Origin of the sequence: Rhizobium sp. CF080 (assembly GCF_000282095.2) — a bacterium.
Lineage (GTDB): Bacteria > Pseudomonadota > Alphaproteobacteria > Rhizobiales > Rhizobiaceae > Neorhizobium.
Genome location: NZ_AKKC02000002.1, coordinates 790,422 through 848,092, shown reverse-complemented (window position 1 = coordinate 848,092; position 57,671 = coordinate 790,422). Strand labels below are relative to the sequence as shown.

Below are 57,671 nucleotides of genomic sequence, written 5' to 3'. Positions count from 1 at the left end.
AAAATATAAGAAATGAATCTTACTAGGTTTCTATTTCTTAGAGTCGGTGAGTAGCAAGGATTAAAGTCAAATCACAGCCGACGCGACGATCCGCCGCTTTATCTCCGCTTACGGAACAGAAAATCGCCAACGAGGCGCTCTTCTTTGGACAGCCTGGATTCCGCAAGCTATTTCAGGAGGATGACAGGAGCTGGGATTAGGCGCTATCTGTGGATAAGCTGGGGAGGAAAAAGAACGGCAATGACCCTGTCCCCAGAACGCACAAGCCAGTCTGATCCGCATCCGCGAGATATGCGAATGTGGAAAACCGGGCGGTTTTCCCGAGGCCGGGTCCGGGCCTGGGAGAACCCGATGGTCTCTCCCGAGTTATCAACAAAGGGTTAAGTTTAGCGTGGAGAACAGAAAAAACTTCTTCCATCTGCACCTCATATCTGACTCCACGGGTGAGACTCTCATCTCCGCCGGCCGTGCCGCCTCGGCGCAATTCCAGTCGTCGCTGGCGGTGGAGCATGTCTATCCGCTGATCCGCAACCGGAAGCAGCTGCTCGCGGTGCTCGAAGCGCTCGACCGCGAACCGGGCATCGTCCTTTATACCATTGTCGATCAGGAACTGGCCGGGCTCATCGATCAGCGTTGCCGGGACATGGGCCTGCCCTGCGTCAACCTGCTGGAACCGGTGATGGCGACATTTCAGGCCTATCTCGGTGCTCCGTCCCGGCGTCGTGTCGGCGCCCAGCACGCGCTCAATGCGGATTATTTCAAGCGCATCGAAGCGCTCAATTTCACAATGGATCACGACGACGGCCAGATGCCGGAGGATTACGATGAGGCGGATGTCGTGCTGATCGGCATCAGCCGCACGTCGAAGACCCCGACCAGCATCTATCTCGCCAACCGTGGCATCAAGACCGCCAACATCCCGATCGTGCCGGGCGTCGATCTGCCGGACAGCCTCTACCGCGCCACCCACCCGCTGATCGTCGGCCTCGTCGCCACGACCGACCGGATCAGCCAGGTGCGTGAACACCGCGAACTCGGTGTCACCCAAGGTTTCGACCGGCGCCATTATACGGACCGTGCAACGATCAACGAGGAGCTGAAATATGCCCGCGCGCTGTGCGCCCGCCAGAACTGGCCGGTCATCGACGTGACGCGCCGGTCGATCGAGGAGACGGCCGCCGCAATCGTTGCGCTGCGCCCGAAGCTGCGTTAAGCGAATCCGCGCGCAGCTCTTGGGAGATTTTCGTGACAGTGCCTCTCGTACTTGCCTCCTCCAGCCCCTTCCGCCGGATGCTGATGGAAAATGCCGGCCTCGCTTTTGAAAGCCGCGCGGCCGAGATCGACGAGCGGAAGATCGAGGCGGGGCTTGAAGGTGCCACCCCTGACCAGGTGGCGCTGGCGCTTGCCAAGGCAAAGGCGATCGACGTGAGCGCACATCTTGCAGGCGCGCTGGTGATCGGCTCGGACCAGACCATGTCGCTCGGAAGCCAAGTCTATCACAAGCCGAAAACGCTTGCCGAAGCGAAGGAGAACCTGCTCTCCCTCTCAGGCAAGACCCACCGCCTGAACAGTGCAGTCGCTTTTGTGCAGGATGGTGAAATCGCCTGGGAACATGTCGCCCATGCGGACCTGACCGTCCGGGATTTGAGCGAAACCTTCGTGGACCGCTATCTGTCGCGCGTCAGCGAAAAGGTCTACGGCAGCGTCGGGGCCTATCAGCTGGAGGGAGAGGGCATCCAGTTGTTTTCCAGAATCGAGGGCGACTACTTCACCATTCTTGGCCTGCCCATGCTGCCTCTCCTTGAGAAGCTGCGCGAACTGGGGGCGATCGATGGCTGATTCACGTGAAACATTTTTGGTTAATGCTTTCGTAACCGGCTGGCCGGTGAAGCATTCCCGCTCGCCGCTGATCCACGGCCATTGGCTGAAACAGTTTGGAATTGCCGGGTCCTACAGGGCAGAGGCTATCACCGAAGCAGATTTTCCCGCCTTCATCAAATCCCTGAAAGAGGGCCGTTCCGGTTTTCGCGGCGGCAATGTCACCATCCCCCACAAGGAACTCGCCTTCAAGCTGGCCGACCGGCCGGACGATCTGGCGGAAGAGCTTGGGGCGTCGAACACGCTCTGGATGGAAGACGGACTGTTGCACGCCACCAATACCGACGGTCATGGGTTCACCGCCAATCTCGATGACCGCCATCCTGGCTGGGACAAGACCGGCCGGGTCGTGATCTTCGGCGCCGGCGGTGCAAGCCGCGCCGTCATCCAGGCGATCCGCGACCGCGGCATCGGGGAGATTCACGTGGTCAACCGGACCGTTGCGCGGGCTAGAGAACTTGCCGACCGCTTCGGCGTGAAAGTTCATGCCCATCCGGTCGAAGCGCTGAATGAGGTTATGACCGGCGCCGGCCTGTTCGTGAACACGACATCGCTCGGCATGGACGGCAGCGAAGCGCCTGATATCGACTACTCGCCGCTGGCGTTCGGGGCTGTTGTCACCGATATCGTCTACGTACCTTTGAAAACTCCGCTACTCGCCCAGGCCGAAGCGCAGGGTTTTCCCATCGTCGACGGGCTCGGCATGCTGCTGCACCAGGCGGTGCCCGGTTTCGAAAAATGGTTCGGCCGCCGCCCGGTGGTCGACAAGGCACTGCGGGACCTCGTCATCGCCGATATGGAAAAACACGCATGATCGTCATCGGCCTGACCGGCTCCATCGGAATGGGAAAATCGACGACCGCGAAAATGTTCGCGGAAGAGGGCGTCCCGGTGAATGATGCCGATGCCGTCGTCCATGATCTCTATCGCACCGATGCGGTGGCACCCGTCGGCGAGGTGTTTCCCGGTACCATCAAGGACGGTGTCATCGACCGCCAGGAACTGTCCCGCCAGCTTTCGGCGTCACCAGAGAAATTCCCGGTCCTCGAGGCCATCGTCCATCCGCTGGTCCGCCAGCGCGAAGTCGATTTCCTGACCCGATACAGACAGGCCGGCACCGATCTCGTGCTCCTCGACATCCCTCTTCTTTTTGAAGTGAAGGGCGAAGATCGCGTCGATGTCATCGTCGTCGTTACCTGTGATCCACAGATACAGCGCGACAGGGTGCTTGCGCGGCCGGGCATGACGGAGGAAAAATTGGCGATGATTCTCTCCCGCCAGATGCCCGATGCGGAAAAACGCAAAAGAGCCGATTTCCTCATCGACACGGGCCTCGGACTGGAGGCGGCGAGGGAGCAGGTGCGCGCAATCATTGCGTCCCTGAGAGCTGGCCTGAGGACTGGTAAGACGAGCCCCAAGGAAGAGAACGACCCACATGCGTGAGATCATCTTCGATACGGAAACCACCGGCCTCGAATCGAAAGTCGACCGGGTGATCGAAATCGGCGGTATCGAGCTGATCAACAATTTCCCGACCGGCAGAACGCTGCATCTCTATATCAATCCGGGCGACCGCAAGGTTCATCCGGACGCGCTTGCCGTGCACGGCATTACTGACGAATTCCTGAAGGACAAGCCGAGCTTCGGGGATGTCGTCCAGCAGATCATCGATTTCTTCGACGGCGCCAAATGGATCGCCCATAATGCGACCTTCGACATGGGCTTCATCAACGCCGAATTCGCCCGTCTCGGCTTGCCGCCGGTGATGTCCGACCAGGTCATCGATACGCTGGCCATGGCCCGCCGCAAACATCCCATGGGTCCGAATTCGCTCGATGCCCTCTGCCGCCGTTACGGCATTGACAATGCCCATCGCACCAAGCATGGCGCGCTGCTCGACTCCGAACTGCTCGCCGAAGTCTATATCGAGATGACCGGCGGCCGTCAGACGGCGCTCGGCCTGATGGGCAACGAGCGGTCGGCGACGGCGGTCGAGGTCGAGGAAGTTGTGATCGAGGTTGCGGGTCGCCCCCGGCCTCTTGGCCCCCGGCTGACCGAAGCGGAGCTGGAGGCGCATGCCGCCATGGTGACGTCTCTGAAGGACAAGGCGGTCTGGCTGAAATACGGAACGGCCGAATAAAAAAGCCCGGGTCGAAGCCCGGGCTCTTTCGTCAAATCTGGAAAATTTTTGCTTAGCTGTCCAGCACCTGAACCTTGGAACGGGCCTGTTCCTCGGCCATGCGCTGCGTGAACATCTGCGCGAAATCGATCGGGTCGATCATCAGCGGCGGGAAACCGCCGTTGCGGGTCACGTCGGCGATAATCTGGCGGGCGAAGGGGAACAGCAGGCGCGGGCACTCGATGAAGAGCAGCGGCAGCATGTGCTCCTGCGGGAAGCCGGTGATGCGGAAGACGCCGCCATAAACCAGCTCGGCCGCGAAGACGACCTTGTCGCCATCCTTGGCTTCGGCGTTCAGCGTCAGGATAACGTCGAAATCGGCCTCGGAAAGCGGATTGGCATTGACGTTGACATTGATGTTGATCGCCGGCGCCTTGTCGCGTGACTGCAGCGAACGCGGAGCGCCCGGGTTCTCGAAGGAGAGATCCTTGGTGTATTGCGCCAGGATGTTGAGGGACGGCGTTTCGGCCTGGTTGTTATCGTCTGCCATTGGATTTCCTCGAGGCTTTGGAGCGTTGAGGCCCTCTAACATTTCGCTTGGGGGCTTACAACCCTGACCAACCGGCCGAACTCCTCAGGGTTCCTTGCTTTTCGGCCCGACCCAGGGCGACGAGGGATCGGGATCGCGATGATAGTCCTCTTCATCGAGATCGACCACCGGCCCCGTCTTTTTGGCCTCTGGCGAAGGCCTTGCACTTTCGTAACGATAGCTTTCGCTGCGCGGCGAACGGACGACGACGATGCGGCGGCCGATCATCGACCAGATGAGGCTGCGCACGAAGGGAATGAACAGTGCCAGGCCGATGATGTCGGTCAGGAAACCAGGCAGCAGCAGCAGGATGCCGGCCACCACGATCATCGCGCCGTCGATCAGTGCGCGGCCGGGCGCGCGGCCGTCGCGGCTCTCGGTCGAAATCTTCCTCAGGATCTGGGTGCCCTGGTTGCGCAGCAGAATGGCTCCGAGCACCGCCGTGCCAATCACCAAGCCGAGCGTTACCCAGAGGCCGAGCGCTTTGCCGACGAGCACGAAGCCCGCGATTTCGGCGAGCGGCCAGCCGATCAGAAAGAGCGGCACGAGAAAGAAGCGCATGATATTCCCTGTGTCGTGATATTCGGTTGCGCGCAAAGCGCTAACGTCTTCGCCATTTGAATGATAGGCGTATGCAGACTATATGAGAAACTGCACCGAATATTTAAACGCCAAATGCGGGTTAAGATGGGCTCCAACGACTTTATAACACTCTTTTTCCTTGTCGCAGCGGTTCTGATCTTCCTGCAACTGCGCAGTGTGCTCGGACGCCGGACGGGAAGCGAGAAGCCGCCGTTCGATCCTTACAGCCCCCGCGACGTCGCGAAAAATCCGGGCGGCGATGACGGCAAGGTCGTGACCCTGCCGCGCCGGGATGCCACGGAAGACGAGCAGCGTTATGCGGATGTCGATGCTGTCGCCAAGCCCGATACGCCACTCAACGCAGCGCTGCGCGAAGTGGTCAAGTCCGACCCCTCGTTCCGTCCCCGCGAGTTCCTGAACGGCGCCCGCATGGCTTACGAGATGATCGTCATGGCCTTTGCGGACGGCGACCGGAAGACGTTGAAGGGTCTTCTTTCGAAGGAAGTCTTCGATGGTTTCGACACGGCGATCACCGACCGGGAATCCCGCGGTGAAGTGGTGAAATCCACCTTCGTCGGCATCGACAAGGCGGATATTACCCATGCCGCAGTCAAGGATGCCGAGGAACAGATCACCGTCCGGATCGTCAGCCAGCTCATTTCCGCCACCTATGACAAGGCCGGCGCACTGATCGACGGCGACCAGGAGACCGTGGCCGAAGTCACCGATATCTGGACTTTCGCCCGCGACATCCGCTCCCGCGATCCGAACTGGAGACTTGTCGCCACCGAATCCGAACAATGACCTTCAGCTCTGCGGACTATACTCTTCGGCCGGTCGCCTTCTCCGATCTTGCGGGGTGGAATGACGATGATCCGACCGCGCTCTTTGCCGGCATGCGCGCGTCGCTGGAGCATATCCGCAAGGTCAAGCCCTATCGAACCGGGTCGCTTGGCCTGACGGCCGAAGAACTTGCAACTCTCATCGAAGCCGCCCGGGACCTCCCGGGCGATCCCGTTTCTGCCCGGGCCTTTTTCGAAACCCATTGCACGCCCTTCCTGATTTCGCGCAACGATGGCCGGCGCGGTTTCGTCACCGCCTTCTACGAGCCGGAGATCGAGGTTTCGGAAACGCGCGACGATGTCTGGGTTCATCCGTTTTATTATCGCCCCGACGATCTCATCGATCTCGACGACACGAACCGGCCGGCCGGATTGGACTCCGGCTACATGTTCGGCCGGCGGACGCCTGATGGAATCGAGCCCTATCCGGATCGCGGCGAGATCGATCGTGGTTTTCTCGAAGGCCGCGGCCTGGAGATCGCCTACGCGAAGTCCAAGGTTGATGTTTTCTTCATCCATGTTCAGGGCGCTGCGAGGCTGAGATATCCGGATGGAAACATCCGGCGGATCACCTATTCCGCCAAGGCGGGTCATCCGTTCTCGCCGATCGGCAAGCTGCTGATCGACCGCGGCGAGATCGATCCTGCCAAGATTTCCATGCAGAGCATCCGCGCCTGGCTGGCCGAGAATCCGGCTAAGGTTGATGAAGTGCTCTGGCACAATCGCTCTTACATATTCTTCCGGGAAGCGGATGTCTCCGATCCGTCACTCGGGCCGGTGGCTGCCGCCAAGGTGCCGCTGATCCCGGGGCGTTCGCTGGCGGTCGATCGCCAGATCCACACATTCGGTTTTCCCTTTTTCATCCGGTCCGAAACGCTGACCCACATGGATGGGGGCAAACCCTTCGCGCGGCTGATGCTGGCGCTCGATACCGGCTCCGCGATCGTCGGCTCAGCCCGCGGCGACATCTTTACCGGCTCCGGCTTCGAGGCGGGCGAGCTTGCCGGAACGGTGCGCAATGACGCGGATTTCCATATCCTCATCCCCAAGGCAGCGGCTGTCAGGTACGGCGGATGAAGGGCGGTCGCAAACTCGATCCGGAAGAGCGGATATTGTGGGGCAGGGTTGCCAAGTCCGCCCGCGCCCTGCCTGGCCGCATGAAGGAAATCCTGGAATTCGAGGAAGCCGAAGCCGCAAAGATTGCCGCGGAAGAGGCAGCCGTCCAAGCCGCAAAGCCGAAGCCCGCGCCGCGGCAGGAAAGCCATGCAGTCGAACTGCCGGCGCCCGTTCCGTCCAAGCGCCCCGTGGGTTCTCATCAGCCTCTCGAAAAACCGGTCAAGAAGAAGCTCGCCAAGGGCCGGCTGCCGATCGATGCCCGCCTCGATCTGCATGGACTTTTCCAGGGCGAGGCCCACGACCTGCTTCTCGACTTTCTGCTGAGAGCGCATGAACGCGGACTTCGCCACGTCCTGGTGATCACCGGCAAGGGCAGTTCGATGGGCAGTGAAGGTGCGCTTCGCCGCGCCGTGCCCCTGTGGTTTTCGAAAGCCGAGTTCCGCTTCCTGATTTCGTCCTACGAATGGGCGGCGCGCCATCACGGCGGGGAGGGCGCCATGTATGTGCGGCTCTCCCGTGGCCGGGGAGATCGGGAATGACTCCCTTCGGCCATGCACTGAGAGAGCTTCGCCGCCGCAAGGGTATCACCCAGCGCGAGCTGGCCGAGGCGATCGGGGTCACCCCCGCCTATCTCTCGGCCCTGGAGCATGGCAAGCGCGGCCGCCCGACCTTCGAACTGCTGCAGCGGATTGCCGGTTATTTCAACGTCATCTGGGATGAGGCGGAGGAGCTTTTCCGGCTCGCCGATGCCTCGCATCCGAAAGTCGTGCTCGATACGGCGGGTCTGCCGCCGTCCTATACGGGCTTTGCCAACCGGCTGGCGCAGCGGATTCGCTCTTTGCCGCCGGACGTGATAGAGGAAATGGACACGCTCCTCAAAAAAGCCGAGATGCGGGGCTGAATTCTGTACGCATCCACGGCTTTCGTGCCGTATTGGCGAGGCCCAACCTTTAGAAACCGCACCGATTTCCCTATATTCTAAGGGTGGAATGGCCGGTGATTCGCTTAACCGGCATCTCAAACGAATTGGAAGATACTGATGACCGATACACCCGTCAGCGATAATGGCGCGAGTGCCGAATATGGTGCCGACTCGATCAAGGTTCTGAAGGGCCTCGATGCCGTTCGCAAGCGCCCCGGCATGTATATCGGCGATACGGACGACGGCTCCGGCCTGCATCACATGGTCTACGAAGTCGTCGACAACGCAATCGACGAGGCGCTGGCCGGCCATGCCGACCTGGTGACCGTGACGCTCAACGCCGATGGCTCCGTTACCGTGACGGATAACGGCCGCGGCATCCCGACCGACATTCACACCGGCGAAGGCGTCTCCGCCGCCGAAGTGATCATGACCCAGCTGCATGCGGGGGGCAAGTTCGACCAGAACTCCTACAAGGTCTCCGGCGGCCTGCACGGCGTCGGCGTCTCGGTCGTCAACGCGTTGTCCGTCTGGCTGAAGCTGCGCATCCGCCGCAACGGCAAGCTCCACGAGATTTCCTTCACCCACGGCGTTGCCGACGGCCCGCTCAAGGTCATCGGCGAATACGAAGGCCGCTCCGGAACCGAGGTTACCTTCCTCGTCAGCTCCGAAACCTTCACGATGACCGAATATGACTACGGCACGCTCGAGCATCGTCTGCGCGAACTGGCCTTCCTGAATTCCGGCGTCAGAATCCGGCTCACGGACAAGCGCAAGCCGGATATCAAGGAAGAGGAGATGCTGTATGACGGAGGTCTTGAAGCCTTCGTCCGCTATCTCGACCGTTCCAAGAAGGCGCTGGTCGACAAGCCCGTCACCATCAAGGGCGAGAAGGACGGCATGACCGTCGAAGTGGCCATGTGGTGGAACGACAGCTACCACGAAAACATGCTCTGCTTCACCAACAACATTCCTCAGCGCGACGGCGGCACTCATATGGCCGGCTTCCGCGGCGCCCTGACGCGCCAGGTGACGTCCTATGCGGACAGTTCCGGCATCACCAAGAAGGAAAAGGTCACGCTGCAGGGAGAAGACTGCCGCGAGGGCCTGACCGCGGTTCTCTCCGTCAAGGTGCCCGACCCCAAGTTCTCGTCGCAGACCAAGGACAAACTCGTGTCGTCGGAAGTTCGGCCGGTGGTCGAAAGCCTGATGAACGAAGCCCTGAGCACCTGGTTCGAGGAACATCCGACCGAAGCGAAGATCCTCGTCGGCAAGGTGGTCGAAGCGGCCGTCGCCCGCGAGGCAGCGCGCAAGGCCCGCGAACTGACCCGCCGCAAGGGTGTGCTCGACATCGCCTCGCTGCCCGGCAAACTCGCCGACTGCTCCGAGCGCGATCCGGCCAAGTCCGAACTTTTCCTCGTCGAGGGTGATTCCGCCGGCGGTTCGGCCAAGCAGGGCCGTTCGCGCGAAAACCAGGCGATCCTGCCGCTGCGCGGCAAGATTCTGAACGTCGAACGCGCCCGTTTCGACAAGATGCTGTCCAGCCAGGAAATCGGCACGCTGATTACCGCGCTCGGCACGTCGATCGGCAAGGACGAGTTCAACGCCGACAAGCTGCGTTACCACAAGATCATCATCATGACGGACGCCGACGTCGACGGCGCCCATATCCGAACCCTGCTTCTGACCTTCTTCTTCCGCCAGATGCCGGAACTGATCGAACGCGGCCATATCTATATCGCCCAGCCGCCGCTCTATAAGGTCAGCCGCGGCAAGTCGATCCAGTACCTGAAGAACGAAGTTGCCCTGGAAGAATATCTCATCACCATGGGCCTCGAGGAAGCGACCCTGACGCTCGGCTCCGGTGAAGTTCGGGCCGGTGCGGATATGCGCGAAGTCATCCAGGATGCCCTGCGTCTCCGTGCCCTGGTCGAAGGCCTGCATTCTCGGTACAGCCGTTCGATCATCGAACAGGCCGCGATCGCTGGCGCTCTCAATCCGGAACTCACCGACAATCGCGAACGGGCTCTGGAGACCGCCGCCGAGGTTGCCCGTCGCCTCGACATGATCGCCGAAGAGACCGAACGCGGCTGGTCCGGCCATGTGACGGACGAGGGTGGCCTGCGTTTCGAGCGCATGGTGCGCGGCGTCAAGGAAGTCGCCGCCGTCGACGTGGCGCTGATCGGCTCGGCCGATGCCCGCCATATCGACCAGATGACCACGCGCCTGCAGGAAATCTACCGCACCCCGCCGGTCCTCACCCGCAAGGATGGACAGCAGGAAATGTCCGGTCCCCGCGCGCTGCTGGAATCGATCTTCGCGACGGGCCGCAAGGGTCTTTCCATGCAGCGCTACAAGGGCCTCGGCGAGATGAATGCCGAGCAGCTCTGGGAAACGACGCTCGATCCGAACGTCCGCTCGCTGCTGCAGGTCAGGGTCAACGATGCGACCGACGCCGACGGTCTCTTCTCGCGTCTGATGGGCGACGAAGTCGAGCCGCGCCGCGAATTCATCCAGGAAAACGCGTTGAGCGTCGCCAACCTCGACATCTGAGGTCGAAATCTTGAAAACAAAAAGCGGCGGCCCGTCGGACCGCCGCTTTTTGTTTGTCCAGCTCAAAAATGTTTCACGTGAATCTTTCCTGTGGATATGGATTCACGTGAAACAATTCTTAAAAGACGGCCTGATGCTCAGGGCTCTCCGGTAAACTTCCCTTCGAAGGCGATTTCCGAAACCGGCTTGCGCTTGCTCGGGAACTCCCGATCGGCAAGATCGTCGGGAAGCGTGGCTCTGTCGGCCATGCGACCGATCGCAGCTGCCGCCTCGACCCGGTAGCCTTCCGGAATCCCCAGCACCTCGACGGCCTTTTCCTTGTCGAAACCCTCCATGCCGTGGGCGTGGTAACCGAGCTTCATCGCCTGCGTGATGACCGAAAACCAGGCCGCACCCGTATCGTAGGAATGGGTATAGGCGAGCCGGTGTTCGCCATTGCTGGCCACGCGATAGGTCTTCGAGACGACGATCAGGAGCGCCGCCGCATGCTGCGCCCAGCGCTGGTTACCCGGCGAAAGAATGTCGACGAGCACCGGAAACGACGGCGTGCCGCGCAGCGCATAGATGAAACGCCAGGGCTGGTTGTTGCCGGAGGAGGGCGCCCAGTGGGCAGCATCGAGAATCGTCAGCATGGTCGCCTGATCGATCGTCTCCTGGGTAAACGCTCTGGGCGACCAGCGGTCGAGGAAAAAGGCATCGATCGGAAATTCCGAATCGCGGGTATTGCTGCTGGTCATGGCATCCTCTGAGATCTGCAGGCGGGGTAAATTCGAGGTCAACAATAGGCCCATCGGCCTCGTTGGCAACAGGCTTTCGATCTGCCGAAACGGGGGTGACAAGCCAGGGCGCATGTTCCATAAACCTCCCGATCAATGGAGGACCATGCTTTGAAACTGATGCGCATTGGCGAGCCGGGCCATGAAACGCCGGCACTTTTTGATAACCAGGGCAAGATCCGCGATCTGTCCGGTCACGTCGCCGATATTGCCGGCCCCGCGATTTCCCCGGAAGGTCTGGCGAAGATCGCCGCTCTCGATCCCCAAAGCTTGGCTGAAATGCAGCCGGCGCGCATCGGCCCCTGCGTTGCCGGCACCGGAAAGTTCATCTGCATCGGTCTCAACTATTCCGACCACGCCGCCGAAACCGGTGCCACCGTGCCGCCGGAACCGATCATCTTCATGAAGGCGACGTCGGCCATTGTCGGCCCGAACGACGACGTGGTCATTCCCCGCGGCTCGGTGAAGACCGATTGGGAAGTCGAGCTCGGCGTCGTTATCGGCAAGACCGCGAAATACGTCTCCGAAGCCGACGCCATGGATTACGTCGCCGGCTATTGCCTGACCAACGACGTCTCCGAACGCGCCTTCCAGAGCGAGCGCTCCGGCCAGTGGACCAAGGGCAAGTCCTGCGACACCTTCGGCCCGATCGGCCCCTGGCTGGTCACCAAGGACGAAATCCCCGACCCGCAGAATCTCGGCATGTGGCTCACCGTCAACGGCGAGAAGATGCAGGACGGCTCCACGAAGACCATGGTCTACGGCGTCCGTTACCTCGTCTCCTACCTCAGCCAGTTCATGTCGCTGCATCCGGGCGATATCATCTCCACCGGCACCCCTCCGGGCGTCGGCCTCGGCATGAAGCCGCAGCGTTTCCTGAAGGCCGGCGAAGTTGTCGAACTCGGCATCGATGGGCTCGGAACCCAGCGTCAGACCTTCGTCGCTGACGTATAAGTGATGGGAGGACTCATATCCGCCGGCGGATATGAGTCCTTTAACCAGGCTTGGATGGTGGAACCTTAAGGCTTACATGTCATTCTTAAGACAGCAGAATGATCTGTGGTCCCCGCCTTCCTCTTGGCCAATTCAGCCGGTATCCCCCACCATGTTGCACCGCAATCGAAAAGTGTTAGCCTATCCTCATTCTGCTCCTGAACCGATCGGTTCGATCTCGTTGTCGAATACGCTGTCGGAAATGACGAAAGGTAGCACCTCGATGTTCTATCAGTTCTACGAGATGAACCACGCCGCGATGGCCCCTGTTCGCGCCGCCGCGGATGCCATGCACTTCTTCTATTCCAATCCGCTCAATCCGTTTTCCCACACGACGATGGGCCGGACGCTGTCTGCCAGCCTCGAAGTCTTCGAGCGCGTCACACGCCGTTACGGCAAGCCTTCATTCGATCTTCCGCTGACGATCGTCGACGGTGAGACCGTCGCGGTGACGGAAGAGATCGTCTGGAACAAACCTTTCTGCAATCTCCTGCATTTCCGCCGCGATCTTCCGGCCGGCCGTGTTCCCGATCAGAAGATCCTGATCGTCGCGCCGATGTCGGGCCACTATGCGACGCTGCTGCGCGGCACGGTCGAAGCGCTGCTTCCGAGCGCCGACGTCTACATCACCGACTGGATCGACGCGCGCATGGTGCCGATCACCGACGGCCGCTTCGATCTCGACGACTATATCGACTACATCATCGAGATGCTGCACGCGATCGGCCCCGGCGCCCATGTCATCGGTGTCTGCCAGCCCTCCGTCCCGGTACTTGCCGCCGTAGCGGTGATGGAATCGCAGCGCGATTCGATGGTCCCGGCTTCGATGACCCTGATGGGCGGTCCGATCGACACCCGTATCAACCCCACCGCCGTCAACAAGCTTGCGGAAGAACATCCGATCGAATGGTTCCGCGACAATGTCATCATGAACGTGCCGTGGCCGCATTCCGGCTTCATGCGCCGCGTCTACCCGGGCTTCCTGCAATTGTCCGGCTTCATGTCGATGAACCTCGACCGGCATGTGTCCGCCCACAAGGAATTCTTCCAGCACCTCGTCAAGAACGACGGCGAGTCCGCCGAGAAGCACCGCGAGTTCTACGACGAATATCTGGCGGTCATGGACCTGACCGAGGAATTCTACCTCCAGACGGTCGAGACGGTCTTCATCAAGCATTCGCTGCCGAAGGGCGAGATGATGCACCGGAATGTTCGGGTGGATACCAAGCTCATCCGCCAAGTGGCGCTGCTGACCATCGAAGGCGAGAACGACGATATTTCCGGCCTCGGCCAGACCAATGCGGCGCAGACCATCTGCCCCAACATCCCCGATGACATGCGCATGCACTACATGCAGCCGGATGTCGGCCACTACGGCGTGTTCAACGGCTCGCGTTTCCGCCGCGAGATCGCTCCGCGCATCGTCGCCTTCACCCAGAAACATGCCAGGGCTGCACCGAAGAAGACACCGGTCAAGCGGGTGATCAAGGGCGGCAAGGCCGACTAGCTCCGCCGCGTTCTTTGAATTCTCGTTTATATTTCAGCATCTTCTTGAATTTAATGATCCGTCTTCTTGAAGGCGGATCATGGGCTCACCAAATCGAATTCAGTCGGGCTGGCATGCGGCCACCCGCTGAAACATCAGGGTGTGACCAATGAACCAGTCAGCATTGATTCGTCCGGAGTGGACGCCGGCCACCATCGCTCTCATGGTGCTCGGTTTCGTCGTTTTCTGGCCTCTCGGCCTTGCCATGCTCGCCTACATCATCTTCGGGGACAGGCTGCGCGGCTTCAAGCGTGATGCCAACGACCGGGCCGATCGTATGTTCGCCGGCTGCCGTCGGGCAAAATCTCGCTACAACACGCATTTCACCACTGGCAACGTCGCCTTCGACGATTGGCGCAAGACCGAGATCGACCGGATCGAGGAAGAGCGCCGCAAGCTCGACGAGATGCGCGAAGAATTCGACAACTATGTTCGTGAGCTTCGCCGCGCCAAGGACCAGGAGGAATTCGATCGCTTCATGCGCGAGCGCCAGAACCGCTCTTCCGGCCAGAACCCGGTGGTCGATCTCTGATCCTCCCAGGGATTCACGTGAAACGTGGTGGAGGCCGGCGTCGCTGAGACGCCGGCTTTCTTATGGAAAGGAATCGGCTAGAAAGGGTCCATGTTCGCGCTTCTGAAAAAGCCAGTCCGCTCCAAGCCGAAACCGCTCGAAACGGTGAAGCGGACCCTTCATGTCGGCGATCGCGCGATGCCGCTGACGATCAGGGAAAACCGCCGCGCCACCCGCATCACGCTCCGGATCGAACCCGGCGGCCGGGCGCTCAATCTGACGGTGCCGGCGGGTCTGCTCAAGCGTGAGATCGACGATTTCCTCGACCGGCATCAGGGCTGGCTGCTCACCAAGCTCGCAAAGTTTTCGGCCGATAACTCCATACGGCCCGGCGGACGCATCGCCTTTCGCGGCATTCCCCACCGGATCGAACATACCGGCACGCTGCGTGGCCTCACCGAAGCGTTGCTGGTCGACGGCGAACCGGTGCTGAGGGTCAGCGGGCTTGAGGATCACATGGGCCGCCGGCTCTCCGCCTTCTTCAAGAAGGAGGCGCGCAAGGATCTCGAAGTGCTGGTCGCCCGTCACGCCGCCGCCATCCGCAAGCCGATCAAGTCAGTCTCCATGAAGGACACCCGCAGCCGCTGGGGCTCCTGCTCCTGGGACGGGAACCTCAGCTTCTCCTGGCGCATCGTCATGGCCCCGCCTCTCATCATCGACTATCTCGCGGCGCATGAAGTGGCGCATCTGAAGGAGATGAACCACGGCCCGAAATTCTGGGCGCTCTGCAAACAGCTCTGCCCGCGCATGGAAGAAGCCCGCAAATGGCTGAAACAGCATGGCTCGCAGCTGCATGCGATCGATTTCGAGTGACGCGGAGGCAGATGGATCCTCGGGTCAAGCCCGAGGATGACGACGTTGTATGTCCTACCTGTTCTTCCCTGGTCCGTCGCTCTTTCCCCAGTCCTCTCCTTGATCAGCCCGCCAGCCTCTCCTCCGTCATCCCCGGGCTTCCCGAGGATCCACTCGCAGACACCGATCTAAAGACGCATATTCCGCACCGCCTCATCAGCGGCATCAAACACTTAACAACCTTCTCATCCCCGCCCCTCAAACCCATGCCTACAATCCACCCGTCCCATTTCGGCTACACCGGTCCGCATAACCGGCGAGATGGGACCGGTGATCTGGCGAACCGCCGTTATGCAAGCGGGTTGCCAGGGGCTGCGCAGAAAATGGTCCCCCTCTCGCCTTTTGGCGGGGCGTGCGTGTGTTGCACACAACCCGGTATGGCATCCGCAAGGACGTAAGCCCATGCCGCCGCAGAGGGACCGGAGTTGCGCGGATAAACACACCGAACGGGACACGTCGCGTGTCACCTAACTCATTTCAATCGAGGCACTCGACGTGTCCCGGCCGATCCTTTGGTTTAACCCGAGGGTGAAAATAACCAGGATCACCAAGGGCGGACTCCGTCTGCCATGATTTGCCTCGACTCCGTCGGAATTTCATGTCAATCCGCACGTCATGAAACCTGATATCAAGATCTGCGGGTTGAAGACCCCCGAGGCTGTCGATCGCGCCGTGGCGCGGGGAGCCTCGCATATCGGCTTCATCTTTTTTGCCAAGAGCCCGCGCAACGTCGAACCCGACCTTGCCGGAGACCTTGCCGATCGGGTCCGCGGACGGGTGAAGATCGTTGCGGTGACCGTCAATGCCGATGACGAGGAACTCGACGACATCGTCTCGATGGTGCGGCCGGATATCCTGCAGCTGCACGGTAACGAGAGCCCGGAACGGATCCTGCACCTGAAGGCGCTTTATGGACTGCCGGTTATGAAGGCCATTTCGGTGAAGGAAGCCGCCGATCTCGACCGGATCGATCCATATATCGGCGTTGCCGACCGCTTTCTTTTTGATGCCAAAGCGCCTGCCGCCTCGCAACTGCCGGGCGGCAACGGCGTTTCCTTTGACTGGAGCCTGATGGCTTCCCTTGACGAGGGCGTGGATTACATGCTTTCGGGAGGATTGAACAAGGATAATGCCGTTATCGCCCTCAAATCGACGCGGGCAAGCGGTATCGACCTGTCGTCCGGCGTGGAAAGTGCACCGGGCGTCAAGGATCTTGGAATGATCGATGCGTTTTTCGATGCCGTCGCAGATGCGGGTCGGAAAGGCGCGTGAGGGAGTAGAAAGTGAACGAGACGCCAAAACCCAATTCGTTCCGTGCCGGCCCCGACGAGGATGGCCGTTTCGGTATTTTCGGCGGGCGCTTCGTCGCCGAAACGCTGATGCCGCTGATCCTGGACCTCCAGGGCGAATGGGAAAAGGCGAAGAACGATCCTGCCTTCCAGGCGGAACTGGCTGATCTCGGCACCCATTATATCGGCCGCCCGAGCCCGCTCTATTTCGCCGAACGCCTGACCGAGCATCTTGGTGGCGCAAAGATCTATTTCAAGCGCGAAGAGCTGAACCACACCGGTTCGCACAAGATCAACAATTGCATCGGCCAGATCCTGCTCGCCAAGCGCATGGGCAAGACCCGTATCATCGCCGAGACCGGCGCCGGCCAGCATGGCGTTGCGTCCGCGACCGTTGCGGCGCGTTTCGGTTTCCCCTGCGTCGTCTACATGGGCGCGACCGATGTGGAGCGCCAGGCGCCGAACGTTTTCCGCATGAAGCTCCTGGGTGCGGAAGTCATTCCGGTGACCGCCGGCAACGGCACGCTGAAGGACGCCATGAACGAGGCCCTGCGTGACTGGGTCACCAATGTCGAGGATACCTATTATCTGATCGGCACGGCTGCCGGCCCGCATCCCTATCCGGAACTCGTCCGTGACTTCCAGTCGGTGATCGGCAAGGAGGCCCGCGAGCAGATTCTCGAAGCCGAAGGCCGGCTGCCGGATATGGTCATCGCTGCCGTCGGCGGCGGTTCGAACGCGATCGGCATCTTCCACCCGTTCCTGGATGATGCGGGCGTGCAGATCGTCGGCGTCGAAGCAGGCGGCCGCGGCCTTCAGGGCGTCGAGCACTGCGCCTCGATCACCGCCGGGGCGCCGGGCGTCCTGCATGGCAACCGCACCTATCTGCTGCAGGATCATGACGGCCAGATTCTCGAGGGCCATTCTGTCTCGGCCGGCCTCGATTATCCGGGCATCGGCCCGGAACACAGCTGGCTGCACGATATCGGCCGCGCGGAATATGTGCCGATCATGGACCACGAGGCGCTCGACGCCTTCCAGGTCCTGACCCGTCTTGAAGGCATCATCCCCGCGCTGGAACCGAGCCATGCCCTGGCGGAGGTGATCAAGCGAGCGCCAAAAATGCGCAAGGACCAGATTATTGTGATGAACCTCTCCGGTCGCGGCGACAAGGACATCTTCACCGTCGCCAAGATTCTCGGAATGGATATGTGACATGACCGTTCGTATGGACAAACGTTTCGCGGCCGTGAAAGCTGAAGGTCGCCCCGCTTTGGTCACCTATTTCATGGGTGGCGATCCGGATTTCGATACCTCGCTCGGCATCATGAAGGCGCTGCCGGGCGCCGGTTCCGATATCATCGAGCTTGGCATGCCGTTTTCCGACCCGATGGCGGACGGCCCCGCGGTCCAGATGGCCGGTCAGCGTGCGCTGAAGAGCGGCCAGACGCTGTCGAAGACGCTCGATCTCGCAGCCAAGTTCCGCGAAACCGACAACGACACGCCGATCGTCATGATGGGCTACTACAACCCGATCTACGTCTACGGCGTCGACAAGTTCCTGGACGATGCGATCGCAGCCGGCATCGACGGCCTGATCGTCGTCGACCTGCCGCCGGAAATGGATGACGAACTCTGCATTCCGGCGCTCGCCAAGGGCATCAACTTCATCCGCCTCGCCACCCCCACGACGGACGACAAGCGCCTGCCGACGGTTCTCAAGAACACGTCCGGTTTCGTCTATTACGTCTCGATGAACGGCATTACCGGTTCCGCGCTGCCGGACCCGTCGCTGATTGCCGGTGCGGTCAAGCGCATCAAGGGACATACGGACCTGCCGGTCTGCGTCGGTTTCGGTGTCAAGACCGCCGATCATGCCAAAGCGATTGGTGCTTCGGCCGACGGCGTCGTCGTCGGTACCGCAATCGTCCAGCAGATTGCCGGCAGCCTGACCAAGGACGGCAAGGCCGGCCCGGATACCGTCGCCTCGGTGGTGACGCTGGTTCGCGGCCTGGCGACCGGCGTTCGCGCCGCCCGCCTTGTTGCTGCCGAATAGTCTGCCCACATTAGGCCCTGATTCCAACGGGAGTATGCCCAGTGAACTGGATCACCAATTACGTCCGGCCACGTATCAATTCCATGCTTGGCCGTCCCAACCGGGACGTTCCGGAAAACCTCTGGATCAAGTGCCCCGAAACTGGGGAAATGGTCTTCCACAAGGATCTGGAAGAGAACAAGTGGGTCATCCCAGCTTCCGGCTTCCATATGAAGATGCCGGCCAAGTCTCGCTTGATTGATCTCTTCGACGGCGGTGTCTTCGAAGCATTTCCGCAGCCGAAGGTCGCCCAGGATCCGCTGAAATTCCGCGATTCGAAGCGTTATGCTGACCGCCTGAAGGACAGCCGCATCAAGACCGAGCAGGAGGACACGATTCTTGCCGGCCTCGGCGAAGTCCAGGGCCTGAAGCTCGTGGCCGTCGTCCACGAATTCAATTTCATCGGTGGTTCGCTCGGCATGGCAGCCGGCGAAGCGATCGTCCGGGCCTGCGAACGGGCCCTCACGGAAAAATGCCCGCTGGTCATCTTCCCGGCCTCCGGCGGCGCCCGCATGCAGGAAGGCATCCTGTCGCTGATGCAGCTTCCGCGCACCACGGTTGCGGTCGACATGCTGAAGGAAGCGGGCCTGCCCTATATCGTCGTGCTCACCAATCCGACGACCGGCGGTGTCACCGCCTCCTACGCCATGCTGGGTGATGTCCATATTGCCGAGCCCGGCGCCGAAATCGGCTTTGCCGGCAAGCGCGTCATCGAACAGACGCTGCGCGAAAAGTTGCCCGAAGGTTTCCAGACGTCGGAATACCTGCTGGAGCATGGCATGGTCGATATGGTGGTGAAGCGCCACGACATTCCGTCCACGCTGGCCAAAATCCTGAAGATGCTGACGAAACAGCCTGTCCAGGAAGCGCTCCCCGCGCCTATCGCGCTCAGCGCCTGACCGAAAGAGAGCATCGAAAGCCGGAGCGGCGGGATGACGACCATGAACGAGCCCGTTGTGAGCGAGGCCGAGCGGGAAATTGAACGGCTGATGACCCTTCATCCGAAGGGTTTCGATCTTTCGCTCGACAGAATTACCCGCCTGCTCGAAATGTTGGGCAATCCGCACCAGAAGCTGCCACGGGTCATCCATGTGGCCGGCACCAACGGCAAGGGCTCCGTGACGGCCTTCTGCCGCGCCCTGCTCGAGGCGGGTGGTTATGCGACGCATGTCCACACGTCCCCGCATCTCGTCCACTGGCACGAACGCTATCGGATCGGCGTCAAGGGCGGCCGCAGCCAGATCGTCAGCGACGAGATGCTGGCAGATGCCCTGCGGCGCATCGCGGCGGCCAACGGTGGCCAGACGATCACCGTCTTCGAAATCCTGACGGCGGCGACTTTCCTGTTGTTCTCCGAACAGCCGGGCGATGCGGTGATCCTTGAGGTCGGCCTCGGCGGCCGCTTCGATGCCACCAACGTCATTTCCGATCCGGCGGTTTCGGTCATCATGCCGATCTCGCTCGATCACCAGGCCTATCTCGGCGATCGGGTCGAGCTGATTGCCGCCGAAAAGGCCGGCATCATGAAGCGTGGCCGGCCCGTCGTCATCGGTCATCAGGAATTCGAAGCGGCTCGCGACGTGCTCGTCTCGACCGCCGACCGGCTCGGCTGTCCGACCGCCGTTTACGGCCAGGAGTTTTCCGCCCACGAGGAATTCGGCCGGCTGATCTACCAGGACGAGTTCGGCCTTGCCGATCTGCCGCTGCCGCGTCTGCCGGGCCGCCACCAATATGCCAATGCCGCCGCTGCCATCCGCGCCGTCAAGGCGGCCGGCTTCACCGTCACCGAGGCGATGATGGAAAAGGCGATGGCGACGGTCGAATGGCCGGCCCGCCTCCAGAAGCTGACCGAGGGCAAATTGCTGCAATATGCTCCGGAAGGCTCGGAGATCTGGCTGGATGGCGGGCACAATCCCGGCGCCGGCGAGGTGATCGCCGAGGCGATGGCCGCTTTCGAGGAACGCCAGGCCCGGCCGCTCTACATCATCGCCGGTATGATCAACACCAAGGATCCGATCGGCTATTTCCGCGCCTTTGCGGATATCGCCGAACACGTCTTCACGGTCCGCATCCGCGACAGTGAATCCGGGCTCGACCCGGTGGTTCTCGCCCATGCCGCGTTCGATGCGGGTCTGGTCGCCGAACCAGCCGGCTCAGCGGCCGAAGCATTGCAGGAAATCGCCCGCCGCCAGGTGCCGGGCGCTCCGCCTCCGCGCATCCTGATCGGCGGTTCGCTTTATTTCGCCGGCAATGTACTGGCCGACAACGGCACCCCGCCGACCTGACCGCAAAGGTCTCGGAAGACATAGAAAAAGCCCGGCTGCAGGGAACAGCCGGGCTTTTTTATGCGGGCATGCGACTGGAAGTTAGGCGGCGCTGGAAATCCAGGCCGAAAGGGCGGTCTTCGGAGCGGCGCCAACCTTGATGTCGGCGACTTCGCCACCCTTGAACATGGCAAGCGTCGGGATCGAGCGCACGCCGAACTGGGCAGCCAGCTCAGGATTTTCGTCGATATTCAGCTTGACGACCTTCACCTTGCCGGCGAGCTCGTTCGAAATTTCTTCGAGGCTCGGACCGATCATTTTGCAAGGGCCGCACCATTCAGCCCAGAAATCCACAACGACCGGCTGAGCGGAGTCGAGGACTTCGGTCTGGAAGTTGCTGTTATCGACTTTTACGGTAGCCATAGGGCACTCCTTCACGATTCTCTGTTGGCATAAATGTGAGCTTCCCGCTCAAAGTTTTCAATGGCTGCTGTCTCACTTTGTTTTGAGTTCTGCTAGCGAGCGTGACAGCAGGCCCAGTGGCAGCGACATGACCTGGGCCGACTCGGTATAGACCAGCACGCATTCGAAATCCTTTGCCGGATAAAGCGGCTTCAAAATCTCGCGATAGATGGCGAGCTGAGCGCGATGCGACAGCGGCACGTCCTCCGCGGTCTTCGGCGGCACGCGATTGGTCTTGTAGTCGAGAATGATCACCCGGTTTTCGGTCACCACCAGCCGATCGATGCGGCCGGAGATCGCGTAGTCGCGGCCCTCGAGTGCCAGCGTGCCCATGATCGAGACTTCCGACTGGCTGCGCTCGGAAAAGACCGGCCCGAGTTCGGCATGCGAAAGCACCGACATGACGCTGCCGACGAGCTTTTCGCGCTCCGCGGCCGGCCAGAAACGGGCGGCGCGGTCCGCATACCGCCGGGCGGCAGCGGCGCGTTCGGCCTCGGGAAAATCCGTCAGCATCTGCAGCATGCGATGGACCAGTTTGCCCTTCTGCAGTGCCAGCCCCGCGCTGCCTTTCTGGTCAGTGGCGAACAACGGCGAGGTGACGATCAGATCGTCCGCGTCGTCGTCGATCATCGTTCCTGCACCGGAAGGGCTGAGCGGCCGCGGCAGGATTTTCTGGGCCGGCAGGGGGCGGGAGAGGGCCTTGGGAAGCGGCCGTTTGTCGGCTGCCGCCTCCTCCTTGTGCACCGCCTTCGGTGCTTGTCCGGGAGCTGCCGGAAGCCGCCACTTGAAGCCGCCCCATTGGCCCTCGGACCCATGGAATTCCGCCGGGCTGCAATGATGCTCGTCGGCGGCAAGCGCCTTGGAAATCATCGACTGCCAGGTGTCCGGATTGTCGATCTTGCCGCGATAACCGCAGACGATCAGCCGGTCGGCGGCCCGCGTCATGCCGACATAGAGCAGCCGGCGATATTCTTCCTCGGTCGAGGTCCTGATCCGATCGTCATCGGCTGATGTCATCGCATTGGTCAGCATCTTGCCCGGCACCCAGGCCGGCACATCCTCGCCGCGGATCCGAAGCAGCCGAAATTTCGGCACATGCGAGGAAATGAAAGCCTTCGAGCCGCTGTCGACAAGAAACACGACTGGCGCCTCCAGGCCTTTGGAAGCGTGCACGGTCATGATCCGCACCTCGTTGCGGCCGCCATCCTGCTCGCGCTTCACCTCCGGCGATTCGATCTCCAGCGTCGAGATGAAGGCCTGCAGGCCGGGCAGTCCGCTGGTCTCGTGGTCGAGCGCGAAGGTCAGGAACTCGTCGAGAATGTCACCGGCCTCGGTACCGAGCCGGCCAAGGAATTTCCGCCGCCCACCCTGCGCGCCGAGAATCCGGGCAAACAGATCGTGCGGGCTGAGCTGCCGCGAAAGGGTAAGCAGGTGATGGAGCCTGTCGGCTGCATCGCGGAACCGGAGCGGCTGTTCCTCGCTCAGACGGTTGAGCTGCGCCCAGGCGCCGGTGTTCTCGGCCCGCAGTGCCGCGACTTCGAAGACATCCTCCTCGGAGAGATTGAAGAGCGGGCTCTTGAGGAGGGCCGCCAGCGAAAGATCGTCCTGCGGCAGCAGCAGGAAACGGCCGAGCGCCAGAAGATCCTGCACGGCGATATGGCTGGTCAGCCGCAGCCGGTCGGCCCCGGCGACGGGAATGTTGTCGCGGCGTTTCAGCGCCCGGGTCAGCGCATTGACGAAGGCATCTCGTTTCCGGACCAGAACGAGGATATCGCCGGCTTCGATCGGCCGCTCGACGCCCTTCTCGATGATCGTTTCCTTGGCGATCATCTCCTCGATCCGGTTGGCGATCCGGCTTGCGAGAATGGCCGACGGCGCCTTGTCGGGCGTCGAATCGAACGGCGCGGTCCAGTCCTCCTCCTGTTCGGAGACTTCCGGCACCACCACGTCCCACAGATCGACCGCGCCCGGATGGCCGATCCGGTTGGAGCGGTGCTGCACCGGTTCGCCAAGCGCGCTGAGGCCTCGAAAGTTTTCCTCAAGCGAAAACACCTGGTCGACGGCGGCCAGCACATCGGCCGTGGAGCGGAAGGAGAGCGGCAGCCGCACCGAGTGGAAGGCCTGGTCGCTGGCCCGCACCCGTTTTTCCGTCTCGCTGCGTTCCTCCGCAAACCGTTCCGGCCGGGCGCCCTGGAAGGAATAGATCGACTGCTTTTCGTCACCGACCGCAAAGATGGTGCGGCGGGTTTCGCGAGCGCTGGCACCGGAATAGAAATCCTCGGCCAGCGACTTGATCACCGTCCACTGGATCGGGCTGGTGTCCTGCGCCTCGTCGACGAGGATGTGGTCGATGCCCTGGTCGAGCTTGTAATGCACCCACGCGCCGACGCCGTCGCGAGTCAGAAGATCGGCGGTGCGGGCGATCAGGTCCTCGAAATCGAGCAGGCTGCGCTGTTTCTTCAGGTCCTCGTAGTCGTCGTTGAGGCGCTGCGCCAGCGTCAGCGCCGCCTTGGTGGCGAGGAACATCCTGACCAAGCGCAGCCGGTCGCGACAAGCGACGACATGGGCACGGGCGGCGGCGATCGCGTCGGCCAGTTCCGGCGCGGTCGTCGTCATCGCCTTGGCGATTAGCGAGCTGTCGGCCTTCGGCTTGCTCTCGCGGGTGAGAAAGATCTGGTCGAGATGCTGAGCGCGCTTCAGGACATCCGGCTCCTTGGCGACCAGCCGGAGACCGTAGGCGACTTCCGTGACCTTCTGGCCGCCCTTCTGGTCGGCGAGCGCCAGATAGAGATCGAGCGTCAGGCCCGAGAGGCCGGGCAGGGGCCAGTAGCCGGCTGCGATACTGTCCTCCGTGTCGGCGGGCCCGAGCCCGAGGGCTCGTTTCAGCTCGACGCCAATGCCGCCGTGGCGTTCCGCATGGGCTATGAAGCGGCGGATCGCGGTACGGTTGGCGATGATATCGCCGAGCAGCGTTTCGAGCCCGAATTCATCGCCGAGATCCAGCACATGCGCGAAGGCTTCGGCGAGCACCGGGTCTTCCTCCGCAGACGTCGCCGTCAGCAGCGAACGGCGTGCGTCGGCAAGCAGGGCGGAGGCGGCGCGGTCGTCCAGCACCGAAAAATGTCCGGCAACATTCGCTTCGAGCGGAAACTGGTGCAGCAGCGCTTCGCAAAAGGCGTGGATGGTCTGGATCTTCAGCCCGCCCGGCGTTTCCAGCGCCTTGGCGAACAGCCGCCTCGCTTCGGCGATCTTCAGCTGGCCCGGCTCGGCTCCCTCAATGCCGGCGATCCGCTTGCGCAACTCGTCATCGGAAAGCACCGTCCATTCCGAAAGCCGCTGGAAGACGCGGTTCGACATCTCCGATGCCGCCGCCTTGGTGTAGGTGAGGCAGAGGATGGACGAGGGCCGGCAACCGGCGAGCAGCAGCCGGATGACCCGCTGGGTCAGCACATGCGTCTTGCCGGAACCGGCATTGGCGGAAACCCAGGCGGAACTGACCGGATCGGAGGCGAGCGACTGCTGCACCGTCGTCCAGTCGATCCACTTGATCGGATCGTCGCCCTCGGGAGCCAGGTCATTCATCGGCTTCCGCTTCCTCGTCGTCGGCCGTCGACCATTCGGCCACGCGGGCGAGATGGTCGTATTCGCCGCCGAAATCATTCTGCGCCATCGGCACGAGCCGCGACGCGAAGCCGGCTTCTCCATTGCGCAGCGTGATCACGAACCGGGTCAGCTGTTCGAGCGATTCGTCCGCCAGATCGATCGCCGATTTCGGCTGCCGCTTGACCGTCGCGCTCGAACCCTCGTTGTTGACCTTGTCTTCCCGGAACCGGTCGCCGGGCCGAAGCCGGACGTAGAGCAGGTTATCCGGTGTCAGCGGCCCCGCATCCCTGAAAGCTCCCGCTCGAAGCGCCGCTGCCTCAAGGCCAAGCTGCGGATCGAGCAGCGCCCGTGCCTGGGAAACCGAAGGGCTGAGGCCCGTCTTGTAATCGACGAGATCGGCAAGGCCGGAGCCCTTGATATCAATCCGATCGGCAATGCCGGTGACGCGGATGCCGGCGGGCTCCAGCTCCCAGCCCGCCCCGACCTCCGTCATCGTTTTGCGGATATCCGGCGCGCGCTCGACTTCCCAGTCCAGGAAGGCGCGGGCCACTTCGACAAAACGCGGCCGCCAGACGCGGTCGATATGCGGGGGCAACAGCTCCTCGTCGAACAGTTCCTCGGTGATCCGGCGCATCGCCTCCCTGGCCGCGGGCGTGCCGGGCTTGTGGCCTTCGCGGGTATAGCGGTCGATGATCGCGTGATAGAGCGTGCCGCGCTCCGACGCGCCGGGATCGCGGTTGAACGGATCGAGCGGATCGAGCTTCAGGATGCGGCGGGCATAGATGGAATAGGGGTCGCGGCGCAGGCGACCCACCTCGCTGAAGGAATATTTCACCGGCTGCAGATCCGCCGGCGGCTTCGGGGCCGGGCGTTTGGCAACCTGCTGGTTTTCTCCGGCATCGATCATCGACGCCCATTCCCGATACTGGTTGCCGCGTGCCTTGAGGTTGTCGGCGAATTGTTTTCCGCCCAGCGCCAGCAGCCGCTGCAGCCAGCGCGAGGCGACGGTCGGCGTTGATCCTTGCCGCGTCGAGCGCGACAGGATGAGATGCCGTGTGCCGCAGGCCATTTCGAAGTCGTGGGCAAGCTGGCCGATCCGGCGCTCCGGCGGCTCCAGCCCCATATCGGTCTTCATGGTGCGGGACAGGAACGGGTTGTTGACCGTCTGCCCCGGCCAGGAGCCTTCGTTGAGCCCGCCGAGGATCATCGTATCGACGCTCTGCAACCGGGCTTCCAGCGTGCCGAAGATGAAGATGCGCGGATGGCTGAGCGAACGCGGTTTTACCGCCTCGCCTGTTGTCAGCGCCATGACGATGTCGATCCATTGCGGACCGTCCGCCTCCATCTGCCCGTCGGTCTCCATGACTTCGGACAGCAGCCCTGCCAGCCTTTCGCCGGCCTCGCCTGACCAGAGCGCCGCGAGGTTCTGCTGTTCGTCAATGCAGATCGCTTCCAGCGCGCGGCCTGTGCGTTCCGCCCAATCGGACAGCGGGAGTTTTGCGGTAAGGCCGCGTCCATCCGGTCGGCGGCGGACGAGGGCGGAGGCAAGCGGCTCGACGGCCTTCTCCAGCCGCCGGGCGAGGTCGCGGGCCTTCTCGGCAGCATCGGCAGGCAGGGACAGCCGCCAATGCGGCGCGTGCCGGTCTTCGAGCTGCGCCGCAAGCTGGGTTTCGAGCAGCGGTTCCAGCGCGGAAATGTCCATGTCGCCGATGCCGCCGCGCAGCGCCAGGATTTCGAGCGCTTCGACGGCTGAGCGCAGGTCTTCAGCTGGCAGGCCGAGCCGCATCAATGGATGCTTGATCAGCGCGACGATCGCCACCGGATCTCCCGGCCGGAGCGTTGCTTCGAGCAGCAACTGGGTCAGCGTCCCCTGCGGCGTGCCCGACAGCGGCGAACCGGCGGAATCGTCGGCGAGCAGGCCGAAACGGGAAAGCTCGGCGGTTACCCGGCGGGCGAGCGCGCGATCGGGCGTAATCAGCGCCGCCTGGCTCTCGCCACCATCTTTTCCCGGCTGTTCGAGCGCCAGCCGGAGCGCGATGGCGATCGCAACGGCCTCTTCGCGCTCGTTCGAGGCCTCGATCAGCGAGACGTCGGCAAAGGCTTCGGAAAGCTTGAGGGGATCGGCGCTGTCCCGCCAAGTGCTCCAGCGGTCGGTTGCTTTGGCGGGCACCAATGCCTGGGAGAGCGCTTCGGCGCGGAAGGCGAGATCGCCCGGCACCTCGCCGAGCACTTCCATATCTTCCCGCGTCACGCCGAGCTTTTTGAGCAGGCGCGACAGGCCGAATTGCGAATGGCTGCGGCTTGCCGGTTCCGGTTTGCCGTCGAAAGCCTCTTCGCCGATCATCGCCCATTGATCCGCCGGCATCGAGAGGTCGAGTCCCGGCAGCACGACGGTGCCGTTCGGCAGGTGGGAGATCGCGGCGATCAGGTCGGCTGCAGCCGGCACCGAGCCGGTCGAGCCCGCAACGATCACCGGGCCTTTATGGTCTCTCAAGGAAATCCGCCGTGCCTCGCCGCGCAGAATCGACGCCTGATGTTTTGCCGGCGAAGAACGGCGCAGTTCTTCCAGCCGCAGCGGCCAGAAGGCGCTGGCGATCGACAGGAATTCGGCGGTCAGCTGCCACCAGAGCGCATGTTCGCCGGTATCGAGTTTTTTCAGGTCGGCCCAGTCACGTTCCTCGGTCTCCACCGCGTCGATGAGTTCGGCAAGCGCCCGAGCGAGCCAGATGGCATCGGCGGGGCTGGCGGGCGCGACGAGCGGCGATTCCGAATGCACATCGAGCACGATTTTCGGAAGCTGGTTACGCCAGGCAAGAATCAGCCGGCCAAGTTCGAGCAGCCGGGCGGTGCCGCCGATCGGCAGCGCCAGGTCCATTTCCTCGGGCGCCACGAGGTCGAAATAACCGCTGTCGTCGTCAGTCTCGCCGAGTGGCCGGATGACCGGCAGGATCGCCGAACGGCCGCCGAGCAGATCGACGAATTCCGAGCGCAGCACGCGGGCCGAGCGGCGCGTCGGCACATAGATGGTGACGTCGGCAAGCGAAAGCGGGTCGGACGCATCGTAGTGAAAAGTCTCGTTGAGCCGGCCGTCGCAGAGCGCGGCTGCCACGGTCTTGAGGAACGGCGCTCCGGCGGCAATCGAGAAGACCCGCGTGCTGCGCCCGGATGGCGTGGTCATGCCTCCACCGGATAGCGTGCGATCACCGCTTCCGCCTCCGGCAGCGCCTCGGGCGTGCCGACGGTGATCCAGTGGCCCTCGAGCATGGTGCCATAGAGCCGGCCGCGGGCGATCGCCTTGTCGAAATAGATGTTGATATTGAAGGCATCGGACGGTGCGTCGTCCAGGAAGGAGGGGTTCATCGCGAAGGCGCCGGCATAAACGACCGGGTTGGCCGGATCGTCCCGGTAACGCCTCAACCGGCCAGCTGCATCCATGCCGAAATCGTTGATACCGTTATGCCCGGTCGTGTTGTCGATATCGACGCAGAGCATCGCCATGTCCATGTGCTCGGGGTCGAAGAATCCGGCCAGGTGCTGCAGGTTTGTGGGTTTGCCAGGTGTCTCGCCGATCCAGAAGAGGTCGGCATTCATGACGAAAATCGTGCTGCGGTCGAGAAGCTTCAACCCCTTCACGATACCGCCGCCATTGTTCATCAGGGCATCCCGCTCGTCGGAGATCAGGATTTCGAGGCCCTTATAGGCCGCAAGATGCGCCGCCATCTGGTCGGCGAAGTGGTGGACGTTGACGACCGCGCGCTCGACCTCGGCTTCCCTCAGCGAATCCAGCACATAGTCGATCATCGGCTTGCCGGCGACCGGCACCAGCGGCTTCGGCATCGTGTTGGTGATCGGCCGCATGCGGGTGCCGAGCCCTGCGGCAAGCACCATCGCCTGTTTGATGGGGGCTCGTTTATTGGTCATCGGCAACCGTATCTATGATTCGGGCAGTTCTATTCCAGCCCGACGGCACCAATCGCGCAAGGGGCTGAGCACATCGTGCTTAAGCGCCGTCGCGAGATGGCGGAGCGTCCGCGGCATGTGCTTCAGATAGCCCGGCTTGCCATCCCGCTGCAAGAGCCGCACCCAGAGACCGGCAAGCTTGCAATTGCGCTGCGCCGCCATGATCGCCCAGGCCTTCAGGAAGGTTGGCTCGTCGAAGGCCCCGAGTGCGCGGCGGAGCGTCACGTAATCAAGCATGAGCTGATCGGCGAGGGCCTTCGGGATGTCGACGCGCGCATCCTGGACGATCGAGGCGAGATCGTAGGCAGTGGGGCCGATCATCGCATCCTGGAAATCGATCAGGCCGACACGGCGCACGCCCGATTCATGGGGCCGCCAGATGATGTTCGGCGAATGGAAATCGCGCAGCAGCAGGTTTTTCTCGACGCCGTCGAGTTCGCGGACCAGGTTGTCCCAGATCTCCAGATATTCCTGCCGTTCCTCGTCGGTCGCAGGCGTGCCGCGCTTCCAGGGCAGATGCCAGTCGATCAGCAGCCGGGCTTCCATCTTCATCGCCGTCGGATCGAAATCTGGGATGTGATGGATATGCCCGTCGCCGACCGGCAGGTCCTGGCGCATCTCGTGGCTGTGCAGGAAGGCGAGGCAGACGATGCTTTCGCGGTACCGCTCCTCGATCGGGTTTCCGTCTTCGTCGACGGCACCTTCTTCGCCGAGATTTTCGATCAGCAGGATGCCCTGGTCGTAATCCACATGCAGAACTTCCGGTGCCGCAAGGCCGAGTTCCCGCAGATATTCGTCGATCGCCACGAAGGGGTAGGGGTCTTCGGCGAGATGCGCGACCTTGGGATAGGGCTTCCCGTCGAGAACCGGCGGCCCTTGCGCCGGGCGCGGCCAGTCCATCAGGATCAGCGTTTCGCCGTTTGCGATTGTCACGCTCTCATAGGCTCGCGTCGAGGCGTCGCCGGTGAGGAAACGCCGCCGGGCGCCGGGATAGCCATGGCTGTCGAGGAATTCGCGGATCGCCAGCACGCGGCGGATGCGCTGCATCTGCGCGTCCGGTGCGGTGATCGTCGCGGTCCGGCCGCTGCCGGACTGTTCGAGCCGAAGCTGGATGCGGGTCTGCGGCAGCAGGTCGTCGGCGACCTCGGGCCATTCCACCAGGCAGATGCCGGTGGAAAGCGCCTCGTCGAAACCAAGCTCGTCCAGCTCGGAGGAATCCCCCAGCCGATAGAGATCGAAATGCGAGACCGGGATGCGCAGCTCGTAACTCTGCACCAGCGTGAAGGTCGGGCTCGGCACTTCGAGTTCGCCGTCATCCGCAAGCGCGCGCAAAAAAGCCCGGGCGAAGGTCGATTTGCCGGCGCCGAGATCGCCGGAAAGGGCGATCCAGTCGCCCTTGTTCAGCGCCAATGCCAGGTCTTCGCCGAGGCGGATCGTTTCGGCCTCGTCGGCAAGCGTCAGGGTAAGAGCTGCCTCACCAATCATTCGGCGGCGACGGACCGCGCCGTCGTGCCGCTCGGAATGCGGCACGTAACCGTGGTTCCCTGGCCGGGCTTGCTGTCGATAGCCACATCGCCGTGATGCAGCGTCACGAAGCTCTCGACGATCGAAAGGCCAAGGCCTGCGCCGGAGCGCTTGCCACCCTTGGCATTGGCCGAGAAGCGGTCGAACACCGTTTTCAGAACATCTTCCGGAATGCCAGGACCCTTGTCGGTCACCGAGAAGAACACGTCGCTATGAGTGCGCCAGCAGTTCAGCGTGATGGCAGAACCTTCAGGTGCGAAATTGGTGGCATTGGTGAGCAGCTTGATGAGAATCTGCTTCAGCCGCTGCTGGTCGGCGACGATCGTGCCGAGCCCGGCCGGTGCGGTGATCGCCAGCGCCACGCCGTTCTCGTGCAAGCGATCTGCGATCTGCATGGCCACGTCGTCGAGTAGTTCGTCGATCGACATTTCCGAATAGTTGAGCTGCATGATGCCGGCATCGACCGTCGCCAGATCGAGGATGTCGTTGACGATCGTCAGCAGCACCGAGGACGATGTCGAGATATGGTCGATATATTCGGCCTGCCGATCGTTCAACGGGCCGATGCCCGGCGTCTTCAGGAGATCGGTGAAGCCGATGATATTGGTCAGCGGAGAGCGCAGTTCGTAGGAAACGTGCTGGACGAAATCGTTCTTGAGCTCGTCGGCCTTCTGCAGCGCCTCGTTCTTCTCCTTGAGCGCCCGTTCCGCCCTGGCACTCGCCGTCATGTCGACGAAGGTCAGCATCGTCTGGGCGTTCGGCAGCGGCGTCACGGCGTAATCGAGGATCAGGCCGGAATAGAGTTCGAACGTGCCCTGCAGCGAGGGGCGCTCGTCATCGAAATTGGTCAGCATCTGGCCGAAGCGGCGCCAGCCGTCCGGTTTGTCGTAGGAAGGCGAGCACGCGGTCTCGATCGCCTTGATATGCGTACCCGGCTTGGATTCCTCGGCAGTGATGCCCCAGAGCGCCCGGAAGGCCGGGTTCGAGAGGCGGATGCGTCCGTCCGGCCCGAAGACGGCGACGCCTTCGGACAGATGGTCGATGGTTTCGCCCTGGACCTGGACCAGCGTGTTGTAACGGGTCTCGAGATCCACCTGTTCGGTGAGGTTCTCGAACACCCAGGTGGCGCCGCCCTGCGGATGCGCGGTGGCAATGACGCGCAGCGTCTGGCCGTTCGGCAGGTGCCAGAGGTCGGTCTGGGTCTCCGGAGACTGGTAGACGGAAAGTGCCGCCTCCTTCCAGCTCCGCCAGCTGAGCTGTTCCGGCAGCTTGCCGTCGCTTCTGAGCTTGTCGAGCAGCTCGCTGTTATCGGGCCGCGAATCGAGGAAAGGAAGCGTGAAACCCCAGAGCTGCACGAAAGCCTGGTTGTAGAACTGCAGCCGGCGGTCGCCGTCGAAGATGGCGACGGGCGTTGCCAGATGGTCGAGCGTTTCCGCGTGGCTCTTGAGGGTCCGCTTGAGTTCCTCGCGCACCGCTTCCGCCTCGGAAACGTCGATCGCAAGGCCCGTGGAACCGCCCGGCACAACGACGTCGACGACGTCGAACATGGTGCGGTTGCCGTGCACGACCGTGGAAATCCGGTCATGGAAAGGCGAGGTGGACGTCGCCGTCGCCCGGATCTTTTCGCGGGCGATCGAGCCGAGGAACTCGCGACCGTCTTCGATCGCCTGTGCCGGCGTCGAAGCCTCCACGGCATCGCCATAGGCGTGGTTCACCCAGGTGAGCTTGCCCTGCGTATCGCGGCGCCAGACCGGCTGCTCGATGGCGTCGAGCAGGGAATGGAACAGCATGATCGAGTTGGTCAGCCGCTCACGCTCGATCTTGAGCTCGGCGAGTTCGGCGCGCAGATTGTTGAGTGCGATGAAACGGACGAAGGCCTTGCCGCCCGAAACCCGGCCCTGCACTTCCAGGATCTCGTCGCGATTGGTTTCCACCACCGTGTCGAAGGAGCGGGCTTCGACCCGCAGCAGCTCGATCGATTTTTCGAGCTCGCTGGCGGACGGGCCGCGCATCCAGCGGCCGAACGCGAGAAATTCGCGGTCCTGCTGCGGCGCGCCAGTTTCCGCCGGCAACTGGCCGAGGAATTCCGGTTTGGAGGAGCCGCTTTCCCATACGACGATCCGCCGGTTCTTGTCGGCGATCAGGGCTTCGAACTTGGAAATCCGCTGCTGCGCATCGGAAAGGGCGCTGCGCATTTCCTGGGATTCGGCTTCCATATTGCCGCGCTGACGCACCAGCCAGATGGCCGAAAACAGGGCGGCACCGAGCGCGCCCATCACCAGCGAAGAGATGATGACTTCCGTGGAGGAGAAAAGGCGGACAGCCGCATTGCCGGACTGCTGCGCAAGCGCTGCCGTCGCGAGCCCGGAAAGGGCTGTGCCCGAGAGGAAGGCGCTGCCGAACAGCGCCAGCCGGCGAAGCTTGCCGACCATCGCGTTACCGTCCGAGGATCCGAAAACGGAACGCCCGAGAAGAGAACGCAAAGCCGGAGCTTCCGCTCCGCCGCAAAGAGGATCGGCCCGTTCTGACGAGCTCATTTTTTTTACCGACATATCCGGTCTGTCTCCGTCCAATTGCCGCTCATCGACAAGACATACCACATCGCGCCTTGCCCGTAGCCGGACGGCTCCCAATCATATGGTGGGAGCGCGACGGATGTCCGAAAACCGCGGGCGGCTTTCGGCATCACGCTCCTGGGAAGGCGCGAATCAAGTTCTAAAACAATACTTGCTTAGGGAATCGCCGGGAAGGGACGGGCCCAAAAAAGAAGCCGCAGCCTTTGTCAAGGCTGCGGCTACTATATCTTGTGGATTAACCGGCTATTGATTAATAGCGGTAGTGTTCGGCTTTGAACGGACCGGTCTGCGAGACGCCGATATAGGCGGCCTGCTCGTCGGAGAGTTCCGTCAGCTTCACGCCGAGCTTGGCGAGATGCAGGCGGGCGACCTTTTCATCGAGGTGCTTCGGCAGGATATAGACGTCGTTCTTGTACTCGCCCTGCTTGGTGAAGAGCTCGATCTGGGCCAGCGTCTGGTTGGTGAACGAAGCCGACATCACGAAGGACGGATGGCCGGTGGCGTTGCCAAGGTTGAGCAGGCGGCCTTCCGACAGAAGGATGATGCGGTTGCCCTTGGGGAACTCGATCATGTCGACCTGCGGCTTGACGTTGGTCCACTTGAGGTTCTTGAGAGCCGCAACCTGGATCTCGTTGTCGAAGTGGCCGATATTGCCGACGATCGCCATGTCCTTCATCGCGCGCATGTGGTCGATGCGGATGACGTCCTTGTTGCCGGTCGTGGTGATGAAGATGTCTGCGCTTTCGACCACGTCTTCGAGGACGACGACTTCGAAACCGTCCATGGCGGCCTGGAGGGCGCAGATCGGGTCGACTTCGGTGACCTTGACGCGGGCGCCGGCGCCGGCGAGCGAAGCAGCCGAACCCTTGCCGACGTCACCGTAACCGCAGACGACGGCAACCTTGCCGGCCATCATCACGTCGGTGCCGCGGCGGATGCCGTCAACCAGCGATTCCTTGCAGCCGTACTTGTTGTCGAACTTCGACTTGGTGACAGAGTCGTTGACGTTGATCGCCGGGAAGGGGAGCAGGCCCTTCTTGGACAGTTCGTAGAGGCGGTGAACGCCCGTCGTGGTTTCTTCGGTAACGCCCTTGATCGCGTCGCGCTGCTTGGTGAACCAGCCGGGCGAAGCCTTGAGGCGCTTCTTGATCTGCGCGATGAGGATTTCTTCTTCTTCCGAGGTCGGGTTCGAAAGAACGTCCTCGCCGGCTTCGGCGCGGGCGCCGAGCAGGATGTACATGGTGGCGTCGCCGCCGTCATCGAGGATCATGTTGGAGAGGCCGCCATCGGCCCACTGGAAGATCTTGTCGGTATAATCCCAGTACTCGGTCAGCGATTCGCCCTTGACGGCGAAAACCGGGATGCCGGCGGCAGCGATGGCCGCAGCAGCATGGTCCTGGGTCGAGAAGATGTTGCAGGACGCCCAGCGGATTTCCGCGCCGAGATGCTGGAGTGTCTCGATCAGAACGGCCGTCTGGATGGTCATGTGGAGCGAACCCGAGATGCGGGCGCCCTTCAGCGGCTTCGACGTGCCAAATTCGGAACGGCACGACATCAGGCCCGGCATTTCGGTTTCTGCGATGTCGAGCTCCTTGCGGCCGTAGGCGGCAAGATTGATATCCGCGACGACATAATCCTTCTCAGTGCTCATAAAGCTCTCCATGTTCGGTGGTGCCTTCTCCGGCGGGGCGTACCGACGGATGTGGCAAGACCCGCTTTGGCCAAGCGGAAACTGGCCAGCGGTTTAGCAGGCTTCCCGCAAGCTGGCAACGGGATATAAAGAAGTCTTTATATGTTTATGTCGATAGAATGCTGGTCGCGAGCGGGTCAGGCTTCTTCGCCGAACTTGTTGGCGACGAGTTGTTCCAGCGCATTCAGCGCGTCTTCGGCCTGATTGCCTTCCGCGGAGACTTCGATCGTGCAGCCGGTGCTGGCGGCCAGCATCATCAGGCCCATGATGGACGTGCCCCCGACCGTCGTTCCATCCTTGGAAACGGTGATCTCGGCATCGAAGCTTTCCACCATCTGCACGAACTTGGCAGAGGCGCGCGCATGCAGGCCGCGTTTGTTGACGATCAGGAATTCACGGGGAGAGGGAGATGACATCCGGGTCTGGGTTCTCATTTGCCGCTGAGGACGCGGCTTGCGACATTGATGTATTTACGACCGGCTTCGGAGGCTTCGACGAGTGCCCGGTCCATGTTGTTGTCGCTGCGCACGCCGGCAAGCTTGATCAGCATCGGCAGGTTCATGCCGGCGATGACTTCGATCCGGCCGCTTTCCATGACGGAAATGGAAAGGTTGGAGGGCGTGCCGCCGAACATGTCTGTCAGAATGATGACGCCATGACCCTCATCGGCATTGGTGACGGCATCGACAATGTCCTGCCGCCGCTGATCCATGTCGTCCTCGGGACCGATTGATACGGTCTCTATGAATTTCTGAGGTCCGACGACATGCTCGACCGCATGACGAAATTCCTCAGCCAGCTTGCCATGAGTGACAAGCACTAGTCCGATCATGAAAACTGCCCCCTGCTATGGAAACTCGGCGCCATTATCGCATTGCAACAAAGCGGTCCAGCGGTGGGATGCCATCTTCTCCAAGTAGATTCGAAGTTCAAGTCAAAAAATCAGGCTTCCGGACGATCAAAACGGCATCTCATGGTGAAAATCAGGTGCAAATGCCGCCAGAATGGCCAGTGGATCAGGTGCACCGCGCCATATCCGGACAAGCGGAAGGTCACCCATACCGGGGATCCGGAAACGTTCGTTCTCCGGTGGAAACCGTTCGCTTTCCGGCAGCGAGATGACTTCGACCGCCAGGTCCAGCGCTGCGGCCGAGATGCTTTCCACAGGGACGATGCCGCTGCCGCGCAGTTCGATGAGGCCGGCGATCGCTTCCGGCCGGGTCGCGAGCAGGTGATCGCCGTGGCGCGAGACGAGGACCTGGTCGTCGGCGAGCAGAGCCGCGAAAGCGCCCTGGCGTCTGGCCGTGGCGATGCAGGTGAAGGCCAGCATGGATTTGCCGCTTCCGGACGGGCCGGTGAAGAGGAGGCCCCTGGTGCCGATCACGATAGCGGTCGCGTGGATATTGACTGGCGCCCGGCTCATTGGCCTTCGCCGCCCGGCAGGGACAGTGTGAAGCGGGCGCCGGTCATGGCGCCCGTCTTGGCGTCGTGCACGTTTTCCGCCTTAAGCGAGCCGCCATGGGCCTCCGCGATCTGCCGGCTGATCGACAGGCCAAGGCCGGAATTCTGGCCGAAACTCTCGCCATCCGGCCGGTCCGTGTAGAAGCGTTCGAAGATCCGGTCGATATCCTCGGCCTGGATGCCGGGTCCGTTGTCTTCCACCGTCACGGTCACCCGGTCCCTTATCCGTGACAGCCGGATGCCGATGCGGCCGCCCTTTTCGGGCACGAAGGATCGCGCGTTTTCGATGAGATTGGTGATGATCTGCCCGAGGCGAAGATCATGGCCGTTGACGAGGTAAGCGAATTTGTTGCCCGCCTTGCTGTCCACGGTGAGGCCGATCTCCACCGGCTTGCGGCCGGTGCGGATCTGCCGGGAAATATCGACCAGATTGCCGAGCAGGTTTTCCATGTCGACCGGGGTCGAATCCGAGCGGGCAAGCTCGGCGTCCAGCCGGGAGGCATCGGAAATGTCGCTGATCAGGCGGTCAAGACGGCGCACGTCGTGGAAGATGATTTCCGTCAGCCGCTGTTTCGACTCCTCGGATTTTGCCAGCGGCAGGGTCTCGACGGCGCTGCGAAGCGACGTCAGGGGGTTCTTCAACTCGTGGCTGACATCGGCCGCAAAACTCTCGATCGCGTCGATGCGGTCGTAAAGGGCGTTGGTCATCTCGCGAAGCGCGATGGAAAGATTGCCGATTTCATCCTGGCGATAGGAGAAGTCCGGGATTTCCTCGCGCTGCTTGGCGCCGCGCCGCACCCGGATCGCCGCAGCCGCCAGACGCCGCAGCGGATTGGCGATGGTCGAGGAGAGCAGCAGCGAGAGCAGGATGTTGACGAGCGTCGCCACGCCGAAGACGCGCAGGATCGCCAGCCGTTCCGCGTGCACGATCTTGTCGATGTCGCCGGCTTGGGTCGACAGAAGAAGCACGCCGAGCACCGCGCGAAAACGCTGGACCGGTACGGCGACCGAGACGATCAGCTCGCCGCGCTCTGTAACCCGCACGAGCGCGCCGCGCACGCCCGTCAGCGCGTTCATGACTTCCGGATAGATCGAACCGTCGCCACCCGGCGCTTCCTTGTAGACCGGCAGGTTGCCGGGCTGCAGCAGGCGGTTGATGAGGCCTGCGAACCATTCGCTCCAGGTCTGCGTTTCGTTTTCCACCGGCGGCAGGTCGAAACGCAGCACCTGGCCGCGCGAATAGAGGTGCCGGGAATCGAGCAGCAGGTTGGCGTCGGCATCGAAAATCCGGGCACGGGTGCGGGTCGGCGAAATCAGCCGCCTCAGGACCGGCGCGACGCGCTCGGGATCGATCGGGAAATCCAGGTCCTCGTCGTTTGGCACCGGCGTGATGCTCTGGCCGGCCTGCAGCTCGAGGAGTTTCTGCGGATCGATGGTGATCGAGTTGGTGTCCACCGAGGCGGAGGCGGAAATCGCCCCGGCGATGATCTCGCCCTGGGTCAGCAGGCTTTCGACGCGGGCGTCGATCAGCCCCTCGCGGAACTGGTTGAGGTAGAGAATGCCGGCGACCAGCACCACGGTCGCGGCGATGTTGAAGAACAGGATGCGGCGGGTAAGGCTCGAAAAGACCGCGTGGCCGAACACCCGGCGAATGAGCGTGAAAGGTCGCGACCAGAACCGCCGCGGCGCGCGGCGGGCTTCGGTCTTCTCCACCCTCGCCAGGTCACTGTCGAATGTTTGATCTGCCACTGCAGTCCTTCCACCGGGCCAGCTTAACGCTGGTCCGGCCGTGGCCTCAAGTTAACCTTTCGCAAGGATCAAGCTGCCTCGCGGAATCGGTAACCCACGCCGTAAAGCGTTTCGATCATGTCAAAGTCGGTGTCGACCATCTTGAACTTCTTGCGCAGCCGCTTGATGTGGCTGTCGATGGTGCGGTCGTCGACATAGACCTGCTCGTCATAGGCGGCATCCATCAGCGCGTCGCGGCTTTTGACCACGCCGGGCCGCTGGGCCAGCGAATGCAGGATCAGGAACTCGGTCACCGTCAGCGTCACCGGCTCGCCCTTCCAGGTGCAGGTATGGCGCTCCTGGTCCATGGCAAGCTGGCCGCGCTCGAGTGTGCGGGCCGCCTGCGCGTCGGCCGCGGCCTTGGTGCCGGTACCGCCTGCCGCCTGCGCCTCACGGGCGCCGGCGCGGCGCAGGATCGCCTTGACCCGCTCCACCAGCAGGCGCTGCGAGAACGGCTTGGTGATGAAGTCGTCGGCGCCCATCTTCAGCCCGAACAGCTCGTCGATCTCTTCATCCTTGGAGGTGAGGAAGATCACCGGCAGGTCGGACTTCTGCCGCAGGCGGCGCAGCAGCTCCATGCCGTCCATACGTGGCATCTTGATATCGAAGATCGCCAGCTGCGGAGGGCGGGCGATCAGCCCGTCGAGCGCGGAAGCGCCATCCGTATAGGTTTCGACCTTGTATCCTTCCGCCTCGAGTGCAATCGACACCGACGTCAGGATATTGCGGTCGTCATCTACGAGCGCGATTGTTTGCATGCTCTCCATCTCCGTCATCATCTATGCGCATCTCCTGGTATAGACCCCAGCCAGGCGGCATGAGCCGACGCGCTTCTTGAGTATAAAGGTGGAACAAATTGTGGCAAAGATAAAGAGCCCGCTTACGATAGCGCGTTTTGGCAATCAGGTTTAAGATAGGGCAGATGCGGATTGAAACAGTTCCTAAACCGATTTAAAGAGGAATAAAATTTTTTAAATCGATTAAATAATTGATATTATTAAAGAATTTTCCGGGGGCCTCTTGCCCTTTTGGAAATCAGTCATTAATTTCGCGTCAGTTCCCACGGCAAGCTGAAGGAGTGCGCGCATGGAGGAGTTTGGACTTCACAACCCGTCCAAGGGTTTAGCGGCGATCGGTCTCGGCGGTGTATCGCGTGTTTATTACAATTCGTCCGAGGTCGAACTGTATGAAGAAGCAATCCGCCGCGGTGAAGCCGATCTGACGATCGACGGTGCGCTGCGCGCCGTTACCGGCCAGCACACCGGCCGCTCCCCCAAGGACAAGTTCATCGTCCGCGACGCCGGCACGGAGAAACGCGTCTGGTGGGGCGCCGACAACAAGCCCATGAAGCCCGAACACTTCGAAGCCCTCAAGAAGGACATGCTCGCCCATGCGGCCGGCAAGACGCTGTTCGTCCAGGATCTGGTCGGCGGCGCCGATGCCGAATACGCCCTTCCGACCCGCGTCGTCAGCGAATTCGCCTGGCACGCCCTGTTCATCCGCAATCTTCTGATCCGCCCGGATCGCGCCACGCTCGAAAGCTTTGAAGAAAAGCTGACGATCATCAACCTGCCGAGCTTCAAAGCGGATCCCGGCCGTCACGGTTGCCGCACGGAAACTGTGATCGCCTGCGATTTCACCAACGGCCTGATCCTGGTCGGCGGCACGTCCTATGCCGGCGAGAACAAGAAGTCGGTCTTCTCCGTTCTGAACTATTTCCTGCCCGAAGAAGGCGTCATGCCGATGCATTGCTCGGCCAATGTCGGTCCGAATGGCGACACGGCATTGTTCTTCGGCCTGTCCGGTACCGGCAAGACCACGCTGTCGGCCGACCCGAACCGCACGCTGATCGGTGACGACGAACATGGCTGGGGCAAAAACGGCGTCTTCAACTTCGAAGGCGGCTGCTATGCCAAGGCCATCAACCTGTCTGCCGAAGCCGAGCCGGAAATCTATGCCGCGACCCGTCGTTTCGGCACCGTGATCGAAAACGTCGTGCTCGACGAGAACCGGGTTCCGGATTTCGACGACGATTCGCTGACCGAGAACACCCGCAGCGCCTATCCGCTGCATTTCATCCCGAACGCTTCGAAGACCGGCACCGCGCCGCAGCCGAAGTCGATCATCATGCTGACCGCCGATGCCTTTGGCGTCATGCCGCCGATCGCCAAGCTGACGCCTGAACAGGCCATGTACCATTTCCTTTCCGGCTACACCGCCAAGGTCGCCGGCACGGAAAAGGGTGTAACCGAGCCGGAAGCGACGTTCTCAACCTGCTTCGGCGGTCCGTTCATGCCGCGCCACCCGGCTGAATACGGCAACCTGCTCAAGGAGCTGATCGCCCGTCATGGCGTCGATTGCTGGCTGGTCAACACCGGCTGGACCGGCGGCGTCTATGGCGTCGGCCGCCGCATGCCGATCAAGGCAACCCGCGCGCTCCTCAGCGCTGCCCTCGACGGCAGCCTCAAGAATGCCGAGTTCCGCACCGACCCGAATTTCGGTTTCGCGGTGCCGGTCGCCGTGGAAGGCGTCGACAATGCGATCCTCGATCCGCGCTCGACATGGGCGGATCCCGCGGCCTTCGACGCCTATGCCAAGAAGCTCGTCGCGATGTTCATCCAGAATTTCGGGCAGTACGAAGATCATGTCGACAGCAATGTGAAGGGCGCCGCTCCGGGCATCCTCGCTGCCGCCGAGTAATCCTGGCTCAATGATTCACGTGGAACCGCCGGCCCGGGGATAACACCCTTGGGCCGGCGGTTTTCTTTTTGCCGGCTTTGTGGGAAACAGGTCACCTGCCGCATGTCGCCCGGAATTGGATGCCGGTTTCGGGATTCCGGCATGCATCCAAGCTAAAGACCAGAGACCCATGGCCAGCAATCCCCTCGATATCAACAACCGCATCACCATCGCCGGATGGGAGCTGACGGAACAGTTCGTGCTGGCGGGCGGGCCAGGTGGCCAGAACGTCAACAAGGTCTCGACGGCCGTCCAGCTTTTCTACGACATCGTCAATTCGCCGTCGCTGCCGGAGCGGGTGAAGGAAAATGCCATCAAGCTCGCTGGAAAACGGGTGTCGAAGGATGGCGTGCTGATGATAGAGGCGAACCGGTTCCGCAGTCAGGAACGCAATCGGGAGGATGCGCGGGAGCGGCTGAAGGAACTGATTCTCAAGGCCGCCGAACCGCCGCCGCCGCCGCGCAAGAAGACCAAGCCCACCAAGGGATCGGTGGAACGTCGGCTGAAGGAAAAATCCGGCCGGTCGGACGTCAAGAAGATGCGCGGCCGGCCAAGCGGCGACTGACAGCGGAGATCGATTTGGCGACGCTTGCGAACGGCATCAGGCACCTTCCCGATTATCTGGACCGGCCGGCGCAGGAGCATCTGGTCGAACTGATCCGCGGTGTGGTGGCCGAGGCGCCGCTCTACACGCCCGAAATGCCCGGCACCGGCAAACCCATGTCGGTGCGCATGACCAATTGCGGCCCCCTCGGCTGGGTGACGGACAAGGATGAGGGCTATCGCTACCAGCCCTTTCATCCGGCGACGAAAAGGCCATGGCCCGCCATGCCGCGGGAACTGCTCGATCTCTGGGAAAAGCTGGGCAATTATCCGAAGCCGCCGGAAGCCTGCCTCATCAACTTCTATTCCGACGACGCCAGGATGGGCCTGCATCAGGACCGCGACGAGAACGATCTGGCCGCCCCTGTTCTCTCCGTCTCGCTCGGTAACAGCTGCCTGTTCCGGGTCGGCGGCCTGAACCGCAAGGACTCGACCTGCTCTCTCCGGCTGGCAAGCGGCGATGTCGTTGTGCTGGGCGGGGAGGGGCGCCTCGCGTTCCACGGCGTCGATCGCATTTATCCGGGCACGTCGACGCTGTTGAAGAACGGCGGACGCATCAACTTGACGCTTCGCCGCGTGAATAGCGGACGATTTAATTCAATAGCCGGCGATCGATAGTCTACAATTTACGCAGTTCGACCGTTTCCACCAGGTGATTGCGGCCCTTGCGCAGGATCAGGTCCGCCCTCGGGCGGGTCGGCACGATGTTCTGCCGCAGGTTCTTGAGGTTGATGTTTTCCCACAGACCCTCGGCGACGGCGCGGGCCGCATCCGCATCGATCGCCGCGTATTTCTTGAAGAACGAGGTCGGATCGCGGAAAGCGGTCTGGCGCAGCTTCATGAAGCGCTGGACGTACCAGTTGTGGATCTGCTCTTCATCGGCATCGATATAGATCGAGAAGTCGAAGAAGTCCGAAACGATCGGCACGATCTTGCCGTCGGCCGGCAGCGCCCGCGACTGGAGGACGTTGATGCCCTCGAAGATCAGGATGTCCGGACGATCGACCAGCGTGTATTCGTCCGGCAGGACGTCATAGGTGAGATGCGAATAACGCGGCGCCTTGACGTTCGGCTCGCCGGCCTTGATCGCCGACAGGAAGCGCAGGATGGTGCCGATATCGTAGCTTTCCGGAAAACCTTTGCGCTCCATCAGGTTTTCGCGGCTCAGCACCGCATTGGGGTAGAGGAAGCCGTCGGTGGTGATGAGATCCACTTTCGGGCTCGACGGCCAGCGGGCGAGCAGTTCCTTCAGGATACGGGCGGTGGTCGACTTGCCGACCGCGACCGAGCCGGCGATGCCGATGATGAAGGGCGTCTTGGTGATATCGGAAAGGCTCAGGAATCGGTTGCGCTGCTGGAAGAGGCGCTGTGTAGCCTCCACATGCGTCGACAGAAGGCGCGACAGCGACAGATAGATGCGCCTGACTTCGTCGAGATCGATCGGGTCGTCCAGCGAGCGCAGCCTCTGCACCTCGTCGGCGGTGAGCGTCAGCGGTGTGTCTGCCCGGAATTTTGCCCATTCCTCCGCGGTGAAGCGGTGATAGGGCGAGTAATATTCCGTGTTCGGGCCGGTTTCGGGGTCAGGCGTCTCGGCGGGCTGGGAAGCAATGCTCATGATGTCGGCCGGCTTGCCTTTTCTTGAAGGCCGGACTGGCCGGTCCTTCTCTGGAGTTCGTCGAGCACATCCTGCAACGGCACCGCTGCAATATTCAAGACGACTAAAAGATGATAGAGGAGATCGGCGCTCTCAGCGGTCAGATTCTTGCGGTCCTGCTGAATGGCAGCGATGACCGTTTCGACCGCTTCTTCGCCGAGCTTCTTTGCGGCCTTCTCCTGGCCGGCGGCGAAAAGCTTCGCCGTCCAGGATTCCTCCGGTGAAGCCTTGGCTCGCTCGGCGACGATCCGTTCAAGGTCGATCAGGGAAAATTCACTCATAACATTCTTCCCGATGGCTCAATCGAGCCGCATGGCAATGCCGTGCTCAGCCATATAATGCTTTGCCTGGCCGACCGTATAGGTCCCGAAGTGGAAAATCGATGCGGCAAGAACCGCGGTCGCATGGCCCTGTTTAATGCCGGCGACCATGTCGTCCAGATTTCCGACGCCACCCGACGCGATGACCGGGGCGCGGACGCTATCGGCAATCATGCGCGTCAGCTCCAGATCGTAGCCGCTCTTGGTGCCGTCTCGGTCCATGGAGGTGACGAGCAGTTCGCCGGCGCCCCGCTCGACCATTCCGATTGCAAATTCCAGCGCGTTGATGCCGGTCGCGTTGCGGCCGCCATGCGTGAATATCTCCCAGCGGTCCGCCTCACCGGCACCGGAGACCTTCTTGGCGTCGATCGATACGACGATGCACTGGTTGCCGAACTTGTCGGCGGCCTCCGCCACGAAATCCGGGTTGGCGACCGCCGCCGAGTTGATCGCGACCTTGTCGGCACCGGCCAGCAGCAGCTTGCGGATATCCGCGACGGCGCGCACGCCCCCGCCGACGGTGAGCGGCATGAAGCAATGTTCGGCAGTGCGGGCGACGACGTCGAAGATCGTATCGCGATTGTCCGAGGAGGCGGTGATGTCGAGGAAGCACAGCTCGTCGGCACCGGCAGCGTCATAGGCCTTGGCCGCCTCGACGGGATCGCCGGCATCGATGAGGTCGACGAAATTGACGCCCTTGACGACGCGGCCGTCTTTCACGTCCAGGCAGGGGATGACACGAGCTTTGAGGGTCATGCGGCACGTCCTTGTCTGGAGCGGATCAGGTCCAGCGCTTGCCTGGGATCGATGCGGCCGTCATAGAGCGCGCGGCCGGAAATCGCGCCTTCGAGCCGGGCAGCATCCGGCTCCAGCATGCGGCTGATATCGTCGAGCGAAGCAAGCCCGCCGGAGGCGATGACCGGGATGGAGACGGCATTGGCGAGTTCCAGCGTGGATGCCCAGTTGATGCCGGCCAGAATACCGTCGCGGTCGATATCGGTATAGATGATCGCCGAAACGCCGGCGCCTTCGAATTTCTTCGCCAGTTCGATGACGCCGAGCTCCGACGCTTCCGCCCAGCCTTCGACGGCGACCTTGCCGCCCTTGGCGTCGATGCCGACCGCGACCTTGCCGGGAAACTGCTTGCAGGCCTCGATGACCAGCGCCGGATCGCGTACCGCGACCGTCCCGAGAATGACACGAGTCAGCCCCCGCGCCAGCCAGTTTTCGATATGGTCGAGCGTGCGGATGCCGCCGCCGAGCTGCACCGGGTTCTTGGTGGCCTTCAGGATTGCATCGACGGCCGCGCCATTGACGCTTTCACCCGCGAAGGCTCCGTTCAGATCGACGACATGCAGCCACTCGAAGCCCTGGTCCTCGAAGGTTTTGGCCTGGGCAGCCGGGTCGGGATTGTAGACGGTGGCCTGGTCCATGTCGCCGAGCTTGAGGCGCACGCACTGACCGTCCTTCAGGTCGATTGCAGGAAAGAGGATCATGTCTTTGGTCCTTGGTCGTTTGCGCGAGCTCAGGGCTTCCAGCGCAGGAAATTGGAGATGAGGGCAAGACCCAATGTCTGGCTTTTCTCAGGGTGAAACTGAGAACCCGCCACGTTGTCGCGGCCGACGAAGGCCGTCATCGCGCCGCCGTACTCGGTGGTGGCGATCACGTCGCTGCGGTGCTTTGCCGCCAGATGATAGGAATGCACGAAATAGGCGTGCAGGCCATCCGACCCGGTCGGAATGCCGTCCAACAGCGGATGCGGGTGATGAATATCGAGCGTATTCCAGCCGATCTGCGGGATTTTGAGATGGGGATCGCTTGGGCTCATCTCGACGACGTCGCCTTCGATCCAGCCGAATCCCGGCGTGGTGGTCTTTTCCAGCCCGCGCGACGACATCAGCTGCATGCCGACGCAGATGCCGAGAAAGGGGCGGCCCTTGTGCTCGACCACGTCGAGGATCGCCTCGCGCATGCCCGGCACGGCATCGAGGCCGGCGCGGCAATCCGCATAGGCGCCGACGCCCGGCAGCACGATGCGGTCGGCGGTCGCCACCGCTTCGGCCTTGTCAGTGAGGTCGATCACGGCGTTGATGCCGGCTTCCCGGGCGGCCCGTTCAAAGGCCTTGGTCGCGGAACGCAGATTGCCGGACCCGTAGTCGATAATTGCGACGCGCATCAGCGTCCTCCATGTTCGAAAAGGCCCATGTGAGGGGCCTGCCATCCGGCGGCGGGCGGTTTTGCCTGTTTTGCCCACTCGGCCGAGACCGGCATCGGTTGTTGTTCCGGCTGCGGCAGGCCGGAGAAATAGATCTCCTCGGCCGTGTGCAGATCGGGAGCGGAGATCACGGTTTCCAATGTCCAGCCGCGACGGATCAGCGCTTCGGAGCGATAATGTCGGCCCTCGAGCGCGATGAGCAGGCTGATGGCGACGCCGAACAGCAGCCCGGCGGTCCAGAAGCCTGGAATCTGCATCAGTACGACGCTGCCGATCTGGCCGAGCAGAATGACGATGCCGGCGATCCACAGCCCATGCCAGAAAAGCCAGATCCACGGAAACAACAGCGCGAGCCAGGAAAACCCGTCCCGCAGGACGAGGGTTGACCGGTGATCCCTGTCGGGTCCGCTTCGCGGGTCATTGGGCGGTGTCAGAACGAGGTAGCTTCTCAAGGATCGTCTCCTCAAGCAGTCAGACCAGCATTCCCTTCGTGGAGGGAACGCGATTGGCCTGCCGCGGGTCGATTTCAATGGCGGCGCGAAGTGTCCGCGCCACGGCTTTGAAGCAGGTCTCGGCGATATGATGGTTGTTGGCGCCGTAATGGTTCAGCACATGCAGCGTGATGCCGGCATTCTGGGCCAGCGCCTGGAAGAACTCCCGCACCAGTTCCGTGTCGAACGTGCCGATCTTCGGCGCGCTGAACGCGACGTTCCAGACCAGGAATGGCCGGCCGGACACGTCGATGGCCGCCTTGGTCATTGTCTCGTCCATGGCAAGGTCGAGCGAGGCATAGCGGGTGATGCCGCGACGGTCGCCGAGCGCCCTGGAGATCGCCTGGCCGATCGCGATGCCGGTGTCTTCCACCGTGTGGTGGTCATCGATATGCAGGTCGCCCTGAACCTCGATATCCATGTCGATCAGCGAATGTCGCGAAAGCTGGTCCAGCATATGGTCGAAGAAGCCGACGCCCGTGGAAATCCTGGCCGCGCCGGTGCCGTCGAGATTGACGGAAACGGAAACGGAGGTTTCGTTGGTTTTGCGGACGATATTGCCCACGCGTGCGGTTGTCGTCTCACCCATCTGGGTCTGCTCCATGCGGTCGATCTGCGCTCCTTATCAGGCACGACATCAAATATCCAGCAAAAGCAGGGGTGTCGCCGCGGCATCGCGTCATGAGATTGCATTCGCCCTCGACCGTCTTACATAAATGCTCAACGGGGCCGAAATGCCCATAAACGAAAGCCCGGAAGACGGGCCAGCAGGTGCTTTATGACAACGATTATTACTGTGAGGAAGGGCGGCAAGGTCATCATGGCAGGCGACGGCCAGGTGAGCCTCGGCCAGACCGTGATGAAGGGCAACGCCCGCAAGGTGCGCCGCATCGGCAAGGGCGAAGTGATCGCCGGTTTCGCCGGCGCGACGGCCGATGCCTTCACGCTGCTCGACCGGCTTGAAAAGAAGCTCGAACAATATCCGGGCCAGCTGATGCGCGCCGCCGTCGAGCTCGCCAAGGACTGGCGCACGGACAAGTACCTGCGCAATCTCGAAGCGATGATGCTGGTCGCCGACAAGTCGACGACGCTGGCGATCACCGGTAATGGCGACGTGCTCGAACCGGAGCACGGAACCATCGCGATTGGTTCCGGCGGCAACTATGCCTATGCCGCCGCCCGCGCGATGATGGATACGGACAAGTCGGCCGAAGAGATCGCCAGGAAAGCGCTCGATATCGCCGCCGATATCTGCGTCTATACCAACCACAACCTGGTCATCGAAACGCTGGACGCCGATGGCTGATGGCGCCCCCCGCTACTCGTTTCGTGATGTCACCCGTGAGGATTTTCCTCTCTTGGCGACATGGCTCGTCGAGCCGCATATCGCGAAATGGTGGGGTAATGTCGACGAGGAACTGGCGAGCATCGAATATTCGATGACGAGCGTCGAGACCCGGCCGATGATCGCGGAACTGGACGGCAGGCCGATCGCCTATCTCCAGTATTACGACCCGCATCTCGAAGAGGATCATCCCTACCAGGATCAGCCGAAGGGCACGCTTGGCATCGACATCTCGATCGGCAATGCTGAGCTTGTCGGCATCGGCCATGGCAGCGCGATCATCCGCCAGCTGACCTCTGAACTTTTCGAGAACGGCGCGAAAAGGATCGTCATCGATCCGGATCCGGAGAACGCCCAGGCGATCCGCGCTTATGAAAAGGCCGGCTTCCGCTACGTCGACACCAGGACATCCATTTACGGTCCGGCCCATTTCATGGCGCTGGACGCACCAGAAGAAACGGATTTGACATGAGTAACTTTTCACCCCGGGAAATCGTCTCCGAGCTGGATCGGCACATCATCGGCCAGCACGACGCCAAGCGCGCGGTGGCGATTGCGCTGCGCAATCGCTGGCGCCGCCACCAGCTCGACGAGAGCCTGCGCGACGAAGTGATGCCGAAGAACATTTTGATGATCGGCCCGACCGGCGTCGGCAAGACGGAAATCTCCCGGCGCCTCGCCAAGCTCGCCGGTGCGCCCTTCATCAAGGTCGAGGCCACCAAGTTCACCGAAGTCGGTTATGTCGGCCGCGATGTCGAGCAGATCATCCGCGATCTCGTCGAGATCGGCATCGGCCTCGTGCGCGACAAGATGCGCGCCGACGTGCAGGCGAAAGCCCATATGAGCGCCGAGGAACGCGTGCTCGATGCACTGGTCGGCGCCACGGCCTCGCCTGCCACCCGAGACAGCTTCCGCAAGAAACTGCGCAACGGCGAGATGGATGACAAGGAAATCGACATCGAAGTGGCCGACAGCGGCTCCGGGATGCCCGGTTTTGAGATTCCCGGCATGCCGGGCGCCAATATCGGCGTGCTGAACCTGTCGGAAATGTTCGGCAAGGCGATGGGCGGCCGCACCAAGAAGGTCCGCACCACCGTCAAGAAATCCTATGGTGAGCTGATCCGCGACGAATCCGACAAGCTGATCGACAACGAAGTCATCCAGCGCGAGGCCGTCCGTTCGGTCGAGAACGACGGCATCGTCTTCCTCGACGAGATCGACAAGATCGCCGCCCGTGACGGCGGGGTCGGTGCCGGCGTTTCCCGCGAAGGCGTGCAGCGCGACCTGCTGCCGCTCGTCGAGGGCACGACGGTCTCGACCAAATACGGGCCTGTCAAAACCGACCACATCCTGTTCATCGCTTCGGGCGCCTTCCACGTCTCCAAGCCCTCCGACCTGCTGCCGGAACTTCAGGGCCGCCTGCCGATCCGGGTCGAACTGAAGCCGCTCACCAAGGAAGACTTCCGCCGCATCCTGACGGAGACGGAAGCAAGCCTCATCCGCCAGTACAAGGCGCTGATGGAAACGGAAGAACTGACGCTGGACTTCACCGAGGACGCGATCGATGCGCTGGCGGATGTTGCCGTGCACCTCAACTCCTCGGTCGAGAATATCGGCGCCCGCCGGCTGCAGACCGTGATGGAACGGGTGCTCGACGAAATCTCGTTCAATGCCCCGGATCAGGGCGGCACGACCGTGATGATCGACGCGGAATACGTCAAGAAGCATGTCGGCGATCTCGCGGCCGATACGGATCTGTCGCGCTACATTCTCTGAGTGCGCAATCGTGGCAGCCGGGCAACGTCCGGCTGCTCATTTCCGGGCACTGACGGGATTTTGATCGCCCTCGTCTCGACACGGTCCTTGCGCCTCGCGTAAGGGAAGCGCGTTTTCATGGAAATGTCCGGCGCTTGAGTGAGTCGGTCTGGAATGGCTTTAAGCATCCGGTGCCGGAGATCGGCATAGTCGAAGTCCTGGGACACGCAAATCTTGAAACGCATCCTTCTGGCCCTGATCCTTGTCGTCGCGACGTCCGCGGCCTCTTCCGCGTTTGCAGGCGGCCTCACGATGGTTCCCGAGGGAAATCGTCATGCGGAACAGCCGAAGATCCCGGGCGCCTCGGTGCGCCGGACCCGCGCCGGCCGCACCACCTTCGACGACAAATACGAAAAGATCCGTGACCTGCTGGCCTCCGACAAGAAGCTGATCGCCAAGATCAAGTCGACCGCCGCCGATTACGGCATCGATCCGATCCACATGATCGGCGCGATCGTCGGCGAGCACACCTACAATGTCGATGCCTATGACCGGCTGCAGACCTATTACGTCAAGGCGGCGGCCTATGCCGGCAACAGTTTCCGTTTCGGATACGGCGACGAGAGCATCCAGCAGTTCCTTGACCGGCCGGAATTCGGCAAATGCGACGATTTTGCCGATTCCTACAAGCTCTGGTCCTGCCGCGAAGGTGTCTGGGAAAGGAGTTTTCGCGGCCGTTCGGTCGGGGGCACTTCGTTTCCCGACAATCGTTTCAGTGCCGTCTTCTTCCAGCCCTTTTATGCCGGCCAGACTTTCGGCCTCGGCCAGGTCAACCCGCTGACGGCGCTGATGCTCTCGGACATGGTTTCCCGGAATTCCGGCTACCCGAAGCTCGACGAGAACAAGGCCGCCGTGGTCTATGACGCGATCATGGATCCGGACAAGTCGCTCGCCTATATGGCGGCCAATATCCGCCGCTCGATCGACGACTACAAGACGATCGCCGGCATGGATATTTCCCGCAACCCCGGCATCACCGCGACGCTCTACAATACCGGCGGTTCGGCGCAGCGCGCCGCGGCTCTGGCTGCCCGCGGCGGCCTGCCGGAGGAGAATTATTACGGCTGGCTGGTCAACGATAAGCTCGCCGAGTTGAAATCTCTCCTCTGACGGCTGATATACCCTCCATAGGAAACCCCTGAGGAGGGCTGTCCGTGGACATCCGCCCCGAACCCTTCGTTCCGCCGGCACCTGCGCATCGAGATCGGTTGCTGAACCCGCTTGAGGTGATCTGGACGGCGCTACGCAATCCTCTGGAGCTCTGGGGCAAGGAGTCTTACACGCAGCCCTGGCTTGAGACGAAGTTCTTCAAGGAACGGACGCTGATCGTCAATCATCCGGGTCTCATCCGGCATGTCCTGGTGGACAATGTCGGCAATTACGAAATGTCGGAGATCCGCCAGCTCGTCCTTCGCCCGATCCTCAGGGGCGGCCTGCTGACGGCCGAAGGTGAGGTCTGGAAGCGTTGCCGCAAGGCCATGGCGCCGGTCTTTACGCCCAGACATTCCCGTGGCTTTGCCGGCCAGATGCTGAGCAAGACGGAAGAGTTCTCGAAGAAATATGCCATGACCGGCGCCGCGGGCGAGGTCCTCGATATTTCCGTCGACATGACGGAGCTGACCTACGCCATCCTCGCTGAAACCCTGTTTTCCGGTGAGATTGCGGGTGAAAAGGAGACGGTCGCGGACGATGTCGATCAGCTTCTGCACCGCATGGGCCGGATCGACCCCATGGACATGCTGCGCGCGCCCCCCTGGGTGCCGCGCATAACCCGCATCGGCGGCAGGAAGATACTCGACAAGTTCCGCGGCGTGGTTGCGGAAACCATGGTTATGCGGCAGGAGCGGATGCGCAAACACCCCGACGATGTGCCGCAGGATTTCCTCACTCTGCTGCTTCAGCTGGCCGGTCCCGACGGGCTGACCATGGACGAGATCGAGGACAACATCCTCACCTTCATCGGCGCCGGCCATGAGACGACGGCCCGGGCGCTCGCCTGGACACTCTATTGCGTCGCGAAATCACCGCCCGTGCGGCAGGCCATGGAAGAAGAGATCGGCCGCGTTCTGGCGACCGGTGCCGATCCGGTCGAATGGCTGGAGCTGATGCCCTGGGTGCGGGCGTCGTTCGAAGAGGCGCTGCGGCTTTATCCGCCGGCGCCCTCGATCAACCGGGAAGCGATCAGCGACGACAGCTGGACAAGCCCGGAAGGCAAGACGATCAGGATCGATGCCGGGGTGACCGTGCTGGTCATGCCCTGGACGTTGCACCGCCACGAGCTCTATTGGGAAAAACCGCGCGCCTTCATGCCGGAACGTTTCCTGCCCGAAAATCGCGGCAAGCTGAACCGCTTCCAGTACCTGCCTTTCGGCGCCGGCCCGCGTACCTGCATCGGCGCCACCTTCGCCCTGCAGGAAGCGGTGATCGCGCTTGCGGTGCTGATGCGCGACTATCGGTTCGAAGTTACGCCCGAAACCAAGGTCTGGCCGGTCCAGAAGCTGACCACCCAGCCGCGCGATGGCTTGCTGATGCGGGTCAGTCCGCGACATGAGAGGTCTTCGCTGGCGAATTGATCTTGCCGGCCCATGCGCTATTGATCCATAGACCCGATCTTCAGGATTCTCGCGTGGCCTCATCCATTCTTCCCGGCCCCCTACTTCTCGGAATCGACACGGGAGGCACCTATACGGATGCGGTGCTGTTCCGCGAGGGCGAAGGCGTCGTCGCCAAGGCGAAATCGCTGACGACGCGGCATGACCTCGCGGTTGGCATTGCCGGTGCCGTCGATGCGGTGCTGGAGAAAAGTGCGATTTCCGCCTCGGCAATCGGACTCGTTTCGCTGTCGACCACTCTTGCTACCAATGCGCTGGTCGAAGGGCAGGGCGGTCGTGCCGCCTTGATCATGGTCGGCTTTGCAGAGGAGGATCTCACCCGTGGCGGGCTTGCGGAGGCGCTGGGAAGCGATCCGGTGATCTTCCTGCCCGGAGGCCATGACGTGCACGGCAACGAGATGCCGCTCGACATGGCGGCTCTGGAGGCGGCCATGCCGACGCTTGTCGGAGCGGCCTCCTCCTTCGCGGTCGCCGGCTATTTCGCCGTCCGGAATCCGGCTCACGAAATCCGGGTGAGGGATCGCATTCGCGCGCTTTCGCATCTGCCCGTCACCTGCAGCCACGAGCTTTCGTCGAAACTCGGCGGTCCTCGCCGCGCGTTGACCACGCTGCTGAATGCCCGGCTGGTGTCGATCATCGACCGGCTGGTCGGTTCCTGCGAAAGCTTTCTGACCGCCCGTGGCATCACGGCGCCGATGATGGTGGTGCGCGGCGATGGTGCTTTGATCTCGGCTGCCGAGGCCCGGCTGAGGCCGATCGAAACCATCCTTTCCGGTCCTGCGGCAAGCCTTGTTGGGGCGCATTTCCTGACTGGGCTCGATCAGGCGGTGGTTTCCGATATTGGCGGCACGACCACCGATGTCGCGGTTCTCGATGGCGGGCGGCCGAAACTGGCGGAGGAGGGCGCGGTGGTCGGCGGTCATCGCACGATGGTGGAGGCGGTGGCGCTGCGCACCTACGGGCTCGGCGGCGATTCCGAGGTCCATATCGACGACCGCGGCCTCGAAGCCCGGCTTACGCTCGGCCCGCGCCGGCTTCTGCCGCTGAGCCTTGCCGCAATGGCGCATGGCGAGATCATTCTGTCGACGCTGGAAAGGCAGCTGCGCGCCGGCCATGCCGGCCGGCACGACGGCCGCTTTGCGGTGCGAACTGGTGTGCCCGATGTGATGGCTCAAGGCCTGCAGCCGCCGGAACAGGCGCTTTTTACCCGCATCGGCAGCCTGCCGGTTTCGCTCAACGATCTTCTGACGATGAATTCACAGAAGGCGATTCTCGACCGGCTGGTTGCGAGAGGGCTGGTGCATCTCTGCGGCATCACCCCTTCCGATGCGCTGCACGTGCTCGGCCGCCAGAGCCAATGGCACCGAGAGGCAGCGCGGCTGGGTCTGGAGCTTGCCGCCCGGCGCAAGGACGGCGCGGGACGCGAGATTGCCGCCTCGCCGGAAGAGCTTGCGGAAAAGATCGTCAGTCGGCTGACGCGCCAGTCCTCCGAGGCCGTGCTCACTGCCTGTCTCGCCGAAGATGGCGCCGAAGCCATCGATCCCGCGGTGTCGCTCGCCGTCGACCGGGCTCTGAAACGGGTTCCCGGCATCGCCCGATTTTCCGTGTCACTCGATCGTCCGCTGATCGGGCTCGGTGCCTCGGCACCGGTCTATTATCCCGCCGTCGCCGATATGCTCGGCGCGCGGTCGGTCATCCCGACTGACGCCGATGTGGCGAATGCCATCGGCGCCGTCGTCGGCCAGGTCCGCGCCAGCGTCACCGTCGTCGTTACCTCCCCCGAGGAAGGCCGCTTTATCCTCTCCGGCGCAGGCGAGCGGCTCTCAGTCATCGGTGAGACGCAGGCGGTGGCGATGGCCCGCGAGCGCGCCATCGCGGCAGCCCTGGCGCAGGCGAATGCGGACGGCGCCAAGGATGCGGTCGTGACGGTGTCAGAAGAGCTGGATGCGCCGGAAATCGAGGGCTCACGAAAGCTGGTCGAGGCACGGATCACCGCCGTTGCGGTCGGCAGGCCGAGAATAGCCGGTTTCTGAGCGCCGCTGTGGACGCTGTTGTGGACCGCCATTGAAAGCCCTATTCAACAAGGCGTAAGTGAGCCCGTATTTATTCCAGCAGGGAACAAATCGCAGTGATCACCGATCTTGCCGATCTGGAAATCTTCGTCAAAGTCGCAGCCAGCGGAAATATGTCGGCGGCAGCGAAGAGCCTCGGCATTTCCCCGGCGGTGGTCTCGAAGCGCATCAAGCGGCTGGAGGAGCAGCTCGGCACGCGCCTCCTGCAGCGCACCACCCGCCAGATCGGAATGACCGATGCCGGCAAGGGTTTTTACGATCGGATCGCCAATATCCTGACCGGTATCGAGGATGCCGAGCAGTTCGTCTCCGGCCGATCGACCGAGATCGCCGGCAATCTGCGCATCTCGGCGCCTACCTCCTTCGGGCGAATGCACATAGCGCCGCATCTGCCGACATTCATGCAGGCTAACCCGCATCTCGCGATCGACCTGATCCTGTCGGACGAGTTCACGGACATCATCGCCCAGGGCTTCGATGTGGCGATCCGGATCTCCGAGTTGAAGGATTCGAGCCTCGTCGCCCGCAAACTCGTCCAGGTCCGGCGCATCCTCTGTGCCTCTCCCTCCTATGTCGGACGCCATGGCGCCCCGACAAGTATCGAGGAACTGGCGAACCATCACTGCCTGATGGCCCACAATGGCGAACCCTGGAGGCTCGAAGGGCCTAAAGGCCCGCTGGTTTACCGGCCGGCCGGGATGCTGAACACCAATTCCAGTGAAGTCATCCGCGAAGCGGTGATCGCCGGTCTCGGCATAGCGCTGAGATCTACCTGGGATATCGGCAACGAACTCCAGGATGGGCGCCTGGTGATGGTGATGCCCGGCTATGAAGGCTCGAAGAACGTCTCTGTCTCGGCGGTTTATCCGAGCCGGCAGCATCTCCCATCCAAGGTCCGCGCCTTCATCGAATATCTCGCCGAACTTTACGGGCCGATTCCCTATTGGGAGCGGCATTCCTCGGATGCGGGCCGGAAATAACTGCTCACCGCGTCGATTATTTCCAATATGGCATAAGTCATTCAATATTTGTGCAATTGCAATTTCCCTCGCTACCAAAGAGACTTGCGCGCGACTGGAAAAATTCGGAGGAACCGATGGCCCGTATCGAAAAAAATGGTCTCGCAATCGACGAGAAGCTCTACGACTTCCTGGTGAAGGAAGCGCTGCCGGCGACCGGCGTCGATGCCGAACGGTTCTTCTCCGAGTTCTCGAAGATCGTCCACGACCTGGCGCCGAAGAACCGCGAGCTTCTTGCCAAGCGCGACGCCTTCCAGGCGAAGCTCGACGACTGGTACCGCAAGAACGGCGCCCCCAGCGATCTGGCGGTTTACGAGGCCTTCCTGCGCGACATCGGTTACCTGCTGCCGGAGGGGCCGGATTTCACGGTCTCGACCGACAGGGTTGATCCGGAAATCGCCGCGATCGCCGGCCCGCAGCTCGTCGTTCCGGTCATGAATGCCCGCTATGCGCTGAACGCCGCCAATGCCCGCTGGGGTTCGCTCTACGACGCGCTTTATGGCACCGACGCCATTCCCGAAGCCGACGGCGCCGAAAAGGGCAAGGGCTACAATCCGGTCCGCGGCGCCAAAGTCATCGCCTGGGCGCGTGACTTCCTCGATCAGTCCGTGCCGCTGTCCGGCGCGAGCTGGACCGACGTAACCTCGTTTGTGGTCTCCGGCGGCAAGCTGACGGCCGCAGCCCAGGACGGAAAGACGGTCGAGCTCGCCGATCCGGCTCAGTTTGCCGGTTATCTCGGCGAACCGGCGGAGCCGACGCATCTCCTAATCAAGAAAAACGGCCTGCATATCGAAATCCTCATAGATGCCACGACGGCGATCGGCAAGGACGATCCGGCCAGGATTTCGGATGTCTGGCTGGAATCGGCGATCACCGCGATCATGGACTGCGAGGATTCGATCGCCGCTGTCGATGCCGAGGACAAGGTCGTCGTCTACCGCAACTGGCTCGGACTGATGAAGGGCGACCTTCAGGAGGAAGTGGCCAAGGGCGGCAAGTCCTTCATCCGCAAGCTCAACCCGGATACCGCCTTCAAGGCCCCTGCCGGCGGCGATGTCACGGTCAAGCGCCGCTCGCTGATGCTGATCCGCAATGTCGGCCACCTGATGACCAATCCGGCGGTGCTGGACAGTGACGGCAGGGAAGTTCCGGAAGGCATCATGGATGCCATGGTGACGGCCCTGATCGCCATCCACGACATCGGCCCGAACGGCCGCCGCCAGAATTCCCGCGTGGGTTCCATGTATGTGGTGAAGCCGAAGATGCACGGGCCGGAAGAGGTCGCCTTCGCCTGCGAGATTTTTGCCCGCGTCGAACAGGCGCTCGGCCTTCCGGCCAATTCCATGAAGATGGGCATCATGGACGAGGAGCGCCGCACCACGATCAACCTCAAGGCCTGCATCCGCGAGGCGCGCGAACGCGTCGTCTTCATCAATACCGGCTTCCTCGACCGCACCGGCGACGAGATCCATACATCCATGGAAGCCGGCCCGATGATCCGCAAGGGCGACATGAAACAGGCGGCCTGGATCGCGGCCTACGAAAATTGGAATGTCGATATCGGCCTCGAATGCGGCCTGTCCGGCCATGCGCAGATCGGCAAGGGCATGTGGGCCATGCCCGACATGATGGCGGCGATGCTTGAGCAGAAGATCGCTCATCCGAAGGCCGGAGCCAACACCGCCTGGGTGCCGTCGCCAACGGCGGCGACGCTGCATGCGACGCATTATCACAAGGTCGATGTTGCCGCCGTCCAGGACGGTCTCAAGAGCCGTACCCGCGCAAAACTGTCGGATATCCTCTCCGTGCCGGTGGCCGTGCGGCCGAACTGGACGCCGGAGGAGATCCAGCGCGAGCTCGACAACAACGCGCAAGGCATTCTCGGTTATGTCGTCCGCTGGATCGACCAGGGCGTCGGCTGCTCCAAGGTGCCGGACATCAACAATGTCGGCCTGATGGAAGACCGGGCAACGCTGCGCATCTCCGCCCAGCACATGGCGAACTGGCTCTATCACAAGCTGGTCACGGAAGAGCAGATCGTCGAGACCATGAAGCGCATGGCCGGCGTCGTCGACGGCCAGAATGCTGGCGACCCCCTCTATATGCCGATGGCCAGGGATTTCGACGGTTCCGTCGCCTTCCAGGCTGCGCTCGACCTCGTTCTGAAGGGCCGCGAGCAGCCGAACGGTTATACCGAACCGGTCCTGCATCGCCGCCGGCAGGAACTGAAAGCCAAGCTCGCCGGCTGACCGGCGAGCAGATATCAGGCAAAGAAAAAGGCCGCCGGAGAGTTCTCCAGGCGGCCTTTTCGTATTCTTGTCGAATTTCGCGATTACTGGATCACGACAACCTTGGTTTCGCGGCCCGGACGGACGCGGCTGTAGAGGTCGATGACGTCCTGGTTGATCAGGCGGATGCAGCCCGACGAAGCGGCGGTGCCGATCGAGTTCCATTCCGGCGTGCCGTGCAGACGGAAGAGCGTATCCTGGCCCTTTTCGTTGAACAGGTACATGGCGCGCGCACCGAGCGGGTTGCTGAGACCTGGGCCCATGCCGTCTTCGACATATTTGGCAACGTCGGGACGACGGCCGGCCATTTCTTTCGGGGGGTGCCAGGTCGGCCATTCCTGCTTCCAGGCGACATAGGCCGTGCCGGACCAGGCAAAACCCTGCTTGCCGACGCCGATGCCGTAACGCATGGCCTTGCCGTTCGGCAGGATGTAGTAGAGATGGCGC

53 protein-coding genes (1 of these 53 only partly in view) are annotated in these 57,671 nt (G+C 62.2%); 30 read left to right on the top strand and 23 right to left on the bottom strand.

The annotated features are described in order from the left end of the window. Positions 1-391: 391 nt before the first annotated feature. From PMI07_RS05330 to dnaQ, 5 genes are read left to right on the top strand one after another with little or no spacing between them, the layout of a single operon-like run. The gene (locus tag PMI07_RS05330; protein ID WP_007751136.1) at positions 392-1,213 is read left to right on the top strand and encodes a pyruvate, water dikinase regulatory protein; all 822 of its coding nucleotides are present in this window, start codon (positions 392-394) and stop codon (positions 1,211-1,213) included. A 32-nt stretch (positions 1,214-1,245) separates the two neighbouring features. After that, entirely contained in the window at positions 1,246-1,839 is a 594-nt protein-coding gene (locus tag PMI07_RS05325) for a Maf-like protein (protein ID WP_007751138.1), read from the top strand. After that, positions 1,832-2,692 (top strand): shikimate dehydrogenase, encoded by an 861-nt coding sequence (locus tag PMI07_RS05320; RefSeq protein ID WP_007751140.1) that lies wholly within the window; start codon positions 1,832-1,834, stop codon positions 2,690-2,692. Before PMI07_RS05325 ends, PMI07_RS05320 begins: the two co-directional genes overlap by 8 nt. After that, the gene (gene coaE, locus PMI07_RS05315; RefSeq protein WP_007751141.1) at positions 2,689-3,321 is read left to right on the top strand and encodes a dephospho-CoA kinase; all 633 of its coding nucleotides are present in this window, start codon (positions 2,689-2,691) and stop codon (positions 3,319-3,321) included. Before PMI07_RS05320 ends, coaE begins: the two co-directional genes overlap by 4 nt. Next, a complete protein-coding gene (gene dnaQ, locus PMI07_RS05310) occupies positions 3,314-4,018 on the top strand; it encodes a DNA polymerase III subunit epsilon (RefSeq protein ID WP_007751143.1) in 705 nt (234 codons plus the stop codon). Before coaE ends, dnaQ begins: the two co-directional genes overlap by 8 nt. 52 nt (positions 4,019-4,070) lie before the next feature. Here the strand turns inward: dnaQ and secB are convergent, their stop codons facing one another. Next, positions 4,071-4,547, bottom strand: a complete 477-nt coding sequence (secB, locus tag PMI07_RS05305) for a protein-export chaperone SecB (RefSeq protein WP_007751154.1) — start codon at positions 4,545-4,547, stop codon at positions 4,071-4,073. Positions 4,548-4,631: 84 nt separating this feature from the next. Next, complete coding sequence (locus PMI07_RS05300) at positions 4,632-5,147, bottom strand: FxsA family protein (RefSeq protein WP_007751157.1); 516 nt, start codon at positions 5,145-5,147, stop codon at positions 4,632-4,634. A 126-nt stretch (positions 5,148-5,273) separates the two neighbouring features. Between PMI07_RS05300 and PMI07_RS05295 the strand changes: the two genes are divergently transcribed. The 5 genes from PMI07_RS05295 to gyrB all read left to right on the top strand — a co-directional run bounded on the left by PMI07_RS05295 (position 5,274) and on the right by gyrB (position 10,601). Continuing rightward, positions 5,274-5,972, top strand: a complete 699-nt coding sequence (locus PMI07_RS05295) for a Tim44/TimA family putative adaptor protein (RefSeq protein WP_037085578.1) — start codon at positions 5,274-5,276, stop codon at positions 5,970-5,972. After that, positions 5,969-7,087, top strand: a complete 1,119-nt coding sequence (locus tag PMI07_RS05290; protein WP_007751164.1) for a murein transglycosylase A — start codon at positions 5,969-5,971, stop codon at positions 7,085-7,087. Before PMI07_RS05295 ends, PMI07_RS05290 begins: the two co-directional genes overlap by 4 nt. Next, the gene (locus PMI07_RS05285) at positions 7,084-7,665 is read left to right on the top strand and encodes a Smr/MutS family protein (protein WP_007751167.1); all 582 of its coding nucleotides are present in this window, start codon (positions 7,084-7,086) and stop codon (positions 7,663-7,665) included. Before PMI07_RS05290 ends, PMI07_RS05285 begins: the two co-directional genes overlap by 4 nt. Beyond that, positions 7,662-8,027, top strand: a complete 366-nt coding sequence (locus tag PMI07_RS05280) for a helix-turn-helix transcriptional regulator (protein ID WP_007751168.1) — start codon at positions 7,662-7,664, stop codon at positions 8,025-8,027. The genes PMI07_RS05285 and PMI07_RS05280 overlap by 4 nt, the downstream gene beginning before the upstream one ends. Positions 8,028-8,165: 138 nt before the next feature. Further along, positions 8,166-10,601: a DNA topoisomerase (ATP-hydrolyzing) subunit B gene (gene gyrB / locus PMI07_RS05275; RefSeq protein WP_024163579.1), complete on the top strand. Its 2,436-nt coding sequence runs from the start codon at positions 8,166-8,168 to the stop codon at positions 10,599-10,601. A 137-nt stretch (positions 10,602-10,738) separates the two neighbouring features. Here gyrB and PMI07_RS05270 read toward each other — a convergent pair whose 3' ends face one another. Continuing rightward, a complete protein-coding gene (locus tag PMI07_RS05270) occupies positions 10,739-11,338 on the bottom strand; it encodes a nitroreductase family protein (RefSeq protein ID WP_037085258.1) in 600 nt (199 codons plus the stop codon). Between the two features lie 150 nt (positions 11,339-11,488). Between PMI07_RS05270 and PMI07_RS05265 the strand changes: the two genes are divergently transcribed. The 9 genes from PMI07_RS05265 (at position 11,489) to PMI07_RS05225 (ending at position 21,008) form a co-directional block, all read left to right on the top strand. Then, positions 11,489-12,331 carry a fumarylacetoacetate hydrolase family protein gene (locus PMI07_RS05265; protein ID WP_007768692.1) on the top strand — a complete coding sequence of 281 codons (843 nt, stop codon included), beginning with the start codon at positions 11,489-11,491 and terminating at the stop codon, positions 12,329-12,331. A gap of 262 nt (positions 12,332-12,593) precedes the next feature. After that, entirely contained in the window at positions 12,594-13,877 is a 1,284-nt protein-coding gene (gene phaZ / locus PMI07_RS05260; RefSeq protein WP_007768689.1) for a polyhydroxyalkanoate depolymerase, read from the top strand. Positions 13,878-14,025: 148 nt separating this feature from the next. Further along, positions 14,026-14,448 (top strand): DUF2852 domain-containing protein, encoded by a 423-nt coding sequence (locus PMI07_RS05255; protein ID WP_007768687.1) that lies wholly within the window; start codon positions 14,026-14,028, stop codon positions 14,446-14,448. A 90-nt stretch (positions 14,449-14,538) separates the two neighbouring features. After that, on the top strand, positions 14,539-15,300 hold the full coding sequence (locus tag PMI07_RS05250) for a M48 family metallopeptidase (RefSeq protein WP_007768684.1): 762 nt from the start codon (positions 14,539-14,541) through the stop codon (positions 15,298-15,300). Between the two features lie 654 nt (positions 15,301-15,954). After that, positions 15,955-16,611, top strand: coding sequence for a phosphoribosylanthranilate isomerase (locus tag PMI07_RS05245; protein ID WP_007768682.1), 657 nt, complete (start codon positions 15,955-15,957; stop codon positions 16,609-16,611). Between the two features lie 11 nt (positions 16,612-16,622). Then, complete coding sequence (trpB, locus tag PMI07_RS05240; RefSeq protein WP_007768680.1) at positions 16,623-17,843, top strand: tryptophan synthase subunit beta; 1,221 nt, start codon at positions 16,623-16,625, stop codon at positions 17,841-17,843. A gap of 1 nt (position 17,844) precedes the next feature. Next, positions 17,845-18,684 carry a tryptophan synthase subunit alpha gene (gene trpA / locus PMI07_RS05235; protein WP_007768669.1) on the top strand — a complete coding sequence of 280 codons (840 nt, stop codon included), beginning with the start codon at positions 17,845-17,847 and terminating at the stop codon, positions 18,682-18,684. A gap of 41 nt (positions 18,685-18,725) precedes the next feature. Then, positions 18,726-19,622 (top strand): acetyl-CoA carboxylase, carboxyltransferase subunit beta, encoded by an 897-nt coding sequence (accD, locus tag PMI07_RS05230; protein WP_007768666.1) that lies wholly within the window; start codon positions 18,726-18,728, stop codon positions 19,620-19,622. 33 nt (positions 19,623-19,655) lie between these two features. Beyond that, the gene (locus PMI07_RS05225) at positions 19,656-21,008 is read left to right on the top strand and encodes a folylpolyglutamate synthase/dihydrofolate synthase family protein (protein WP_024163578.1); all 1,353 of its coding nucleotides are present in this window, start codon (positions 19,656-19,658) and stop codon (positions 21,006-21,008) included. 81 nt (positions 21,009-21,089) lie between these two features. Here the strand turns inward: PMI07_RS05225 and trxA are convergent, their stop codons facing one another. The 12 genes from trxA to PMI07_RS05165 form a co-directional block, all read right to left on the bottom strand. Beyond that, complete coding sequence (gene trxA, locus PMI07_RS05220; protein WP_007770439.1) at positions 21,090-21,410, bottom strand: thioredoxin; 321 nt, start codon at positions 21,408-21,410, stop codon at positions 21,090-21,092. A gap of 72 nt (positions 21,411-21,482) precedes the next feature. Continuing rightward, the gene (gene addA, locus PMI07_RS05215; protein ID WP_024163577.1) at positions 21,483-25,031 is read right to left on the bottom strand and encodes a double-strand break repair helicase AddA; all 3,549 of its coding nucleotides are present in this window, start codon (positions 25,029-25,031) and stop codon (positions 21,483-21,485) included. Then, positions 25,024-28,230 carry a double-strand break repair protein AddB gene (gene addB / locus PMI07_RS05210; protein ID WP_024163576.1) on the bottom strand — a complete coding sequence of 1,069 codons (3,207 nt, stop codon included), beginning with the start codon at positions 28,228-28,230 and terminating at the stop codon, positions 25,024-25,026. Before addB ends, addA begins: the two co-directional genes overlap by 8 nt. Further along, complete coding sequence (locus tag PMI07_RS05205; protein WP_007765486.1) at positions 28,227-28,973, bottom strand: nucleotidyltransferase family protein; 747 nt, start codon at positions 28,971-28,973, stop codon at positions 28,227-28,229. The genes addB and PMI07_RS05205 overlap by 4 nt, the downstream gene beginning before the upstream one ends. Positions 28,974-28,985: 12 nt before the next feature. After that, positions 28,986-30,497, bottom strand: a complete 1,512-nt coding sequence (locus PMI07_RS05200) for a bifunctional tRNA (adenosine(37)-N6)-threonylcarbamoyltransferase complex ATPase subunit type 1 TsaE/phosphotransferase (protein WP_007765488.1) — start codon at positions 30,495-30,497, stop codon at positions 28,986-28,988. After that, positions 30,494-32,968 (bottom strand): PAS domain-containing sensor histidine kinase, encoded by a 2,475-nt coding sequence (locus PMI07_RS05195; protein ID WP_007765491.1) that lies wholly within the window; start codon positions 32,966-32,968, stop codon positions 30,494-30,496. The genes PMI07_RS05200 and PMI07_RS05195 overlap by 4 nt, the downstream gene beginning before the upstream one ends. Before the next feature lie 394 nt (positions 32,969-33,362). Next, positions 33,363-34,763: an adenosylhomocysteinase gene (ahcY, locus tag PMI07_RS05190; RefSeq protein WP_007765496.1), complete on the bottom strand. Its 1,401-nt coding sequence runs from the start codon at positions 34,761-34,763 to the stop codon at positions 33,363-33,365. Between the two features lie 176 nt (positions 34,764-34,939). Then, complete coding sequence (locus tag PMI07_RS05185) at positions 34,940-35,218, bottom strand: HPr family phosphocarrier protein (protein WP_037085251.1); 279 nt, start codon at positions 35,216-35,218, stop codon at positions 34,940-34,942. Positions 35,219-35,232: 14 nt separating this feature from the next. After that, on the bottom strand, positions 35,233-35,634 hold the full coding sequence (locus PMI07_RS05180; RefSeq protein WP_007765502.1) for a PTS sugar transporter subunit IIA: 402 nt from the start codon (positions 35,632-35,634) through the stop codon (positions 35,233-35,235). A 126-nt stretch (positions 35,635-35,760) separates the two neighbouring features. Continuing rightward, complete coding sequence (locus tag PMI07_RS05175; RefSeq protein WP_007765504.1) at positions 35,761-36,225, bottom strand: serine kinase of the HPr protein, regulates carbohydrate metabolism; 465 nt, start codon at positions 36,223-36,225, stop codon at positions 35,761-35,763. Then, positions 36,222-37,976, bottom strand: coding sequence for a sensor histidine kinase (locus tag PMI07_RS05170; RefSeq protein WP_245277104.1), 1,755 nt, complete (start codon positions 37,974-37,976; stop codon positions 36,222-36,224). The genes PMI07_RS05175 and PMI07_RS05170 overlap by 4 nt, the downstream gene beginning before the upstream one ends. Positions 37,977-38,080: 104 nt before the next feature. Beyond that, positions 38,081-38,809 (bottom strand): response regulator transcription factor, encoded by a 729-nt coding sequence (locus tag PMI07_RS05165; protein WP_113126990.1) that lies wholly within the window; start codon positions 38,807-38,809, stop codon positions 38,081-38,083. 328 nt (positions 38,810-39,137) lie between these two features. Between PMI07_RS05165 and PMI07_RS05160 the strand changes: the two genes are divergently transcribed. The 3 genes from PMI07_RS05160 (at position 39,138) to PMI07_RS05150 (ending at position 42,011) form a co-directional block, all read left to right on the top strand. Beyond that, positions 39,138-40,751 carry a phosphoenolpyruvate carboxykinase gene (locus PMI07_RS05160; protein WP_024163575.1) on the top strand — a complete coding sequence of 538 codons (1,614 nt, stop codon included), beginning with the start codon at positions 39,138-39,140 and terminating at the stop codon, positions 40,749-40,751. A gap of 169 nt (positions 40,752-40,920) precedes the next feature. Beyond that, positions 40,921-41,355 (top strand): alternative ribosome rescue aminoacyl-tRNA hydrolase ArfB, encoded by a 435-nt coding sequence (gene arfB / locus PMI07_RS05155; RefSeq protein ID WP_007751632.1) that lies wholly within the window; start codon positions 40,921-40,923, stop codon positions 41,353-41,355. 14 nt (positions 41,356-41,369) lie between these two features. Further along, positions 41,370-42,011, top strand: a complete 642-nt coding sequence (locus tag PMI07_RS05150; RefSeq protein WP_007751634.1) for an alpha-ketoglutarate-dependent dioxygenase AlkB — start codon at positions 41,370-41,372, stop codon at positions 42,009-42,011. Between the two features lies 1 nt (position 42,012). Here the strand turns inward: PMI07_RS05150 and coaA are convergent, their stop codons facing one another. From coaA to hisB, 7 genes are read right to left on the bottom strand one after another with little or no spacing between them, the layout of a single operon-like run. Then, positions 42,013-43,008 carry a type I pantothenate kinase gene (gene coaA / locus PMI07_RS05145; protein WP_007751641.1) on the bottom strand — a complete coding sequence of 332 codons (996 nt, stop codon included), beginning with the start codon at positions 43,006-43,008 and terminating at the stop codon, positions 42,013-42,015. After that, entirely contained in the window at positions 43,005-43,328 is a 324-nt protein-coding gene (locus PMI07_RS05140) for a phosphoribosyl-ATP diphosphatase (RefSeq protein ID WP_007751647.1), read from the bottom strand. Before PMI07_RS05140 ends, coaA begins: the two co-directional genes overlap by 4 nt. A gap of 18 nt (positions 43,329-43,346) precedes the next feature. After that, a complete protein-coding gene (hisF, locus tag PMI07_RS05135) occupies positions 43,347-44,123 on the bottom strand; it encodes an imidazole glycerol phosphate synthase subunit HisF (RefSeq protein ID WP_007751650.1) in 777 nt (258 codons plus the stop codon). Then, positions 44,120-44,863: a 1-(5-phosphoribosyl)-5-[(5-phosphoribosylamino)methylideneamino]imidazole-4-carboxamide isomerase gene (hisA, locus tag PMI07_RS05130; protein ID WP_007751653.1), complete on the bottom strand. Its 744-nt coding sequence runs from the start codon at positions 44,861-44,863 to the stop codon at positions 44,120-44,122. Before hisA ends, hisF begins: the two co-directional genes overlap by 4 nt. Before the next feature lie 29 nt (positions 44,864-44,892). Further along, positions 44,893-45,543: an imidazole glycerol phosphate synthase subunit HisH gene (gene hisH / locus PMI07_RS05125; RefSeq protein WP_007751656.1), complete on the bottom strand. Its 651-nt coding sequence runs from the start codon at positions 45,541-45,543 to the stop codon at positions 44,893-44,895. After that, positions 45,543-46,034, bottom strand: coding sequence for a DUF2628 domain-containing protein (locus PMI07_RS05120; RefSeq protein WP_007751658.1), 492 nt, complete (start codon positions 46,032-46,034; stop codon positions 45,543-45,545). Before PMI07_RS05120 ends, hisH begins: the two co-directional genes overlap by 1 nt. Positions 46,035-46,053: 19 nt before the next feature. Next, positions 46,054-46,662, bottom strand: coding sequence for an imidazoleglycerol-phosphate dehydratase HisB (gene hisB / locus PMI07_RS05115; RefSeq protein ID WP_007751661.1), 609 nt, complete (start codon positions 46,660-46,662; stop codon positions 46,054-46,056). A 189-nt stretch (positions 46,663-46,851) separates the two neighbouring features. On the opposite strand from hisB, the gene hslV reads away from it, so the two are divergent. From hslV to PMI07_RS05075, 8 genes are all read left to right on the top strand, one after another. Further along, positions 46,852-47,379 (top strand): ATP-dependent protease subunit HslV, encoded by a 528-nt coding sequence (hslV, locus tag PMI07_RS05110; RefSeq protein WP_007751667.1) that lies wholly within the window; start codon positions 46,852-46,854, stop codon positions 47,377-47,379. Further along, positions 47,372-47,890 (top strand): GNAT family N-acetyltransferase, encoded by a 519-nt coding sequence (locus PMI07_RS05105; protein ID WP_007751669.1) that lies wholly within the window; start codon positions 47,372-47,374, stop codon positions 47,888-47,890. Before hslV ends, PMI07_RS05105 begins: the two co-directional genes overlap by 8 nt. Further along, positions 47,887-49,194, top strand: a complete 1,308-nt coding sequence (gene hslU / locus PMI07_RS05100; protein ID WP_007751671.1) for an ATP-dependent protease ATPase subunit HslU — start codon at positions 47,887-47,889, stop codon at positions 49,192-49,194. Before PMI07_RS05105 ends, hslU begins: the two co-directional genes overlap by 4 nt. A gap of 213 nt (positions 49,195-49,407) precedes the next feature. Then, positions 49,408-50,343, top strand: coding sequence for a DUF1402 family protein (locus PMI07_RS05095; RefSeq protein WP_024163574.1), 936 nt, complete (start codon positions 49,408-49,410; stop codon positions 50,341-50,343). A gap of 44 nt (positions 50,344-50,387) precedes the next feature. Beyond that, positions 50,388-51,806 carry a cytochrome P450 gene (locus PMI07_RS05090; RefSeq protein ID WP_007751615.1) on the top strand — a complete coding sequence of 473 codons (1,419 nt, stop codon included), beginning with the start codon at positions 50,388-50,390 and terminating at the stop codon, positions 51,804-51,806. 53 nt (positions 51,807-51,859) lie between these two features. Continuing rightward, complete coding sequence (locus PMI07_RS05085) at positions 51,860-53,878, top strand: hydantoinase/oxoprolinase family protein (protein WP_007751612.1); 2,019 nt, start codon at positions 51,860-51,862, stop codon at positions 53,876-53,878. 98 nt (positions 53,879-53,976) lie between these two features. Continuing rightward, the gene (locus PMI07_RS05080; RefSeq protein WP_037085568.1) at positions 53,977-54,897 is read left to right on the top strand and encodes a LysR family transcriptional regulator; all 921 of its coding nucleotides are present in this window, start codon (positions 53,977-53,979) and stop codon (positions 54,895-54,897) included. Between the two features lie 116 nt (positions 54,898-55,013). Next, complete coding sequence (locus tag PMI07_RS05075) at positions 55,014-57,185, top strand: malate synthase G (RefSeq protein ID WP_007751603.1); 2,172 nt, start codon at positions 55,014-55,016, stop codon at positions 57,183-57,185. Positions 57,186-57,268: 83 nt separating this feature from the next. Here the strand turns inward: PMI07_RS05075 and PMI07_RS05070 are convergent, their stop codons facing one another. Continuing rightward, positions 57,269-57,671, bottom strand: partial view of a L,D-transpeptidase gene (locus tag PMI07_RS05070; protein ID WP_007751599.1) — the 3' portion only. 269 nt of this gene lie beyond the right edge of the window; 403 of the gene's 672 nt are visible here — the last part of the coding sequence; the start codon falls outside the window, past its right edge; its stop codon occupies positions 57,269-57,271.

Excerpts from the sequence above, each read along its gene's own strand:
- PMI07_RS05320 (WP_007751140.1), top strand. The coding sequence starts at position 1,832 with ATGGCTGATTCACGTGAAACATTTTTGGTTAATGCTTTCGTAACCGGC.
- coaE (WP_007751141.1), top strand. The coding sequence starts at position 2,689 with ATGATCGTCATCGGCCTGACCGGCTCCATCGGAATGGGAAAATCGACG.
- dnaQ (WP_007751143.1), top strand. The coding sequence starts at position 3,314 with ATGCGTGAGATCATCTTCGATACGGAAACCACCGGCCTCGAATCGAAA.
- secB (WP_007751154.1), bottom strand. The coding sequence starts at position 4,547 with ATGGCAGACGATAACAACCAGGCCGAAACGCCGTCCCTCAACATCCTG.
- PMI07_RS05300 (WP_007751157.1), bottom strand. The coding sequence starts at position 5,147 with ATGCGCTTCTTTCTCGTGCCGCTCTTTCTGATCGGCTGGCCGCTCGCC.
- PMI07_RS05295 (WP_037085578.1), top strand. The coding sequence starts at position 5,274 with ATGGGCTCCAACGACTTTATAACACTCTTTTTCCTTGTCGCAGCGGTT.
- PMI07_RS05290 (WP_007751164.1), top strand. The coding sequence starts at position 5,969 with ATGACCTTCAGCTCTGCGGACTATACTCTTCGGCCGGTCGCCTTCTCC.
- PMI07_RS05285 (WP_007751167.1), top strand. The coding sequence starts at position 7,084 with ATGAAGGGCGGTCGCAAACTCGATCCGGAAGAGCGGATATTGTGGGGC.
- PMI07_RS05280 (WP_007751168.1), top strand. The coding sequence starts at position 7,662 with ATGACTCCCTTCGGCCATGCACTGAGAGAGCTTCGCCGCCGCAAGGGT.
- gyrB (WP_024163579.1), top strand. The coding sequence starts at position 8,166 with ATGACCGATACACCCGTCAGCGATAATGGCGCGAGTGCCGAATATGGT.
- PMI07_RS05270 (WP_037085258.1), bottom strand. The coding sequence starts at position 11,338 with ATGACCAGCAGCAATACCCGCGATTCGGAATTTCCGATCGATGCCTTT.
- phaZ (WP_007768689.1), top strand. The coding sequence starts at position 12,594 with ATGTTCTATCAGTTCTACGAGATGAACCACGCCGCGATGGCCCCTGTT.
- PMI07_RS05255 (WP_007768687.1), top strand. The coding sequence starts at position 14,026 with ATGAACCAGTCAGCATTGATTCGTCCGGAGTGGACGCCGGCCACCATC.
- PMI07_RS05250 (WP_007768684.1), top strand. The coding sequence starts at position 14,539 with ATGTTCGCGCTTCTGAAAAAGCCAGTCCGCTCCAAGCCGAAACCGCTC.
- PMI07_RS05245 (WP_007768682.1), top strand. The coding sequence starts at position 15,955 with ATGAAACCTGATATCAAGATCTGCGGGTTGAAGACCCCCGAGGCTGTC.
- trpA (WP_007768669.1), top strand. The coding sequence starts at position 17,845 with ATGACCGTTCGTATGGACAAACGTTTCGCGGCCGTGAAAGCTGAAGGT.
- PMI07_RS05225 (WP_024163578.1), top strand. The coding sequence starts at position 19,656 with ATGACGACCATGAACGAGCCCGTTGTGAGCGAGGCCGAGCGGGAAATT.
- trxA (WP_007770439.1), bottom strand. The coding sequence starts at position 21,410 with ATGGCTACCGTAAAAGTCGATAACAGCAACTTCCAGACCGAAGTCCTC.
- addA (WP_024163577.1), bottom strand. The coding sequence starts at position 25,031 with ATGAATGACCTGGCTCCCGAGGGCGACGATCCGATCAAGTGGATCGAC.
- addB (WP_024163576.1), bottom strand. The coding sequence starts at position 28,230 with ATGACCACGCCATCCGGGCGCAGCACGCGGGTCTTCTCGATTGCCGCC.
- PMI07_RS05205 (WP_007765486.1), bottom strand. The coding sequence starts at position 28,973 with ATGACCAATAAACGAGCCCCCATCAAACAGGCGATGGTGCTTGCCGCA.
- PMI07_RS05200 (WP_007765488.1), bottom strand. The coding sequence starts at position 30,497 with ATGATTGGTGAGGCAGCTCTTACCCTGACGCTTGCCGACGAGGCCGAA.
- PMI07_RS05195 (WP_007765491.1), bottom strand. The coding sequence starts at position 32,968 with ATGGTCGGCAAGCTTCGCCGGCTGGCGCTGTTCGGCAGCGCCTTCCTC.
- ahcY (WP_007765496.1), bottom strand. The coding sequence starts at position 34,763 with ATGAGCACTGAGAAGGATTATGTCGTCGCGGATATCAATCTTGCCGCC.
- PMI07_RS05185 (WP_037085251.1), bottom strand. The coding sequence starts at position 35,218 with ATGTCATCTCCCTCTCCCCGTGAATTCCTGATCGTCAACAAACGCGGC.
- PMI07_RS05180 (WP_007765502.1), bottom strand. The coding sequence starts at position 35,634 with ATGATCGGACTAGTGCTTGTCACTCATGGCAAGCTGGCTGAGGAATTT.
- PMI07_RS05175 (WP_007765504.1), bottom strand. The coding sequence starts at position 36,225 with ATGAGCCGGGCGCCAGTCAATATCCACGCGACCGCTATCGTGATCGGC.
- PMI07_RS05165 (WP_113126990.1), bottom strand. The coding sequence starts at position 38,809 with ATGCAAACAATCGCGCTCGTAGATGACGACCGCAATATCCTGACGTCG.
- PMI07_RS05160 (WP_024163575.1), top strand. The coding sequence starts at position 39,138 with ATGGAGGAGTTTGGACTTCACAACCCGTCCAAGGGTTTAGCGGCGATC.
- arfB (WP_007751632.1), top strand. The coding sequence starts at position 40,921 with ATGGCCAGCAATCCCCTCGATATCAACAACCGCATCACCATCGCCGGA.
- coaA (WP_007751641.1), bottom strand. The coding sequence starts at position 43,008 with ATGAGCATTGCTTCCCAGCCCGCCGAGACGCCTGACCCCGAAACCGGC.
- PMI07_RS05140 (WP_007751647.1), bottom strand. The coding sequence starts at position 43,328 with ATGAGTGAATTTTCCCTGATCGACCTTGAACGGATCGTCGCCGAGCGA.
- hisF (WP_007751650.1), bottom strand. The coding sequence starts at position 44,123 with ATGACCCTCAAAGCTCGTGTCATCCCCTGCCTGGACGTGAAAGACGGC.
- hisA (WP_007751653.1), bottom strand. The coding sequence starts at position 44,863 with ATGATCCTCTTTCCTGCAATCGACCTGAAGGACGGTCAGTGCGTGCGC.
- hisH (WP_007751656.1), bottom strand. The coding sequence starts at position 45,543 with ATGCGCGTCGCAATTATCGACTACGGGTCCGGCAATCTGCGTTCCGCG.
- hisB (WP_007751661.1), bottom strand. The coding sequence starts at position 46,662 with ATGGGTGAGACGACAACCGCACGCGTGGGCAATATCGTCCGCAAAACC.
- hslV (WP_007751667.1), top strand. The coding sequence starts at position 46,852 with ATGACAACGATTATTACTGTGAGGAAGGGCGGCAAGGTCATCATGGCA.
- PMI07_RS05105 (WP_007751669.1), top strand. The coding sequence starts at position 47,372 with ATGGCTGATGGCGCCCCCCGCTACTCGTTTCGTGATGTCACCCGTGAG.
- hslU (WP_007751671.1), top strand. The coding sequence starts at position 47,887 with ATGAGTAACTTTTCACCCCGGGAAATCGTCTCCGAGCTGGATCGGCAC.
- PMI07_RS05075 (WP_007751603.1), top strand. The coding sequence starts at position 55,014 with ATGGCCCGTATCGAAAAAAATGGTCTCGCAATCGACGAGAAGCTCTAC.